We start from the raw sequence: 43,500 nt of genomic DNA on the forward strand, positions 1-43,500 counted from the left end.
GCATTGGATTAATCTACAATCGTCGATCTACGATTTAAAATTGTCAATCTACAATATGAAACGAATATATAAGATTAGCATAGGAATAATAGTTATTTTGACCGTGGTTTATTTTTGTCTGCCCTATTATGCGCAACAGGCTTTGATTCATTGGTTTCCGGATATTGACGACCTGTCTTTGTTTGAGAAACATACCGTGGTGAAGGCGGATAGTTGTTGGGAGTGGACGACGGCTCATGATTATAACGATTATCAATTGGAGAAAGAGGATGATGTTTATTTGGATGAATATAAAACGGTTTCGTTTCTCGTCATTCAGAACGATAGTATCGTGTATGAGGAGTATAGGGATGGTTGGAACGATACGTTGACGTCTAATATTTTCTCTTCCACTAAAAGTATCGTGGGACTTTTAATCGGGGCTGCTTTGGACGAAGGAAAGATAGGAAACCTGGATGATCCGGTTGCGAAATATATACCTGAATTCGGTAAGGATAAAAGGGAGAAAATTACAATTCGTAATTTATTGACCATGAGTGGAGGATTGAGTTGGGATGAATCGTATAGTTCCCTTTTTTCCGTTACGACTCACGGGTATTACGGAGACGATTTATATAAACTGGTCACCTGTTTGGAAGCGGTCGATGAACCTGGAAAGCAGTTTTCTTATCGTAGTGGCGATACCCAGATATTGGCTTTTGTCGTAGAAAAAGCAACGGGAAAGACCATTAGTGCATACGCGGAAGAAAAACTATGGAAACCGATGCAGGCTTGTAAAGACGCTTATTGGTTGTTGGATAAGAAGGGGGGGGATGAGAAGGCGTTTTGTTGTTTCCACGCTACAGCCCGGGAGATGGCTCGTTTTGCCCGCCTGATGATGCATAATGGAAATTGGAATGGGAAGCAATTGATTTCCGAGGCCTATATGCGGGAGGCAATTACTCCGGCTTCTTATTTGAAAGATGAATGGGGGAAAGATTCATTGGATTATTACGGTTTCCAGATTTGGATTATGAACTATAAGGGAATGCGTAACCCTTATTTCAGAGGAATGTTGGGACAATACGTAATTGCCATTCCTGAAAAGAATGCCATTGTCGTTCGATTAGGGCATAAGAAGGATGAGCAACGCATAAGAGAGACGACGAAGGACGTTTACCGGTATATGGATATAGCTACGAAGATTTTGGATCGTCGGAAATAAAATATATGGGAGTGCGATTAGAATGAAACGGATGATCGAAAAGATCATCCGTTTTTATATTAGTTGCATTTACCGCAGCATTGTGATTCTTCCCCGCGTATCTCGGGTGTACCCTCTCTATTATTATTGCGCCTGTCCATCATCTCTTTGCGACGCTTCTCCATTTCTTGTTTTTTCTTTTCCAGGTTGGTTATATAAGTTTTATATTGCTCTTCGGTCAATATCTTTTTCAGGGATGCATTTTGTTCTTTTTCCACTTTTTGGTGGTAGAACATTAAAGAATCCTGGTTGTTCCGATATTTTTGGAAGATTTCACCTCTTTTTTTGAAATTGGCGGTTAATAATTCTGAAACTTGTTTTTCTTGTTTTTCATCTAATTTAAGTTCGCTTTTCAATTGAGCGACCATTCTTTGAATCATCTGTTCGGGATTCATCCTTTCTCTCGGGCCGCGTTGGTGTTGTCCGTGATGCTCTTCATGATGGTTTTGTGCTTCGATACTGAAACTAAAAAACATCAAAAGGGCGGAAATAACAAATGTTACTGTTTTCATACTTGTTCCGTTTTAAGTTAAACATTTATGTTTACTGAATATAAGACAATATTAAATGTAAAAAGTTTATTCTCGTATTTAGATACGTGATAATTTCCAACAAGCTATGATTACCGTGTTGTTACGAATATATACGGAAAAAGCAGGAACAGGTTGGTTCTTAGGTAAAATTAGACAGAAAAAAAGCCGTGGTAAAGATCCGTTTAATGTTTGAGCGTAATCTTTTTTCCTTTTGATTCGTTGTGGAAACGATCAACGGAAGTGATGACAAAACGGTATTTCATATCTTTCGCATTCATCGGTAGATAGCATTCGGTATAACGGGTGAAGGCCATGATCTTCGACGGATCGTCCAAATCTATTTTTTCTCCCCGTTTGAAGCGGTAGATCACGAAATATTGGGCATCTTGCGGATTCTCCCGTTCTCCTTTTACTTTCCATTTTAGCGTATAACCTTGTGCGTTTTTTTCAGCTTTCAGATTGCATATTTTTTTAGGGCGATGATTGTACATATGCGTGTAGGCCGGGATAAGAGCCGGATAATGGTGATAATTTTGTTGCAAGCTATCGGCAATTCCGTTATTGTTCCATAGTATTTCGTTAGCTGGCCAGAAACAATGCCCTTTGACATGGGGTAGGGAGTGTTCGATTTCCATTTTGCGGGTTAGATCTCCGGCTTTCATGGAACGAGCCACGTCCTGACCGATATAGAGATGAACGTTGTGTGCATGCTTATCCCACCAGCGAGCTAACGTAATGTAATCGGCCGCCGGATGCCCTATTTCCCAATAGATTTGAGGAATATTGTAATCGATCCACTTCTTTTTAACCCAAAGGGTGATGTCAGCGTACAGGTTATCGTAGTTTTGCAGGCCATTTGTATTGCTTCCGCTACCGTCCGGCGTATTTTTTTTATTTCTGTAAATACCAAAAGGACTGATACCGAAACGTACCCAAGGTTTCGTAGAAGCGATGGTGTGTTTTAATGCTTGTATGAGCCTGTTTACGTTTTCCCTCCTCCAGTCATCTTTATTCTCCGGTGCATATCCTTTAGGAATTCCATAAGTTTGGAAACTGTTTTCATCTGGGAAAGGCAGACCGTTTACCGGATAGGGATAGAAATAATCATCCATATGAATGGCATCTATATCGTAGCGTTGTACGATGTCTTTTACTACCTCGCAGATGAATTTCCGGCACGCCGGTATGCCCGGATCGAAGAGAGTCTGTTTATTGTAGGTTACAAACCATTCCGGGTGTTGATGGTAGACGTGAGATTCCGCGAAAGTCGTGTTTCCCGATGTACTGGCCCGGAAAGGGTTTAACCAGGCATGGAATTCCATATTTCTTTTGTGACACTCTTTGATAAGAAAAGCTGTGGGGTCGAAAAAGGGCTCGGGTGCTTTACCTTGTACTCCTGTACAAAAACGACTCCATGGTTCCAACTCGGAAGGATACCAGGCATCTGCTTCCGGCCTTATTTGAAAAATGATAGCATTGAAACCGCATTTTTGAAGGAGATTGAGCTTCCGAATAAAGTCAGCTTTCATTTCATCGATACTCATTCGACTGTATTCGCTTTGGTGTACGGTTTGTATCCAGGCTCCCCGGAATTCTCGTTTGATTTGTGCGGAAACTCCCACGCAAATAGAAACGAGTGCGGTAAAAATCAGCAGACGAACGTATTTCATATAAGCGGTTTTTAGTATCAGATTTATCGCGAATATAGAGAATAATCACGACGATGCAAATCATCCCGAAAAAAGGAGAGAGGGAAAGAGCGCCCTCTGGCTGCTCTTTCCCTGAAATTCAAAGGTGTGTGTTGGTGTACGAGCAAGAATTGCTCATTACTGGTGTGAAACACCAGTTAAAAAAGAAGATTCTTGTATATTTTTTGCTAATTGTTTCATTTTAAACTTTATCTCCTTTGTTGCCGTGGAGTTTATTTTTACGTCCGCATTGATGACTTGCTGAGCTGTTTGGAATGCTTTTTCCGGCAACTCCATTTCCTGGTATAAATGGGCCAATAGAAAGAGCGGATACAACCTGTTTGGGACCAAATAGTGTGCCTTAAGAAAGTAGTATTCCGCCCGATGAAATTGTTTTTTGGCCTGGTAGTTTTTACCAATCAGGTTATAAATCATAGGATCGGCCATCCCTCGTGCAGCTTCCGATAAAATTCGGTTACCTTTATCCCAATGTCCTGTCTTTGATAACGCATCCCCGTATTCAAATAAAAAGTCGGGATAAACCTTTAAAATCGGATAGAGAGCCTCGTAAGATTCTGCTGCCGTGGCAAAAATTTTCATGTCGTAATATTTTTGAGCTTGCGCCCATTGGGCATAAGCCTGACGCGTCTGATACTTCGGATAGATAATTCCGATATTTACTCCTAAAAATAGAAGATAGATAAAGACGGGATGGAGCTTTCCGCGGGATGAAACCTGAACCTGTGACGTGTTACAGAGAGCGAGAAGGAGAGTAAAAAGTATTGCAAGTGCCAATGTGCTTAACGGATAAGAAAAAAACGACACAAAACCAAAGGCTGTAAAAGCAGCGAGCGGGGCTACCGTATGCGGATTGTGCCGGATGTTACGCAGTCCGTACCATAACGTGGAACAGAGCAAAATTAAAAAGAGAACAATACCTATGATACCTCCTTCTACGGCAATCTGTAAAAATTCGTTAAACCCATATTCAGGAATGTCTGCAAGCCATTTTTCCCTTGGAGAGGAATTTCCCTGCATGAAATAATTTGCCTGAGCTTCCCCGTACGCGGCAGGAAAGTTTCCAATGCCGACACCGGTTAACGGGTGCTCTTTTAATGAAGAGAGTGATATCTTCCACACCAGTAACCGACCGTCGGCGGAATCTTTTTTTAACCTGTAGATTCCATAACAGGCAATAGAAAGCATCAGGATGAAACTTATGAATACGATTAGATAACCTTTGGGATGTTGTTTATGTAACTTTTGTAGTTTTTCTTTTATTTTGAAAAGGTAAAAGAGGACGATACATGAACCTGCCATGCCGGCAAGCCATGCGCTCCGGGCCATTGTGGCAGGGAGAATAGTTATGGTTCCGATAAGCGTGGAACCCGATAGGAAAAGTAAAAGAACAATGGTTGCTATTTCATTGTCCGCTTCCGTCTTTCCTTTTCTGCCTTTTTGTCGAACGATGGCTCTCAATTTTTGGATTAATTGAATTGTCCAATACAGGCTGAACGGCATGATAATAGCCAGAAAAGCCGCGTATGGCCCCGGATTATCGAAGGATCCGGTAAGGCCGAACCGAGAATTCTGACTGGGTAGGTAAGCGTATAATTGACAATATCCCCAAATGACCTCGATAAAAGCCAAAGCGATTAACGTAAAATGAAAGGTTATGTCGGTCGTTTTATTTAATTGGAAAAAAGCAAGAAAATAAAAGTAAGAAGTGATTACTAACAGGAGGGTTCCTGTTTTCATCACTTCGTGTGTGTTGGTTGAAAGATATATGCCTGTAATCACTACAGTCATCACAATCATATTTAAGTTGGTGATATGATTCCATGCAAAATAGAAAGATTTACGTAACGTGAGCATACAAGCGATTATTCCTGTGACCGGCAAAAAGGTGAAAAACCAGAATTGCTTGGCCACGGAAACACCATGAATGATTTTGGTATCAATGATCAGCACGGTAGCTGTCAATAGAAAGAAAATCATAAAAATGGCATATGTACTCCACTTATGAATCACTTTTATCATAAATTTCCATTTGTTTCTTATATAGTTTCCATAAAGACTTATTCTTTACCGGATTACCTACCAATATAACCTTACCTTCATTGTCCAATAAAAAAGATTGAAATTCAGGTTGTGCCGGTAAATTTTTGTTCGCTTTGGCAAATGAATTGTCATAATCGTAAAACAACGGGTAATTGAATTTATTCTTAACCGCAAAGGCAGAGATCTCATCGAAATTGGATGAATGGATCACAAATATAAAGTTGATCTCTTTGCTGTATTGTTTTACCTCTTCTATGAGCAAACGCCAGTCATACAGTCGCATATTGCATTCCGTACATCCGGTCGTATCAACAAAAGTAAGAACGTTATAGTCTTTATCTAATATTTCGCTTGCGGAGATCGTGGTATCTCTTCCTGCCACCTTAGGTTTCAGGGAAGAGGGAATGACGACGGTTTTCCCGTACCATTCCTGTACCACTTTCTTGTTCTGATCCTCTTTCGAATAACAACCGGAGAGGATCAGTGCGATTGAAATCAGTATAAACGATCTATTCCAATGCATACTTTACGAGTAAAGATTGGGGCGTATTGGTTAAACCGTATATGGCATGTTCCTCTTTATTGTAAGAGATACTGGTGAAAGGTACGGATAACTGATAGGTTTTCACGTGGTTTCCTTCCCAATCGAACACGATAATTTTTTCTCCGTAACCCACCAGGTTTTTAAAGTTACGATAACTTCTTCCGGAATATAAAGCGTATATGTAGTCATCCGAAACCTCTATATCACAAAATCCGAACAAATTGTCGATAGAGTACACGACAGGTTTGGTTTTTGCTAATGAGGTAGAGGCTTTGGGTGCATATAAATTCTGTTCGGAAATCCGGGTAATAGTCGAATTGTCATGGATCGCACCGATATCAATGATGCCGCTTTGCATGTTCGCACACACGAATCTGGAACCGTCTGGTTTTAATTTGGTTACATTGCTGGCATATAACATACTTTTTAAAGAGTCGCTCATGTTTTCCTTGCCCGGTGTTTCCGGATAGCTTAAAAAGTAGCCGGAATGATTATCGAGGGTGAGGCAATAACGCCCTTCTAAAAATATACCCGTGGATAACATAAGTGAACCTTTTTTGGCGACGCTCAAGTGTTTCGGAGTAGGAGAAAGCAATGTAAAGGTCGGGCCGAACCCGGGCTCATTCAGCTGGTTGATATCCAGTTCCACTAATTTGTCGTTTCCAAAATCATAAGCCGTTAAGATCCCGTCGGGAGCCATATTCATGGTTAAGAAATAGAGTCCTTCCGCGGTTCCAGTGCCCGTCGGTAAAAAGGAGAATAACTTTGTTCCGTCTAATTTATAGATGGATAATTTATTCACTCCGTTTTGATTTAACACGATAAGCAAGGAGTCTTTTCGAATTACCTTGGTGGGGTTGAAGATCCCGATGGATTCCAAATCAATTATCCCCGTTGCTTTTTGCATGGAGACGTTTCCTTCTTCACTAAATAGAGGATTCTCCTTTTTTATTTCGCGAATCTCGTTTGCACATCCCCAAACAAGAATCATCACCGATATGATATAACTAATCTTTTTCAAAATTCAATAATTAAATGATCACTTTAAATTAAAGTTCTGCTGCTAACCCCGGGTAGTAAACAGGATTTCCATGTCCATCAGAAGTTAAGCATAATGTTCCAACAGCTTTACACCCTCCCGTGCCTCCTCCTTCTCCGCTACCTAAAGCTTCAATGTTTTCCAGACATATATCTACCGTTGTATTATCCTTTGATACGGACACATTGACGGAGATAAGTCCAATAAGTACTAAAATGACGGTAAAAATGAGAATTCTAATTTTCATAACTTTTTTTTTAATTTGATGAGACAAAATTAGGAGACTTAAATGAATAAAATGTTCCATATTTGTACCGATTTTGTGTTCTATATGTAGCTTTTCTTTTTAATGAAATATAGTAGGGGCAGGAAAATAAATTGTTACTTTTGATGTGGCTAAAAATAAATAATATTTTATGAACAAGCGTATTGAAATTACGTGGACGATTTCGATAATCGCAATGGTGTGTATTGTTGTTTTTCAGGTATTCTGGCTATATAACCTCTTTCAGTTTCAAAGGTCGGAATACGAGAGATCCGTAAATAAAATTTTAAAAGAAGCAATAGAACAAGGCGTAGATTTATTTGTTAATGATCAGATGGTATCTTCTCGCTTATCTGCGATTAGTGTTTCGCAAGATAGAAAAGAATTATGGATAGTTTTGGATGGGAAAAAAGATACAATTAATTATGATGGCGATTATAATTATGTAACTTTAATCAACAGATGTTGTTATGATATCGTTAGCGTAAATTCTGCTGAAAATATAAGACGTTTGGATAGCATATGCACGGTGAATCTTCGGGAAGAGGGTATAGATGAGAAATATATTTTGGAGTTGATTGATATGGATGGGGGAGTGGTGTTGGAGACAACTGAAAATGAACATTCCCGTGTAAATAAGTATATCGAATCTTCAATATTGACATTGGGGCTAACCTGTAACCACGGATTGATCGCTTATTTTGATATTCCTTATAAATATTTCTTTGTCCAGATGGGCGGGGTTTTGTTTGCTTCTATTGTCATCATGCTGATTTTGACTTGGTGTTTTGTCTACCAGATCAGAACGATACTGATGCAGAAACAATTGAGCGAGATGCGTGAAGATTTTGTTTATAGTATGGTACATGAAATTAAAGGGCCGTTGGCGTTTGTGCTAAACGCGTTGAAAATGTTTCATATGTGGAATGTTGACGGTTTGTCGGATAATCAAAAGAAATTATTGGACGGTATCGGCATAAAGGTCAAATCATTATCCAACTTATCCGAGAAAATGTTGGTTTCCGGTAAGAACGGAAAGAGTTTGATGCTGATACCGGAGGAGTTGAACTTAAAAAACGAATTGGAGCAGATTGTGTATGAATATTCCATGGATCACCGTTCTCCGGATATTCACTTGGATTATGCTTGTGAGCGGGAAATAATCCGGGCAGACCGGGTACATTTTCCCAATGTAATTCGTAATCTGGTAGACAATGCCATAAAATATTCGTCGGACAAACCTGATATTACTATTCGTTGCAGATTGGTGAACGGAACTTTTGAGGTTTCAGTTGCGGACAAGGGACGAGGTATTCCCAAAGAGTATTTGAATAAGATTTTCGAATCTTTCTATCGTATTCCTAATCCGAAAGGAAATGAGGTTCATGGTTTCGGCGTCGGGCTGAGTTACGTGAAGCAAGTGGTAAAATCTCACGGAGGTAAGGTGCTTGTTGAAAGTGAAGTCGGAAAAGGAAGTACGTTTACTATTGTTATGCCTGATATAGGGAAATAAATATAGTGTTGGTTAATTGATAAAAAAATGGTTAAGGTTTTATACGCAGAAGATGACGCTTTGTATGCGGACATGTGTCGGAATTATTTAAAAAATCTGGGATATGACGTGTATTACGCGAGTACAGGAACGGAGGCTTGGCGCCTATACCAGGAGGTGGGGCCGGATATCGTATTGTTGGATGTGATGATGCCGGAAATGAGCGGTTATGAGGTTGCTAAGTTGATACGGAAAAAGGATGAGCAAGTACCTATTTTGTTTGTGAGTTCTTTAACTTCTTCCCGGTCCGTTGTGGAGGGGTTGCAGTTGGGTGCGAACGATTACATTCGGAAAGAGTATTTGATAGATGAGGTAGGAGCCCGTATGCAGTCCATATTGCGCATATCCGGATTGAATCGTAAAAAAGAGGATTCTCTTATTTATATCAGCGAATACACCAAACTCAATTATGTCGAGAGTGAACTGATTGTAAAAGGAGAAGTGATTCATCTAACTCCTTTGGAGTTGCGTTTGATTCGTTTCTTGGAAAAGCATGCGAATGAGGTCGTAAAGAAACAGGATGTGATGGAAGCCTGTTGGGGAAATGATTTTGTCGCAACGTCCCGTTATTTGGATAAGTTTATTTCGAGGATACGAAAACTTTTGGTTAATGATCCGACGCTGAAAATATCGACTACCTGGAGGGTGGGATATTGTTTGGTTAAGAAAGGAGAAGCCAACGGTTAGTTTCTGGCTTATCTGATTTTATCGGATAAGGTTAAGGGTTCGCTTCCAAGAGATTTGTCGGGTTTCCGGATCTTTAGAATAAAGAACGAGTACGGCTTTTCCGATGAGGAAGTCCTCCGGTATCAATCCGATATAACGGGAATCCCGAGAGTTAAAGATTTTGTCCCCTGCCATGAAATACCAGTTCTTTTGAAAAGTGTAGCGGGTAATGATGGAATCTTTCAGGTAAACTTTCCCGTGGCGGGTATGGAGGGAGGTATGGGTTTCATAATAGATGAGTCTGCGAAAAAGAGAGAGATTGACGGTATCTAAAAGAATGGTTTGCCCTGTAGCCGGAATAAACAGGGGACCAAAACAGCGCATGGTCCACGCGTAGGTCGTATCGAAGGGGAATGTATGGTATGTTCCAGGAAGGTACTCTCCCTGGTAATGGGAGAGAAGATACTGTTCTCGCAAGTTTCCGTATCCGGTTTGTCCGTTTACCGTGTATATCCCGTTGGATATGGAGAGTGTATCGCCGGGTAAGCCGATACAACGTTTCACATAAAAATGGGATAGGTCCATTTCCATTTGATCCGAAAAAAGGGGAGTGGGAAGATTAAAAACAACAATATCGTTCCGGCGAATGGATGAATATCCCGGAACACGAAAGGTTTCCGGAGTCTTTCCCGATTCGAATTTCAATTGTTTATAAAATCGAGCTCCTTTATAAAGTTTATTTACCATAATATAATCTCCCGGTTCGATAGCGGGAGTCATGGAATCGGTCGGGATCATGTAAAAATCCACGACAAAAAGGCGAAGTAAAAGCGTAATGAAAAAGGCAATAACGATCGCTTTCAAGTAGGGGGTAAAATGTTTTCTTCGTCTCATGTTTATGGATAAATAGAAATTTCAAATTTATAATAAATTTTGAATGGAATGAAAAAGGTAAGTTTTATTGTACTGAAAAGATCGTTATTTATGACTCTTTTCAAGAAAATAGACCTATTTTACATGTATGAGATGTGTAGCAAATTTGTAGTGAATATGTAGGATTTTTCGGTTCTTCAGTGGGTCATAAGACAGGGGAATGGTGAATCGTTGTCTGATATAAGAATTTGTCGGGTAAGGTTTTAAGGAAAGGGATTAGTTGGGGGAGGCTTGGAATGCCTGTTGGAGGAGGATGAAAAAATTCTTTTAAAGGATGTATCTTTAAGCCGTTAAAGTGCTGAGTATGTACACGAACTAAGTAAATAATGGAAAGGGAAAGGATTAGTGTTTTATATGCCGAAGATGATGTTTTGTCGGCGATGTTGTGTAAAGATTTTTTAGAATTTCAGGGTTACAGGGTATTCTATGTCAGGGATGGTGAAATGGCCTGGCGACTTTACCGTAAAATCAATCCGGATGTGGTGCTTTTGGATATTATGATGCCTAAAAAGAACGGTTACGAGGTGGCCCGTTTGATTCGGGCCGAGAATCAGAATGCTCCGATATTGTTTATTAGTGCATTGGCAAGCTCTGTCGATGTGGTAACCGGATTGGATATTGGTGCCGACGATTATATTCGAAAAGAATTTTTGTTGGAAGAGGTAGATGCACGCATTCGTGCGGCATTGAGGCGTCAACAACGCTGGACAAAGAGCAGCCAAGTGTTTCGGATAGGAGAATATTGCTTGTTCAGTTACGTGGAGCAACATCTTGTCATTGCGAATGAAAAGATTCATTTAACGCCTATGGAAGCTAAAATCCTATATCTCTTGTGTGAACATATGAATGAAGTCGTATTGAAAGAAGACATGATCAAAGAGTTGTGGAAAAACGATTTTTCCGGGAATACTCGTTATTTGGATAAGTACATGATGAGTATCCGAAAGATTTTGGAAAAAGATCCCTCTGTTCGTATTACTACTATTCCCCGAAAAGGATATTGTTTGGTTTGGTAAATTTTTCGTGACTGTTTTTATTGACTTGTGTTTCCGGAACTTATTGCTTAGTTTGTCGTATTAGTTGTCGAATGCGATTATAAAATAGGTATATTTGTCTACTTGTTTCGGGATTATAAATCATGAACGATGGAATTAATTTATATCGGACATAGCGGTTTTGCTGTTTTAGGGGAAGGATTTACGATTGTTATTGATTATTATCGGGATCCGGCAGATGTTCATTCATTTTTATTAACTCGTCCGGGGGCGTTTTATGTGCTCAGTTCTCATGTGCATGCGGATCATTTTAACCCGGAAGTGTTGAGTTGGAAAACGATACGTCCTGATATTCTTTACCTGTTTTCAAAAGATATTTTAGAATCAAGAAGGGCCGTAGAACGAGAAGCTGTATTTTTGGAGAAGGGGGACGTGTATCAAGATGATTTGATACGGGTAAAGGCATTTGGTTCGACAGATGCCGGTATCTCTTTTTTGATAAACATGGCAGAGAAGCGTATTTTTCATGCGGGAGATTTGAATAATTGGCATTGGAAAGAGGAGTCTACGTTGGCGGAATCCAGGCAGGCGGAGGCTGATTTTAAAGCGGAATTGGAGGAGGTGGTGTCGGAAGCTTCTTCGGTCGATTTAGCGATGTTTCCGGTGGATCCGCGTTTAGGCAAGGAGTATATGTTGGGAGCGGAACAATTTGTAGACCGGATAAAAACGGATGTGTTTGTACCTATGCATTTTGATCAGGCTTATGGTCGTGCCGCTGCTTTCGGGACTTACGCGAAAGTACGGGGCATACGTTTTGTCGCCTGGACTAAAGAGGGTGAACGTATAGATTTTTAATATAAGGAATTATGGAAATAAAAGGTAGATTTGATCATTTTAATATAAACGTGTCGGATCTGGAACGGAGCATTCGTTTCTATGAACAGGCTCTTGGCTTGAAAGAAGCTCGTAGAAAAACGGCTAAGGATAATTCTTTTATTCTGGTTTATCTCACAGATGATAAAACCCGTTTTTTGTTGGAATTGACCTGGTTGAGAGACCGAAAAGAACCTTACGATCTGGGAGAAGGGGAGTTTCACCTTTGTTTGCGGGTGGAGGGAGACTATGAAGAGGTAAGGGCTTTCCATAAAAAATTAGGTTGTGTTTGTTATGAAAACACGGAAATGGGACTCTATTTTATCAGTGATCCGGACGGGTATTGGATCGAGATATTACCGATTTCATGATTCTGTGATTTAGTGATTCTGTGATTTAGTGATTAGGAGATTGGAGGATTCGTTGCGGATTACAGGGGTAATTGGGCTTGTAGATTGTGGACTATAAATTCACAATCCAGTAGTCTCTTAATCTACAATCCTCAATCTACAATTATTTCAGGCTATCGTGATGTTTTTGTTTAAATAGACGTCTTGAATCGCGTGTAATAATTTGACACCTTCACTCATGGGTTTCTGGAATGCTTTCCGGCCGCTGATGAGTCCCATTCCTCCTGCTCGTTTATTTACGACGGCCGTGATTACGGCCTCCTTTAAGTCGGATTCTCCTTTGGACTCCCCTCCGGAATTGATCAGACCGATACGACCCATATAACAATTGGCGACCTGGTAACGACAAAGATCAATCGGGTGCTTTGTCGTGAGTTGGGAATAGACCCTGGCATCGGTTTTACCGAAATTGAGAGCTGTGAATCCTCCGTTGTTGGCAGGAAGTTTTTGTTTGATGATGTCGGCTTCGATGGTCACGCCCAGGTGGTTCGCTTGTCCGGTCAAATCGGCTGAAAGATGGTAGTCCGTTCCTTCCTTTTTGAAATTGCTGTTTCGTAGATAGCACCACAGTACGGTTGCCATTCCCAGCTCATGCGCGTAAGCGAAGGCTTCGGCTATTTCGATCAATTGGCGATGGCTTTCGGGCGAGCCGAAATAGATCGTGGCCCCTATGGCCGTGGCTCCCATGTTCCAGGCCTCTTTGACTGTTCCGAACAAAATTTGATCGTACGTGTTGGGATAGTTTAAAAATTCGTTATGATTTATTTTTACGATAAAAGGAATTTTATGGGCGTATTTTCGAGCTACGCTTCCCAGGACTCCGAAAGTCGAGGCTACGGCATTGCAATGGCCTTCTATGGCTAATTTTATAATGTTTTCCGGATCGAAATAGAGCGGATTGGGAGCAAAAGAGGCTCCCGCGGAGTGTTCTATTCCCTGGTCGACAGGAAGGATGGAAACATACCCCGTGTTTGCCAGACGTCCGTGTGAGAATATCGATTGCAGGCTATTTAATGTCTTTGGATTTCGGTCGGATGTTACCCATAAATCTTCAATTACGGAAGGTGAGGGTACGTGTATTAATGATTTTTCGATGGTTTTGCAAGTATGTTCTAAATAATACTCGCTCTGATCACCTAACAGATTACTTATTTCATTCGTGTTCATGGTGTTTATATTTTTTGATTTGTTTTTGTTGTTTAAACGTTGTTTTCCATTGAAAGGTTTTCTTGAAATATGTGAACATTCTTGGTGAAGAATACGTTTTATCGGGAAGAAAAATATGAATTTAAATTACAGAAGTATGTCAAAAAAAATCGCTGAACAATTAGTAGAAACGTTGGTTGAGGCGGGAGTACAAAGGATATATGCCGTTACGGGGGATAGTTTGAACGAGATCAATGATGCTGTCAGACGTAACGGAAAGATACAATGGATACAGGTAAGACATGAAGAAACAGGAGCCTATGCCGCGGGAGCGGAAGCTCAATTGAACGGGCAATTGGCTTGTTGTGCCGGAAGTAGCGGTCCCGGACACGTACATTTAATCAACGGGCTGTACGATGCCCATCGATCGGGAACTCCCGTGTTGGCTATTGCTTCGACTATGGCAACCTCGGAATTTGGGATGAAATATTTTCAGGAAACGGATACCATGAAATTATTTGAGGATTGCAGTTATTATAATCAGATTGCCGTGACAGCCGGACAATTTCCCAGAATGTTGCAATCTGCTATACAGACTGCAATATCCCGTAAAGGAGTGGCCGTTTTAGGGCTTCCCGGCGATCTTTCGGCCGCAGGGTCGGAAGTGGTGCTCTCTTCCGTTCGTTCTTTTCCCACTTTTTCGAAAGTTTTTCCCTCGGATAGTGAATTGGAACCTTTGGTGGCTTTGTTGAATACCTCTTCAAAAGTGACCATCTTTTGTGGTATGGGAGCAAAGGAGGCCCATGACGAAGTGGTTCGATTATCGAAATTGCTGCATGCTCCTGTTGCCTATACGTTTAAAAGCAAGATGGAAATACAATACGATAATCCCAATGAAGTCGGTATGACCGGGTTATTAGGTATGCCTTCCGGATACCATAGCATGCATGAAGCTGAAGTCTTGTTGTTGTTGGGAACTGATTTCCCGTATGCCGCTTTTATGCCTAAAAAAAATAAGATTGTACAAGTCGACATAGATCCTGTTCGTTTGGGACGTCGTGCCCAATTGACCATGGGATTTTGTGGGGATGTAAAGGATACGTTACAAGCTATATTACCTTTTATAACTCAAAAAGAGGATGATTCGTTTTTGAAAAAACAATTGGATAGGTATTCCGAAGTTAAGGAGGATTTGGCTGCTTATGTCAAAAATAAAGGAAATTTGAATGAAATTCATCCCGAATACGTGATGTCGGTGATCAATGAATTAGCCACCGAAAATGCCATATTTACGGTCGATACGGGAATGACTTGTGTTTGGGGGGCACGTTATTTGCAGGCAACAGGAGGGAGGAAGATGTTAGGTTCTTTTAATCACGGTTCGATGGCTAACGCTATGCCACAGGCTATCGGGGCTGCATTGGCTTATCCGGGGCGTCAGGTGTTGGCTTTGTGTGGGGATGGAGGACTTTCCATGTTATTGGGTGATTTGGCAACGATCGTCCAATATAAGTTACCCGTAAAAGTGGTCGTTTTTAATAACAGAGCACTGGGAATGGTGAAGTTAGAGATGGAAGTCGCGGGGTTACCGGATTGGCAGACGGATTTGTTGAATCCTGATTTTGCGACGGTGGCGAAGGCAATGGGGATGGCTGCGTATACCGTAGGAAATCCAGAAGAGGTTAAAGAGACATTCGAGCAGGCATTTCGGTTTGACGGACCGGCTTTGATTAACGTAATGACCGACCCTAATGCTTTGGCTATGCCGCCTAAAATAGAGATTGGACAGATGATAGGGTTTGCTCAATCCATGTACAAGTTGATGATAAACGGCAGGACAGAGGAAGTTTTTGATACGATTCAGTCCAATATTCATCACGTGAAGGGATTGTTGTGATAGAAAGTATGATATTGGGAATAAAAAGAAAATTGTATCGAAAAGCATATTATATTCGTGTTTGGAAATAGAATAGTAAATAGATTTATGATACAATTTAAGCCGATAAAAATAGAAGACAAAGAGGTAATTACCTCTTATTTATTACCTGATAACAACAGAGATTGTAATTTGTCGTTTGTAAATTTGTGCAGTTGGCAATTTTTGACCGACAGCTGTTTTGCTATCGTGGACGATTGTTTGGTGATACGCTTTACTCTCGACGAAGAGCGGGTTGTCTATCTGATGCCGGTAGGCAGAGGGGATATTAAAGCTGTAATAGGGCTATTGAAGGAACAGGCGAAGGTGGAAGGACATCCCTTACGAATACATGGTGTATTTCCTCGCATGGAGGAGTGGTTGAACAGGGAATTTCCGGGGCGCTTCGAGTATATATTGGACAGGGATTATTTTGATTATATCTATTGGAGAAAAGATTTGGCCGAGTTAAAAGGAAAAAATTTCCAGGCCAAACGAAATCATGTCAATAAATTCAAGCGGATGTATTCATACGAATATACTCCGTTAACTCCGGATTTAGTGCCGCATTGCTTGGAGTTGGAGGAAAAATGGTGCGAGGAGCATGATTGTGATGAATCCGAGAGCTTGGAAAATGAAAGGAAAGCCCTGAATTTTGCTTTACGTCATTTTGAAGAACTGGAACTCACGGGAGGAGCTCTTTGGGTGGATGGAGAGATTGTTGCTTTCACTTATGGCGTTCCGGTCACCCATGATACTTTTGCTGTTCACATAGAAAAAGCGGATACGCGGATTGAAGGTGCTTATAATATGATTAACCAGGAATTTGCATCCCATCTGCAGGAACAGTATATCTATTTGAACCGGGAAGAGGATTTGGGAATACCCGGGTTGCGGAAGGCAAAACTCTCTTACCGTCCGGTGATGTTGCTTGAAAAGGGGTTTGCCGAGTTAGTTAAATAGAAAGTAAAAACAAGGAGGAAGATATGCAGCAGGATTCGGAAAAAATCGTCAATCGGAAATACCGGGAGGGGATGATCTCTTTGGCAAAAGATAAATTATCGAGGTTGGAGGTCATTCGCTTGTGGAGAGATTGTTTCGAGGATACGGAAGAATTTATTCAATTGTATTTTGAGAGGAAGTACAAGGGGGAAAATACGCTGCTGTATCGTATTGTGGAAGGTGAAGCTTTGGGCGCTTTGCAGATGTTGCCTTACCCTATGACTTACGCCGGTAGCTGTATAGATATTTCTTATATCTCGGGTGCGTGTACGATGGCGAAGGCTCGGGGAGAGGGGATTATGAAACGGCTTCTTTTGAGGGCTTTCGAGGAGATGGGAAAGCGAAATGTCGTGATGAGTACCTTAATTCCTCAAGAGGCATGGCTGTTTGATTATTATCGTCGTTTGGGGTATGCTCCTGTTTTTGATTATACTTGGGGTATTTACGGGGAAGAGGCGGGAGAGTTGCCGGACAATATTGATTTTGAGTTCCCGGAAAAATTACTTGAAGGAGACACGGATCTGTACGATTATTTTGCTTCTCGCATGAGGGCTCGGGCTTGTTGCGTGCAACATACCAGGGAGGATTTTGAGTGTATACTCGAGGACCTCTGCCTGAGTGGAGGTGAATTGTTGGTTGCCCGGGATGCGATTCGTCGGATTGTGGGGATGGCTTTTGTTTTACAGGAGAAAGAACAGATCCGGGTGAATGATTGGTTTTACGACTCGGAGATAATAAAAAATGGTTTATTGGCAAAAATACGACAAACTTGGGGAGTGAAACGTATTGAATGTAAAGAGTTGCCTCATGGAAAACAGCAGGTACATTATGGGATGGCTCGGATTATAGATGTTCCTCAAATGCTTGAATTGTATGCTGTTTGTTATCCGGAGAAATCTTTCGTGGTAGAGGTGGCCGATGAACAGATTGCCCAGAACACGGGAATATATACCGTGAGAAAGGGAAGCTGCGAAGAAGGTTACGGGCTTCAGAATTTTGTTCCTATAAAAGTAGATGTGGCCGAATTGACCTCTCTTTTATTGGGATATCATCCGGACCGCATTGCTGGAGAAACTTCTGTTTTTGAACATCGTCGTCCTTATATGAGTTTAATGCTCGATTAGAGCGGTTGTGCCGGATTTTGTTTCTGTGCTTGCGTAGCGAGAAAGTGATCAATCTCTTGGGGAGTTAATTTCTTCACGTTTGTGATGATTATATTCTCTTTTAGAAAATGCCCGTAAGTATTGCATTCATCGATGATGGATTCGAATATCTCTTTTAATTCGGCTTCTATCGGTAATAATAGAGTGAAGGTAATGTATTTGTCGAAAAATGCATATTCTTCTATTTTTCCTTGTGCTTTCGTAATGACCAATTCCGTCTCTTTTCTGGCAATGTCGTACTGGAATGATTTTAATAAAGTATTGTCATTGGCTAAATAGACGCAGAAATAGCGCAGGAGGGAACCTTGGCCTCCTAAGCCGGTGGACACGTATACGGTCGATTCATCCATTAATGTCGATTGAATTAACATCCGGGATTGTTGGAGAGCCACGGTGGCCCATTTTTTAAGCTTGGAATCCTGTTTCTGAAAAGTTTCAATAGTTCGATAAATGGCAATGTCGTCTATTGTGGCCAAAGCAATCAACATCTGTTGTTTTTCTTTTTCATCTACCCTTTCGTCAAATAGACGATCCGTTTTTTCTTGTGCCCGCTTGCATAAGCTTTTAAAACTCTTTTCGTTTTTAAGCAATTTTTCCAGCATTCCCATATAAGTATGTTGTATATCCACATCGATTTCCTCTTCTAAGATGTTTAGCTGGGAGCCTATTTTAGAAAGTAGGTCATTCATGCTGTTCCACTGTTTTTCCTCTTGTTTCTCCATTGCAACGATTGCTATTCTTTCGCAAAAGTAACGTATTTATATGAATAGTGAACGGCTTCTTATCGATTTTATTTATTTCCTTTCTTTGATCTCTGGTTTAGGATGAGTTTTTACCTGGAAAGGGATGGCAAAAAATATTATTTCTTTTCGATTACTGATAATCAGGTCGTAAATTATCAATATTACGGGGAGCCTGTAATTTTTATATTTATTTAGAAAGAATAAAAATAAAATAATTATCTTTGCCCAATTGGAAAGATGAGAGTTGGGGAGTGCGTACTATTTTTATATGTGACTATGTTGTTATCGGAATTAAAAACAGGAGAAAGTGCAGTTATTGTAAAAGTGAAAGGATATGGTGCTTTCCGGAAACGTTTAAACGAGATGGGGTTTATTCGGGGCAAAGTGGTTAAAGCGATAAAGAATGCTCCGCTAAATGACCCGATCGAATATTCTATTATGGGGTACAAAGTCTCTCTACGTAGGAAAGAGGCAGCCTTTATTGAGATCGTATCCATTGATGAAGCTGTAGATATCGTCGGCATATCCGGAGAGATAACGGAGGTCGAGGATGCGTTGGCAAAACATTGGACGGGTAGGGATAAAAATATTAATGTGGCTTTTGTCGGAAATCCCAACGCGGGAAAAACAACTTTGTACAACTATATCAGCGGTTCTTCCGAACATGTGGGAAATTATAGTGGGGTTACGGTAGAGGCTAAAGAGGCCAGCTTACGTTTTGAAGGATATCATTTTAACGTGGTCGATCTTCCCGGTACTTATTCTCTTTCCGCTTATTCAAACGAGGAGAAGTTTGTTCGTGAATACATTATGGATAAGGCTCCGGATGTGGTTATCAACGTGGTAGACGCTTCTAATCTGGAACGCAATCTTTATTTGTCGACTCAATTGATCGATATGGATGTAAAAAGCGTAATTGCTTTAAATATGTATGATGAATTGGAGCGTTCCGGGGCAATCTTTAATTACCGGGAGTTGGGAGAAATGATAGGAATGCCTATCGTTCCGACGGTGGGGGCGAAAGGACGGGGGATTAAGGAGTTGTTACGGGAAGTGATTGAGGTATACGAAGGGAGAAGTGAAACGGTACGTCATATTCATATCAATTACGGGGAAGAGATAGAGAAGGGAATTGTGGCTATTCGAACGGAGTTGGAACAGGAAAAGGATCTGATTTATAAAGCCTCTCCCCGTTTTATGGCGTTGATGCTGTTGGAAAGGGACGAGGAAGCTCTACAATTTGTGACCCGGGATGGGCCCAGGGAGTCTTTGTTGGGGATTATCCGGGAACAATCCGCTCGTATCGAGGCCGTGTACGGGGAAAATGTGGAGGCGGTCGTGACGGATGCCAAGTACGGTTTTATTTCCGGGGCTTTGAAAGAAACTTATAAGGAGAGCCCTGTCAATCGTCGGCGGAAGACCGAGTATATTGATGCGATTGTGACACATAAACTGTTTGGTTTCCCGATTTTTCTATTATTTCTTTTTTTGACTTTCTTTGCCACGTTTAGTCTCGGGGAATACCCGATGTCGTGGATCGAGTCCGGAGTGGGGGCTTTAGGGGATTTTGTCGGAGATACGATGTCGCACGGCCCTTTAAAGGATTTGTTGATAGACGGAATTATCGGAGGTGTCGGAGGTGTAATTGTTTTTTTGCCGAATATATTGATCCTTTTCCTTTTCATTTCCTTTATGGAAGATACGGGATATATGGCCCGAGCGGCTTTTATCATGGATAAGCTCATGCACAAGATCGGATTGCATGGAAAAAGTTTTATCCCTTTGATCATGGGTTTCGGATGTAATGTGCCGGCAATAATGGCTACGCGTACCTTGGAAAATAGAAATGACCGGATATTAACCATACTGATAAATCCACTTATGTCTTGTAGCGCAAGATTACCGGTTTATATTCTGTTGGTCGGAGCATTTTTTGAGGAATACGCGGCTATTGTGCTTTTCGGTATTTATCTTTTCGGCATAGTGATGGCGGTATTGATGGCCAAATTGTTTAAACGGTTGTTTTTTTATAAGGAAGAAGCTCCTTTTGTCATGGAGTTACCGCCTTACCGGATGCCGACCTTACGGACCACCTTGATTCACATGTGGAACAAGGGAGAGCAATATTTAAAAAAGATGGGGGGAATTATCATGTTCGCCTCCATTTTGATTTGGGCGTTGGGCTATTTTCCTATCGATAAAAAAATTCAGCAGGAATATGAAATCCAGAAGGCCGAAGTCGAGGCCGCATATGATAGAAACGTGTTGGTAGAGGTTGGAGATGCGGAACAGTTGGAAAAAGAGAAGACAGCTAAACTGGAGAGTTTGCATCGTCAGGAGATTCGTGAGCGTCAGGAAAATTCGTATATCAGTCGGATGGGACGTGCCATGGAACCGATATGGGCTCCCTTGGGATTTGATTGGAAGGCCGGAGTAAGTTTGCTTACCGGTGTAGCGGCGAAAGAGGTTGTCGTGAGCACGATGGCTGTTCTATACCAAAGCGATGATAATACCTCGGCTTCCTCTTTAGAGGTAAAATTGAAGGAAGAGGGATTTACCACAATGGAAGCTATTATATTTATGGTTTTCGTTTTACTGTATTTGCCTTGTTTTGCCTCCTTGATAGCAATTGATAAGGAAATCGGTTATAAATGGGCTATTTTCGTGATGGGTTACACGATTGTGTTGGCTTGGGTGGTTTGTTTCGTATTGAAACAGATGCTGGATCTATTTATGTAATGATGTATTTTTTTACGTATAAAGAGATAAAATGAAATAAGGTATGCAACTGATATTTACGTATATTATTATTACCGTGGCAATTTTTGCGTTGGGAAGAGGTATATATCGCTTGATAAAAAAAAGCAGAAAAGGCGAAGGGGGCTGTTGCGGATGTAGTAAACATAAAAAAAGCTGCTTGTAAAAGCAGCTTTTATATTAAGCTTTGTGTCTGTGTTCGTCAGATACAGTAAGTTTTTTTCTTCCTTTAGCTCTTCTTCGGGCTAATACAGCTCTACCGTTAGCGGTAGACATTCTTTCTCTGAAACCGTGTTTGTTTCTTCTTTTTCTGTTGGATGGTTGAAATGTCCGTTTCATTGCGAATTATCTTATGTTATTATTTTCTCACTTCGGACTGCAAAAGTAGCGAATTTTTTCATAGCTCCAAAGATTTCCAGTAAAATTTGAAATGTGTAAATGTAATAATTCAGCCCCATTTTAAGATATGAAGAAAAATGTATGTTCATCAATGGGGAGAATTAATGGAATCAGAAAATAGCATCCGTAGACCTGATAAAGATTTCCGATTGTTATAACAAAGTTGCCATTCCGCCGTATACCGTATAGATGGAGAAAAAAATAGACATATATTTTTTTATTAAAATTAGATTGTTAACTTTAAAGCAATAATCGATTGTGCTATGAGACAGTTAAAGATTAGTAAGCAGATTACGGGCCGAGAATCTTTTTCGATTGAGAAGTATTTGCAAGAGATCGGAAAGATAGAAATGCTTGCACCCGATGAAGAGGCTATGTTAGCCAAGAGAATTCGTTCAGGTGATAAAGAAGCTCGTGAAATTCTGGTGATGAGTAATTTGCGTTTCGTTGTCTCTGTGGCGAAGCAATACCAAAATCATGGATTGGCATTGGATGATTTGATAAATGAAGGAAACCTGGGCTTGATCAAAGCGGCAGAGTGTTTTGATGAGACTAAAGGTTTTAAATTTATCTCTTACGCTGTATGGTGGATCCGTCAATCTATATTGCAGGCTATCGCTGAAAATGCCAGATTAGTACGTTTGCCTCTTAATAAAATCAGTAGCATCAACAAGGTCAATCGCTATTTTTTTCGTTTGGAACAGGAGTATCAACGTGAACCGACGGTAGAAGAGATTGCGGCCCAGATGGATGTAGCTCCGGAAGAGGTGAGGGAAAGTTTCAAAATATCCGGCAAACCTATTTCCATGGATGCACCCCTCTCTTCGGAAAGTGATGCCGTGACCATGTATGATGTATTTGTTCCTGGTGATAACGTGATTCCGGAAGCCGAGCAGAAACTGAATGCCGATTCTTTAAAAACGGAGATAGACAGGTCTCTTGCCATTCTTCAAGATCGGGATGCCTTGATTATTCGGATGTATTATGGATTGGGAGGATTTCAATCCATGTCTTTAGAGGAGATCGGAAACCATCTCGGACTTACGAGTGAGAGAGTACGGCAGATTAAATCAAAGGCCATCAAACGACTAAAAACGACCTGTAGGAACAAACGATTGAAAACCTACCTGTAATACACGCGAGTATCTGAATTACAAGTGAATACTTTCTTATTTCATGTTGTTTTCTTATCAATTTGATAGTGACGGACCTTTTGTAGTTTTAGATTGATAATAAAATAAAGAGAAAATACTTTATTATAAACTAAAGTCCGTATATTTGCTCGCCATTATGAATCCTTTTTAAAGAAATATTGAAAGGGAAAAACAAAGGCGATATGTAATTTTTTAGTAATTTATAAAACGCGTACCTTATGGGAAAGTATGAACTAAACAAGAACCTTGCACAGATGTTAAAAGGTGGGGTAATCATGGATGTTACCAATGTAGAACAGGCAAAGATTGCTGAAGCTGCCGGTGCATGTGCCGTGATGGCATTGGAAAGAGTGCCTTCGGATATTCGTAGAGATGGTGGTGTTGCCAGAATGTCGGATCCGCATATGATAAAAGCAATAAAGCAAGCCGTATCTATTCCTGTAATGGCAAAAGTAAGAATCGGACATTTCGTGGAAGCTCAAATATTAGAAGCTATCGGTATTGATTTCATTGACGAGAGTGAAGTGTTGACTCCTGCTGATGACTTATACCATGTGGATAAAACTGCTTTTAAAGTTCCGTTTGTATGCGGATGTCGTAATTTGGGTGAGGCTTTGAGACGTATAGGTGAGGGAGCGGCTATGATGCGTACCAAAGGAGAGGCCGGTACGGGTAATGTAGTGGAGGCTGTGAAACATATGCGTCAGTTGAACAATGATATAAAGATGGTACAAGGTGCGCCGGTAGAGGCTTTGATGTCTATCGCTAAAGAGTTGGGAGCACCGTACGATCTTGTGAAATATGTACATGAAAACGGGAAATTGCCTGTAGTAAATTTTGCAGCCGGTGGTATCGCTACTCCTGCTGATGCCGCTTTGATGATGCAATTGGGATGTGAAGGGGTATTTGTAGGTTCCGGTATTTTTAAATCGGGAGATCCTGCTAAACGGGCAAAGGCAATCGTGTTGGCTACTACGTATTATAACGATCCGGTTAAATTGGCCGAACTATCGGAGAATTTGGGTGAACCTATGTCTGGTTTGGAGATTAATACGTTGGAAAATAAATATGCCGATCGCGGCTGGTAAATTGCAAGAATGGAAATGGAAAAGGATTTCGGGGAGACGAGTTTTCAGATCCCTGAAATTCTTCTTTGTTTCTGGCTGAATAGACACATTAGGGGAGGCTAAAAGTTAGGAAGATGAAAAAAATTGGAATATTGGGGTTTCAGGGGGCTATCATAGAACATGAACAGCATATCCGAAAAATCGGACAAGAACCTGTAATTATAAAATACCCCGAACAATTGAATGAAATCGATGCCATTATATTGCCGGGCGGGGAGAGTACGACAATGGGGAAAATATTGAATCGTACCGGTTTAATGGAGCCTTTACGGGAAAAAATAAAAGAGGGCTTGCCCACGTGGGGAACTTGTGCTGGAATGATATTGTTGGCTAAGGAGTTGGTTAACGATTCGGTTACTCATTTAGCTACTATGGATATCTGTGTACGACGTAATGCTTATGGTAGTCAAATCGATAGTTTTTCTACTAACACGATAATTCCTAAAGTCGGAAAGGAGGAGATCCCCTTGGTATTTATTCGGGCTCCTTATATTACGAAGGTCGGAAAAGGGGTTGAGATCCTTTGTGAAATAGACGGGCATATGGTGGCAGCTCAGGAAAAGAATATGTTGGTGACCTCTTTTCATCCGGAACTGACCGATCGTTCGGAATTTCATAAGTATTTAGTATCTATGATTCAAGCGTAATAAAAAAGAGGTTATTCTTTATCGGATAACCTCTTTTTATTTATATTTAATTGTCGTTCAGCAACTTTTTCCAAGATGTTTGTTTAACTCTTCTTGTGTCACGGTTGCCGTACCCAATTTGGTAACTACGATCCCTGCGGCCACATTGGCAATATACATGGCTTCTTTTATATCTTTTCCTGCAGAGAGGGCTAAAGCAAGAGTGGCAACAACCGTGTCGCCCGCTCCACTGACATCGAAAACTTCCTGTGAATAAGTCGGGATATGAATGGTCTCCTGCCGATTGATCAAGCTCATACCCTTTTCACTTCTTGTCACGAGTAGGGCGGAAAGACCATAACGATCAAGAATCGTTTTTCCGGCTATTTCAATCTCTCGATCATCGTTATTTATCGTTTTCCCGGTGATTTCTCCCAATTCCTTTACGTTGGGAGTTATCAAATCGGCCCCGGCGTATTTCTCCCACTCTTGTCCTTTCGGGTCTACGATCACGTGAATATGATGTTCTTGTGCCGTTTGAATAAGAAAAGAACAGATCTCTTGAGAAATAAATCCTTTCCCGTAATCGGAGATAACCAGCAAATGAACCTCTTTTATTAGCTTTGAAATGAGTTCCTTTAATTGTTGGTATCCTCTTTCATTCAGTCGTAATTTTTGTTCGTAATCAATGCGGACAATTTGTTGGAGTCCTCCGATTACCCGGGCCTTGGCGATCGTGGGTTGTTCGGTTTTGATAAATGAAGTCCGGATATTTTTTTGTCTACCCATCCGTTCAATTTCTTTTCCGAAGAGATCATGTCCGATAGCACCGCAAAGAAAAGCATTTCCTCCCAAACTACTGATGTTGTTCGCCACGTTGGAAGCTCCTCCTAAACGGGATTCTTCTGAGACAATGTTTACGATGGGAACCGGGGCTTCGGGGGAGATCCTCTCGACCTTCCCGAAATAGTATTTATCAAGCATAATATCCCCGACGATCAGTATGTTACATTTTGAAAAATCCACGATAATTCGATTTACGGTTATGGTTAAAATGGATGTTGTTTCAATTCTTCTATTTTTCAATTCTCCCCTCCAAACATCATCAGATAGGCTTTGATAAACTCACTGATATCTCCGTCCATGACTGCTTGTACGTTTGAAGTTTGATAATTGGTACGATGATCCTTGACCCGACGGTCGTCGAACACGTAACTTCGGATTTGAGATCCCCATTCTATTTTCTTTTTACTACTCTCTATTTTTTCTTGTGCGGCCATTCGTTTTTTCAACTCCATATCATACAACATGGAACGTAACAAACGCATCGCATTTTCTCTGTTGTCCAATTGAGAGCGAGTTTCCGTGTTCTCGATCAGGATCTCCTGGGTTTCTCCGGTATCCGGGTCTTTGTAGTTGTAACGCAATCGAACGCCCGTCTCCACTTTGTTTACATTCTGCCCACCGGCACCTCCCGAACGGAAGGTATCCCACGTGATGTCCGCCGGGTTAATTGCGATTTCTATCGTGTTATCTACTAAAGGCGTGACAAAGACAGAGGCGAACGATGTCATTCGTTTACCCTGGGCATTGTAAGGTGAAACTCTAACTAAACGATGTACGCCATTCTCACTTTTTAGATAACCGTAGGCAAAGTCTCCCTCTACTTGCATGGTTACGGTTTTAATGCCGGCTTCATCGCCATCCTGCAAATTACTAATCGTAACTTTGTATTTGTTGTCTTCTGCCCAACGAATGTACATACGCATTAACATGGAAGCCCAATCCTGACTCTCCGTACCTCCGGCTCCGGAATTTATTTTCAAAACGGCTCCGAAATGGTCTTCCTCTTTTCTTAGCATATTGCGGAGTTCGATATCTTCGATGATCTTAACCGTCTCTTCGTATTGTTTATCTACCTCCTCTTCAGTCGCTTCCCCTTCCTTCGCAAAATCGTAAAGAACCGTCAAATCTTCTATGGAAGCTTTTGTTTTTTCATAACCCTCGATCCAAGATTTTAATTCCCGGACCCGCTTCATTAACGCTTCGGCTTCTTTCGGTTTTCCCCATAAGGCGGGGTCTTGTGTTCTTAATTCTTCTTCTGAGAGTTGTACCCTTTTCTGATCGATGTCAAAGATACCTCCTCAATGCTTCACCTCTTTCGGCCAGTGCTTTGATATGGTCAATCGTGATCATTGTTTATCGTTTATAGTTGATACAAAAATACTGCCCGAAAAGACGGCATCGATTGCCTTGTCTTTCCGGACAATATATATTTTTATTTAGTTATTTTCATTTACGGAATCCAAAGAAGGTTTTGTCCGTCGTTGAGGAACGGCGGGAGCAAACATATCTTCCGCTAAACGTTGGATTTCTTCCACGTACTCTCTTTGTCCCGCCCTCGTTGCCATATCCAGTAATACCTGAACGACCTGAATACTTCTTCTCTCGTCGTCTTGAACGGCGGCTCTTCGGGCTGGAGAAAGAGAAGAGATGTACCTAAGGTTTTGAATGTTATCTAACACTAAAGCCTTGGATAATTCGTTTCCTTTCTCTTCTTCTCCTGCCATATAATAAACAGAGATATAATTGATTAGGAAATTGTCGGCGGGGACCTGGTACAATGGAATCTCCTCCAAGGATTTATCCAATACTCTCACGGCTGCATTTACTTTTGCCGTATCCAGTACAATTTGGTTCGAATCACTCGATATTTGTGCTTCTTCCATCAGTTTGTCAGCCAGTCTTAAAAATGTATTTCGATACTTCATCACGGCAATCGTGTTGTCGTGGAAGTGGTCGATGTTCACTTTCGGATCTTTGATGTTTCCCCATACGAATTTATTCATTAAGTTGTCGTACAGAACCGTACTGTTCACTCGTCCGAAGTCATAAGAATAATCGTTTGTCTGGGTTTTGATGGGCACTACCCGGTAAGCTGCACCTTCCAGCTGGAAGTAGTCTTCAAATCCTAAATAACTGTCTTTACCCATTCCTACTCCGAAATAGACCGGACGTTCCCAATTATTCGTGGCTAATATATCCAGTACCATTAATTGGGATTTATTCAACGAACTGGTGTTCGGGAGTTGAATTTCAACCCTGTCGACAATCTTGTCGGCATCTTCCGGACGAACGGTACCGTTGGCTAAAACTTTCTCTTTGTCCACCGGGATATAAACGTTCCGTGTAGGAATATAGTTTACGGCTTCTCCCGTGTATACGTTTATTTTAGCTTCCGGTTTGTCTATGCCTACAAAGGCCATGACATCCCTTAGGTCGAAGGGTTTTTGTATTTTGTCCATGAGAAGGACGAAATCCCTTACTCCGGCATGATATTGATCTTTCGTGAAAGAGATCGGAACTCCGGGAGTTTCGTAAGTTTTCCGCTTGATTTGGTCGATATACCAATCTCCGGCTAACAGACTCAGGTTAACAATACGCACGTCCCTCCGGAATCCTTCCACTTCCTGAGCATACCATAGCGGGAACGTATCGTTATCGCCGAAGGTAAACAAAATGGCGTTGGGAGCACAAGTACTCAGGTAATTTTTAGCGTGAGCGATGGTGGCGTAACGTCCGCTTCGATCGTGATCATCCCAGTTCTCTGCCGCCATGTTTACCGGAACGGCAAAAAAGCACACGAGTGTAGCTGCGATAGCCGCATTTCGGGAACTCATCTTTCGTTGAAGCAAGTCCCATAAGTAGAGTACTCCGAAGCCGATCCAAATGGCAAAAGCATAGAACGATCCGGCATAAGCGTAGTCCCGTTCCCTCGGTTGTCCGGGGTATTGATTCAAATAAAGTACGATGGCTATACCCGTGAAAAAGAAAAGTAACATAACCACCCAGAAATCTTTTTTCCCTTGTTTGTTCTTCTGGTATTGATAAAACATACCCAATAGACCCAGGATAAAGGGTAGAAGATAATAGGTATTACGTGCCTTGTCGTTTTTTAACGAGTCAGGCATCAGGCTTTGATCGCCGACCAAAATATTATCTATAAACGGAATACCGGTGATCCAGTTCCCATAACGGAAATCTCCGTGTCCCTGAATGTCATTCTGGCGCCCCGAAAAATTCCACATGAAATAGCGAAGGTACATATGTCCCAACTGATAGCGGAACATGAATTTCAAATTGTTCCAGAAGCTCGGTATTCGGACGGCTTTGTTGTCAACCATATAGGTAGGACCGGCTAATGGTCCGGACCACTGGGTATAGGCTCCTTCCGGTCGTGAAGAACTCCACATGCGCGGTAAAATGGTACAGAAGCGTTCATCGTATACCATTTCGGAGGAGTGGCCCACCACATCGTATTTTCCCGTGTGCTTATTCTGGTAATAAACGGCACTACCTTCTTTCATCTCTTTGGGCACGGCATTGAAATAAGGACCGTACAGTAGTGGTTCGTGTCCGTATTGATCACGGTTCAGATAAGATTGCAAGGCAAATACATTGTCCGGGCTGTTTTCATCGATAGGAGGATCGCTTACGGAACGGATAACAACCATCGCGTAAGACGAATATCCGATCAACATGACGATCACACAAGTTAATGCCGTGTTGAATACGGTATGATTGTGTTTTAATGTATAATAGGTCCCATAAGTCAATCCGGCAACCAATAATAGTGCATAAACGGCCACACCCGTGTTAAACGGTAATCCCATTCCGTTGACAAACAGGAGTTCGAACCATCCGGCTACGACGATAACACCCGGGATAATTCCCCACATGATTACTCCTAATAATAGGATGGAAATCGCTGCCGATTTGATGATTCCGGCTCTTGTCGGTTCGTATTTTTTAAAATAGTAGATAAACACAATGGCCGGAATAACCAGTAAGTTTAACAAGTGCACGCCGATGGATAGTCCGATCATGTATGCTATGAAGACCAGCCAACGATTGGCATAGGGCTGAAACGCCACATTCTCCCATTTTAAAATTGCCCAGAACACGACGGCCGTAAATAAAGAGGAAAGAGCGTATACTTCACCCTCGACGGCAGAGAACCAGAATGTATCCGTATAAGTGTAAGTCAAAGCTCCCACGAAAGCTGCCCCCATAATACCGAGCATTTGTCCTAAGGTACACTCTTCCGACTTCCCGATAATCAACTTTTTGGCTAAATGTGAAATGGTCCAGAACAAAAATAGTATTGTAAATCCGGATGCCAGGGCCGACATGCTGTTGATCATAATCGCCTGTGTTTCCGGGCTCGGAGCAAAAATGGCAAATAGCCTCGATATAATCATGAATAAAGGCGCTCCGGGAGGGTGACCTACCTGTAAACCGACAGAGGTCGTGATAAACTCCCCGCAGTCCCAAAGGCTGGCCGTCGGCTCTATCGTGAGCAAGTAAGTTGTGCTGGCAATTAAGAACGCTACCCAGCCGGTCACATTATTAATTACGTTATAACTTAATGTAGGGTGATTTTTAATTTTGCACATGCTTTTTTCGTGTTATGAATTTATTATTACGCGTTAATATTCAATCAGGTGACCAAAAATGTATCCATTTGGCAGCACGAAAATAACTATTTTGTTTGAATTTTTCCGCATTTTCTTTGTGGGAAATAGAAAAATGTTCTACATTTGCAGCGTCAAAAACGGAAAATAACGTTGCGATAAGAAAAAGATTGTCCAATTGTGTAACGGTAGCACAGCAGATTTTGGTTCTGTCAGTCCAGGTTCGAATCCTGGTTGGACAACATGAACGGAAGGCCTTGCAGCAGGTGAGTTGCAAGGTTTTTTTTCCTAAACGAGTTCTTCGTTTTATGCCCAGATGGTGGAATTGGTAGACACGCTAGTTTCAGGGACTAGTGGCCGTACGGCTGTGCAGGTTCGAGTCCTGTTCTGGGTACTAAATAGCCTGATAGACCATATGCTATCAGGCTATTTTTTTGATATACCTATCCGGTTTCCTCTTTTGTTTTATGTATTAAGCCAATAACGATCCTGTTCGACTGTAGGCAGAGAATTCTCAAAACTTAATTTTCGGGGGAGTTTTTGTTCGTCTCAGAAGAAATTATACATTTGCTTAGTCTTGTGTTATGGATGGTGATAACTAATAATAAAAGGGCGTTTAATTTAATTCAGAAGGTGAAAACTATTTTTTTAATTTAGATGTGAAGAATATCCTTGTGAGTGAGTTAATAGTTCCACGTCCGTGTATAAATTGAATTTTGATCAGGAACGATCAAAGAGAGAGTAATACCAAACCGGTGGAAAAGGATCAAATATTAGTATTGGAAGAGCTGTTTAAACGTTATTTTAGTCATTTGGTGCTCTATTCCAGAAACTTGATAAAAAATTCCGAGTCTGCAGAGGATATCGTTCAGGATGTGTTTTTGCGTTTGTTTGAATCCGGACGTTTAGGACAGGCTTCTCCTTCTTTTTTATTTACATGTGTGAAAAATGCCTCCTTAAATTACCTTCACTCTTCTTTGAATAAATATATTCCTATATCTTCTGAGCAAGATCAAATACCCGATAAAGAGATTCAGGAAGAGATCGATCATATGAAGCAATTGGAACAGCTTGATGAGGCCATAGAGGCTTTACCTGATAAATGTAAGGATATATTTACCCGTGTTTATTTGCAACAACAACGTTATGAGGATGTTGCTGTGCAATTAAATATATCTTATCATACGGTTAAAGCTCATATGTCTACTGCTTTTAAGCATTTGCGAAAGCAGTTGTTACTCCTGCTTATTTTCTTCCGAAATGTTAAATCTTAACATGCTGCAAAAAAAGTTGAAAATAGACTAGGTAGATTTTAAACCTTACTTGTTCTTATTATAGAAAACCGGATCGAATTATGATGAATGAACAGAAAAATATAAACGAACAGCTTCTTCGAGACTGGGCCGAGATGAAAAAATTGCAAAGACCGGAATACTGGGCGAAGATGAATCGAAAAGTTCAGGAGGTTGTCCGACGAAGACGACGGATTCGTTTTATAACCTATGCAGCCCTATTTATACTGCCTGTTTTGGGATGTTGCCTCTATTTTCTACACGTAGATTCGAATCGTGTTTCTAAAAATTCAATTCCGGCTTTAATGTCAATCTCTCCCGGAGAGAAAAAAGCGATCCTTTACACGTCTGACGGAACACCTGTCGTTCTCACTCAAGATACGCTTGATATAACGGAAAGTAACGGAACTCGCATTTTTACCCAAAATAACAATGGAATTGCTTATGTTTCCCAAGTGGGGGATAGTGTGGAGAAAATCTATAATACATTGGTGGTTCCCGTCCGGGGAGAATACGATGTTACTCTTTCTGACGGAACCCGGGTTTGGTTAAACTCTTCTTCTTCCTTGAAATATCCTGTGCTTTTTTCCGATTCGGTTCGGGAAGTATACTTAGATGGAGAGGCTTTTTTCGATGTTGCCGAGAATAAGGAGAAGCCTTTTATTGTAAAAACAAAAGATTATATGATCCGGGTATTGGGAACGGCTTTTAATATAATGGATTATAGCGAAGACAATTATTCCCATACCACGTTGGTTAGGGGGAAGATCGAAATGCGACATGACGAGGTGCGGCGCATACTGATTCCCGGGGAGCAGGCTCTCGTGAAGGAGGGAAAGGTCTCGGTCAGAAAGGTCGATGTGAATTATTACGCGACATGGATGAAGGACCGTTTTTATTTTGACGGGGAGAGTTTGGAAAATATCATGAAGAAGTTATCCAGGTGGTATGGCGTAGGAGCGAAATTCCGAGATGAGAAAGCAAAGAGCTATCATTTTGTCGGAAGTGTGCCTAAGTATGGGAATATTAAAGACGTATGTAACGTGATAGAGCTAACGACTCATGTAAGATTTGAACTTGAAAATGATGAAATAATTGTGATAGCAAAAGAATGATACGCGTATAAAGTGCTGTTTTTGTATCTTGATATCAATCTGAAGCGGCACGTAAATGACTCAATAATTTTTAATCCAAATCATTTATTATCGGATGATAAATCCGGTAAGAGGGGAAGTTATGTGTTTATGTTTAACCGTTTAAAAGAATAGTATGTAAAAATTTTCACGTGTTAATTTTTAGAACTAATATCTAAAACATTGTCAAACTGTAATTTATGAAACAAAACGTTTACAACAAATTGCGATGGTATCTGTTATTTACATTTACCTTATGCTATATGCCGCTTGCTTTCGCGGGATCAGGAAAGCAGACTCCGGATAAAATTATCAGCGTTGACTTTAAAAATGAGACGCTTGTTAATGTGATTAAGGATTTGAAAAGCAAAACGGGATATGAATTCCTCTATAATCTGGAGCTTGTCAACAAGGCTCCCCGTATAACCGTAAAGGCGGATAATAAACCTTTTAAACAAGTACTTGAACTTTGTTTGGAGAAGACCGATTTTACCTATCAATTTGTAGATAGTACCGTGGTTATCAAAGTAAAAGAAAAGAATAAGACTTTGATCGAACGGAAGATTACCGGAATTGTTATGGATGAGGCGGGAATCCCGTTGCCGGGTACCACTATTGTTATCAAAGGGACTCGGGTAGGGATCGCTGCGGATACGGAGGGAAAATTTGAATTGAAAATTCCCGATGTCAAAGAATTAGTGCTGGTTGTCAGCTTTTTGGGTTACGAGACGCGGGAGGTGAAGATTACCGATCAGAAAGAGATAAAAGTGACTCTGAACGAGAAGAAAGAAAATTTGCAGGACGTGGTGGTTACCGGTTATTCCAATGTTAAAAAGTCCAGTTTTACGGGAGCTTCGACCCGGGTGGAGAAAGATGATATATTAAAAGTATCTCCTACGAATGTAATCGACGTATTGCAGGTATATGATCCCTCTCTACGTATCGTAAGGAATAACGAGATGGGGTCCGATCCCAACACGTTACCGGAGTTTTACGTGCGCGGTCGTTCGGGGATCGGTGTGAAAGAATTGGATAAGGGAGATGTTTCCCGGACTTCGTTGGAGAATAATCCGAATAACCCGGTTTTTATTTTAGACGGATATGAGGTCAAAATAGAGAAAATTTACGATCTGGACCCGAACCGGATACAGAGTATCAATATTTTGAAAGATGCGGCAGCTACGGCGATTTATGGATCAAGAGCGGCTAACGGTGTAATTGTTATCGAGTCGGTAGCACCCAAGCCGGGAGAGTTACAGGTATCCTATACCTTTACAGGTGCCATCACAACTCCCGATCTGTCCGATTATAATTTAATGAATGCCCGGGAGAAGTTGGAGACGGAAGTTTTAGCCGGGTTATTTGAAGGGAAAGATGATAAAGAGCAGGCGGAAAAAAATGCCGAGTATCACGCCAAATTGAATAATATCATCAAGGGAGTGGATACGTATTGGCTCTCTTTGCCGTTGACCACTCAATTCAACCATAAGCACTCTCTTTACGTGGAAGGAGGAACTAACGAGATCCGTTACGGAATATCCCTTCGTTATAACGGTCAAAACGGAGTAATGAAAAAGTCGTATCGAAATACTTATGGCGGTGATTTTTATTTGGATTATCGTTTCAAAAAGATCCAGATACGAAACATGGTTACTTACGATAAGATGAGTTCCTGCGAATCTCCTTACGGCAGTTTTTCCGATTACACGAAGAAAAATCCTTACGATTATTATAAAAATGAAGATGGCAGTTATATGCAGACTACCCAGAGCTGGAATAGTTCCATCGGAACGTTGCAACGGTTGAATCCTATGTATGAAGCACATCTGCATAATTACGATAAGAGTAATTATAACGAATTGACGGATAATTTGAATATTAATTGGTACGTCATGGATCAGTTGCTTGTCAAAGGTCAGCTCAGCTTATCTCAATATTATAGTGAACACGAGAAATTTACGGACCCGCTTTCCAGTACTTACATGTCTTACTCTTCTTCCGATTACGGGAAAAGAGGAGATCTGTACATAGATGATACGAAAACGACCAAGATGGACGGTAACGTGTTGATCAGCTATAATAATATGATCGGAAAACACAATATGAATTTTTCTGCCGGTGTTAATTTTATCGAGACTAAAACCAAAAGTGGATCGGAGCATTACCGGGGCTTCCCTTCCGGCCAGCTTCATTCGGTAAATTATGCGGCGGAAGAAGCGAATAAAAAGATGATTTCAGAAAGTCATACCCGCCTGTTCGGCGCCTTTATCTCGTTGAATTACACGTATGACGATATCTACCTTTTCGATCTTTCCGGAAGGTTCGACGGTTCTTCGGAGTTCGGAAACGATAACCGGACGGCTCCTTTTTGGTCCGGTGGATTCGGAATCAATTTCCACAATTACGATTTTTTGAAAGGGAACAGTATTTTCAGTCAATTGAAAGTCCGGGCTACCTACGGACAGACCGGAAAGGTTAATTTTGCTCCCTATGCTGCCAAGCATACCTATAAGACGATCAACGATAAATGGTATTCAACCGGATTCGGCGTATACATGAAATACATGGGTAACGAAAAACTCGGTTGGGAAACGACAAATACGTTGAATATCGGTGCCGATATCGGACTCTTGAACGATCGCGTTAAGCTTGTAGGATCATGGTATAACAAAAAAACGGTTGATATGGTAAATTCCATTACAATTCCCGCTTCTTCCGGTTTTACGACCTATACCGATAATATGGGAGAGGTACAGAACAGGGGGATCGAGCTGGATCTTAAAGGGGATATCATTAACGAAAGGGACATATACCTTTCTGCTTTTGTCAATCTGGCACATAATAAAAATAAAATATTGAAGATTTCCAACTCGTTGAAAGAGTATAATGACCGGGTTGACGAATACTTTGATGAGTATAACAAGAATGCCAATACGGCTAAAGATGCCAAGTACGCCAAACCGTTTATGAAATACACGGAAGGAGGGTCGTTGACGTCCATCTGGGGGATGAAGTCTTTAGGTATAAATCCGGCCGACGGTAATGAGATTCTCGTGAACAGGGATGGGGCGGTGACCTACGATTGGAACTCTTCGGAACAGGTGATTATCGGGGATAGTGAACCGGATGTACAAGGAGCTTTCGGTATTAACGCCCGATATAAAGGTTTCACCTTATCGGCTACTTTCATGTATGAACTGGGAGGACAGGCTTATAACCAAACTCTTGTAGATAACGTGGAGAATGTGGATTTTCGCAATAACGCGGATAAACGCGTATTGACCGATCGTTGGAAGCAACCGGGTGATATTGCCAAGTTCAAAACGATAAAAGATGCGGATAAAAAGGTAACTCGCCCGACCTCTCGTTTCTGTCAAAATAACAATACATTGGACTTTAATTCGTTGACCATAGGATACGATTTTAATCCTGAATTGTTGAAAAAGATAGGATTCAGTATGCTACGTTTGCAATTTAATATGAAGGATATAGCTCATTTCTCCAGTATTAAGCGGGAACGGGGGCTTTCCTATCCTTTTGCCCGGACGTTTAATTTTACTTTGAATGCAAGTTTCTAATTTAATGATTAATAGGCCATGAAACGATATACTATTTTATATTTACTTACGATCCTTTTTTGGGCAAACTCTTGTAACAGTTGGCTCTCGTTGGATGCGGAAGACGAGATCGATTCGGATTATCTCTTGAGTGAGGCGCAAGGATTTCGAAATGCATTGAACGGGATTTATCTTAATCTGGCGGAGGGGAAACTTTACGGACGTGAACTTAGCTGGGGATTTCTGAGTGCTATTTCACAATATTACGATCCTATTATTTCTACCGAGTATAAGGCAGCAATGGAATATGATTATGAAAACGCCTCGGTTAATACTATTATCTCGGATATATGGTTAAATACGTATAATGCGATAGCCAACTGCAATAATATCATTGCCAATATCAATAATATAGAACCGGGTAAATTTGAATTGGGGGAAGAGGAGAGGGACTTAATTTTAGGCGAGGCTCTGGGGGTAAGGGCTATGCTTCATTTTGACATGCTCCGGTTATTTGCTCCCGCTCCGGCAACGAACCCTTCGGGGAATTACATTCCCTATTTCACGATTTATCCTTCGACGTCTGAACCTTATCTGACAATAGACGATTTTCTCGGGCATGTGATTGATGATTTGGTGAAAGCCCGGAGACTGGTTGCTCCCCACGACAGTTTGAATATGGATCTCGAGAGGCTTGCCGGGCGGCTTACCGGCAATTTGATGACGGATAAAGATATGTTTTTTCGTTTGAGAGGGACCCGCTTTAATTTGTATGCAGCCGATGCGCTATTGGCAAGGGTATACCTGTATGCAGGGGATAAGACGAATGCTTATAAGCATGCCCGTTACATATATGACTCCTATGTGCAGAAATACAATTATTACGACCATTTGAGGCTGACTCCGGCTAATGATATCACAAGTTCTATCCTGAAACGTTCCAGAAAATTGTATGACGGGATTATTTTAGGATTGTATAATTCAAAATTGTTGGATCTGTATGAGGAGTATTACAACAAACGAGGAGAGATGCCTTTGAAAAATATAGAGGAGATGTTCGAGGGGAACGAAGACGACTATCGGTTGGTTTATTTGATCACACCTAATAACAAAGGGCATCAGGAAGCTTTGAAATACATGCGGGCGGACGAAAAAATAAATAACGTGAACAGTTACCAGGGACCGATTATTCCTTATATCCGATTGAGTGAGATCTATTATATCATGTGTGAATGTTTGGTGGATACGGATAAAAAGCAAGCCGTCGATTTGTTGAATGAGTTACGTTTGGCCCGGGGATGTAAGACGGATATTCCATATACCGTGACGGAGTCTACTTTTATGGATGAACTTGTGTATGATGCCCGAAAGGATTTTATAGGGGAAGGGCAGTTGTTTTTTATGTATAAACGTCTGAATCGTCCTGTTTTGGATGGTAAAAAACAGATTCAGATGGGGAACAAGTTTATACTTCCTTTACCGGATATCGAAACTATTCACTAAAACATAGACATTATGAGAAAATATATTTTTTATATCATCGGAATATTATTGATCGGAGCTTGCTCGAAGGATGAGATAGAGGCTTTTAATACTACTCGGCAATACCTTTTCTTTGAAAAGAGTTACGCGGATTCGATAACTTACTCTTTTTTCTATTATCCGGATTCAACCTCTTTGACTGTTCCCGTCGGAATTAAGTTGATAGGAAATACAACGAATTATGACCGGGAATTTAAGTTATCGGTAGACACGAAAAACAGTACGGTTGAAACCAAGCATTACTCTTTTCCGGAGAAATTTCTTCTCCGGGCCAATCGAGTTGTCGATACGGTGTATTTTAAAATCAATAATGCTCCTGATTTAAGGGAAAAGAGTGTACGACTCGTGTTGAGAATCGAAAAGAATGCTCTGTTTTCTCCCGGACAGTATGAGTACACGCGAAATATCATTCGCTTTAGCGACATTATCGCTCCACCGGAATGGTGGAGTCAGGAAATCGTAGACAGTTATCTTGGTGTCTATACCGAAAAGAAATTCCGGTTATTTATGAAAGTGACCGGGGTAGGGGATTTGAGTGATCTATCGTCCGACGATATATGGTACTTGTCCCGTTCATTCAAATACTATTTGCTGGAGATGGAGGAAGCCGGAACTCCTGTCGTCGATGAAGATGGGAATAACATGAGCGTACCTGTTATTGGTTAAACTTTAAAATGTTGGTCTATGAAAATTAAATTTATGTTCTATTGGATTATAGGAGTTTTATTTCTACAATCCTGTTACGATGATAAGGGAAATTATGATTATAAAAATATCAACGAGGTGACGGTTAAGTTACCTAAGAAATATTTTCCCAACCTGATCATGGGGGATCCTATCGTGATAGAACCCGAGATAACGTTTAAAAATCCCAAGGATACCGCTTACTTTAAGTATGAATGGTATCTGGCATCGGAGCTGATTTCCACTTCTCGGAATTGTAATGCTTCCTGGCCTGAATTAGGAGAAACTTACGGTGAGTTTCGTGTTGTCGATACCCTGACGAATTGCCAATATATTGTTAATTTTAGTGTCGATCAGGTTACTCCTTACGAGACGGGGTGGATGGTATTATATGACAGGAACGGGAAATCGGAATATTGCTATATCCAAGAAAAAGGCGGAGTATACACCGATTATGTCGATTTTTATCAGAAGTTGAATGGAGAGGGGTTAGGTTCTACTCCCTTAAGAATGGTGGAACATTATACCACGAGTCGCGGTATTTCTGAAGTCCTCGTTATTCAGCGCGGAGGGTTGGGATGCGTAGAGATAGATGGAAGAAGTTTACAGAAAAAGGTGACGACCCAACAGGAATTTATCGGGGAGAGCTTGCCGGAAAATTTTGCTCCGGTGGATGCTTCTTATGCCGGATATATTAATTATATACTGAACGAGGACGGCCGGGTATTTAGCCGTAAAGCCAATCCTAACAGTTTGCATACCAATCGTTACAGTACTCTTCCTTTAGCGGATAACGGTAAAGAGTTGAAAATCGGAGCTTTGGTTTCCGTGGCAGAGTCGAGGGCCGAATTTACCGTTTTGTTTGATGAGACGAACAATCGACTTGTCGGTTCGCTTATGCGAAATAACAGTCTCGCGGGTAAACTAACGGATCTGTATTGTAAAAACTATCCGGAAGGAGCAATCCCGTTGAATAATATCGGAGAGAACAAGATGGTTTACACGGGAGCTTATTTGGAGGGCCAACAGTCTTGCGAGTTTGTCTCTATTTTTAAAGACCCTCAAAATCAATACAAGCTCCAGCAATATATGATCCAGTATATAGTGGGGGGAGGGCTCGAAGTCATGAAGATAGAGGAACCGAGAATCACGGGGAATGGATTATTTAACGAACAAAGTCTTTATTTTTTACTCAGGAGGCGTCCTTATATTTTCTTTACAACCGGGGCTAATTCCGATCAACTTTATTATCTCGATCTGGCAACGAATAAGACCAACCTTTATAAAGATTTTGAAGGGGAACGAATTGTTTCTCTGTGTGCCGATAAGACATGCCAGCATTTAGGTGTTGCTCTTGAAAACGGTAGATTCGTTATTTTTGATGTGGCCGACCAGCTACTTGGCCGGGAAGTGAAAGTATTGCATAGTGTGGATAATTTAGGTAAGGTAGTCCATGCTATTTACAAGTATGGCAATTTAGCCAATTTTACTTATAATTGATTCTTTTAATGTTTGTATTTAGGTTTTAATAGAGTTGTCCGGAAATTTACTTTCCGGACTCTTTTTTATACTAATAGCAACTTTATTGTTTATTGAAATAGAGATAGTCGATCCTTTGGAGGCTTTTTATTTTTCGCTCTTTGATCGTGTATTCTTCATCCGATATTCCAGTAAACAGGAGTGAGTTTTTCGAAAGGGCAAGTTTATCGGGCATGGAGCCGGATTTTTTGTCCGAAAGACGATACAATCTACTCAGGCGGGGTGCAGGTTTACCCTACTTATCATTTTAGGGTTATACGGACCGGGAACAAGTGCGTGTCTTTCTTTTATCCGGTTGAAAAACCAAGATGTATAAAAGGCTGATAGGTCCGTTCTGCGACTGGCACGAATGATCTACGGCGAAGTTGGTAAAAAAGAGAAGAACCTTAAAAAAGGCGGATTACTTTGCATGTAAAAGATACAAAACGGAAAAGACGATTTTACTTTTAATGCGATTTTATATATAAAAAAATAAGGATTTTAATATAAAAAAGTGTCGTTTCGATGTATAACTTCTATATTTGTCAAACTTATCGGTAGTACCTATTTTAACATTGAAATGAAACTTGGTTGGCTGTTTTTAGAAGGTTTTATTATGAAACGGATTGGTTTGATAAATGTATTTTTAATGCTTTTGTTGGCGGGTTGTTTTTGGGGGTGTAGCGGAAATAAAGAAACGGAAGAGATTTATCCCATAAGATTCCCCGATCTTTTTTATGAAGTCCGGATGGGGATGAGAGAGAGTATTTCTTTTGTGGACGGTAGCGGAGATTATACGATCGATGTGGAAAATCCGCAATTACTGGATGCTTCTATCGGTTTAAATACGGATAATCTTTTAATTCAAGCGAAAAAAAAGGGTGAAACGATTCTATCTATAAGGGATAATGGAGCGGGAGAGACGGTAAAATTGAAAATAAAAGTAACGGATATTTATTTAGGGTTTGTGTTGGTTAAAAGTGATCTTCCGGTTTTTAAATCCGAGACGAATTTATTCCTTGTAAAGAAAGATAAAAATGAATTTTATCTGTTTGATAAGGCAGAGAGTTTTAACGGACCTGCAGGGGAACCGGTCTTAAAAGGTAGTTATGAAATTACAGTGGAGAACAATGCGCCTTATTTAACGCTTACTTATAAAGACGAGACGGAAACGGCGGTCGTTCGCAAGTTTGGTTTGTCAGGAAGTGACGGGGGCGTTTTCGACGTGATGAATACCGTATTTGAATTAGGATGGGAAAAGTCTTTGGAGAAATCTTCCCGTAGTATCGGACCCCGGATTTATTTCTTGCATCTGACAGAAACGAGTACCTTTTACAAAGCCAGGGGAATGATGGACTACTCCATGCATATGCCTGAAGGTATTTTGGAATAAATTAGGAAAGCCCGTGAGGAATTTATTGTTTAAATGCCTTTAGCGGATACCTGATCACTTCATCCATGAAATTTTTTAATAGTTCCCGTTGTTCTTGCAACGGGAGCGTTTCGAATTCCTCGTGTTTTTTTGCCGATAGTTCGAACCAGTAGGAGTTACCCTCCTTGTAGGGAGAAGCGGCATAAATACCGTTTTCTTTTACCGATTCGGATAGGATATCGTAAACAGGTTTTCCCCACCCTTCATCTTTTGAGAATGAGATACAGATTAACGGTTTTTCCCTGTTGTAATAGATTCCGATCCAGGCCCAAGTCGGGGCGATCTTTTCGGTGGTATAATCTATCCTGAAATAAAGTCCCTGGACTCCATTCCTGTTCCCGTTTTTATCGGAATAAAGGTCTAATATAAAATCTTCTTCCGATCGGTTGATTAATTTATTCAATTCAACCATCAACTGATACAGAGAATACATACCGTCTAATTTCATAGCTTTATTGAATTTTATTATGCCGCAAACATTCTGAAGATAGGAAGAGTAGCCGTTAATAAGTTTAAGGGAATCATCCTCCTGAATATATTTTATCTGTTCGGCCAGTTCATCGAAAAACATCTCCCATGTTTTGGTCATATACCCACTCATATGTAACGAGTAATTGGTGATGTACCCGAGTCTCTCTTTACCCACATGATATGCTTTTTCATATTGGCCGAAATGATGATTCCGGTCTCCAATCTTAACCTCGATTAAGAAGGGTTTGTCGTCCCCTTTTATTCTGATTAAAAAATCGACCCGACTGTCCCCCTCGTCGTCATCCCTTGTCTCCCTCTCGAAGTATTCGATCAGGTCTGTCTCCAAATCGGGAAAAAAGAAATGAATGAAGATCCGTTTAAAATCCGGACAGGCATTACATAACGCCCACGTAATGTCCGACAAATCATTCTCTTTGTATCGCCTGGTCGCCAGATACTCGAAAAACAGCTTTAGCATTATTATTCTAAATTATTCCTTACACGTGAGGTTTGCACCCGAACAAATCTCGGAAATAATCTTGGGAATAACAAATGGAAATGATTGTAGATTGTAAATTAAGAGATGGTATAATTGATTTTTGATACGACTATTTTATTAGGTATTGTACTTTAATCATCAATTAAAAATTCGTAAGTGGCCATAAATTGCTGATTTTAAAAATTGTTCTTAAAAAATTGCATTATTGTTGTTTTTATATATATTTGCTAAAATTAGTATTTTGATAATAAAAATTATTGTTGATTTTTTAAATAACAGAATAATTTTATGGATCAAATTAGGATTAAAATAAACTCCACAACTAATATTACTAACATTAAAATCTATCATTATGAAAAATAAAATTGTTCTAATAGTTATTAGTTTGTTTTTGTTGTGTTTTGGTGCTAAAGCGCAAGCTCCACTACCTCCTGATGCTACAGCTTCCCCAACAGCTTTTAGTTTATATGAAGGTGAAATGAAAGAAGTGGTAATTTGTTTTACTCCTGTTTCTGGTTTTTCTTTAAAGGATCTTATTTTTACGATAGAAGCGAATAATGAAGGTGTAGAAGTTACAGAAGGAATTTTTGATAATAATACAAAGCATTTGACTGTTAAAGGTCTAAAACCAGGAAGGTATGAAATAGTTGTTACAATTGTGGGATTCCAGCAAGATAAAAGGACTGGATGGTCTTTCTTTTTTACTATGGAATTAAAATTATCAGTAATTGTAATCTGATAATAAAAATAATCGGTTTCGTGGAGTTTCCGATTATTTAACTATTTTAATGCAATAGGAGAAAATGAAATTATATATATCGCTATAATTTATATCAAAACGTATAAATTGCAATTTTAAAGAATTTATTATTATGACATTCGCTAACCTTATAATAGTCTCCCGTTACCAGATGAAATTATTATTTCGTAATTGGATCGTGTGGTTTTTGTTTTTGATAGTACTTGGATTAATCTTGTTTTACCAAATTGATAACCAGCGTATTTTTGGCGAAACGAGGAATGATTTTTACTCGATGCTTTCTTCTTTAATTCCTGCGACCAAC

The 43,500-nt window shown here is 40.6% G+C and carries 38 protein-coding genes, 2 tRNA genes and 1 pseudogene; 25 read left to right on the plus strand and 16 right to left on the minus strand.

Annotated features, from left to right (window positions below; all coding sequences use genetic code 11):
* Positions 1 to 55: 55 nt before the first annotated feature.
* Positions 56 to 1,204 (plus strand): serine hydrolase domain-containing protein, encoded by a 1,149-nt coding sequence (locus PGR74_RS12760; RefSeq protein ID WP_041502545.1) that lies wholly within the window; start codon positions 56 to 58, stop codon positions 1,202 to 1,204.
* 59 nt (positions 1,205 to 1,263) lie between these two features.
* On the opposite strand, the gene PGR74_RS12765 is transcribed toward PGR74_RS12760, so the two are convergent.
* From PGR74_RS12765 to PGR74_RS12790, 6 genes are all read right to left on the minus strand, one after another.
* The gene (locus tag PGR74_RS12765) at positions 1,264 to 1,755 is read right to left on the minus strand and encodes a hypothetical protein (protein ID WP_041502546.1); all 492 of its coding nucleotides are present in this window, start codon (positions 1,753 to 1,755) and stop codon (positions 1,264 to 1,266) included.
* A 203-nt stretch (positions 1,756 to 1,958) separates the two neighbouring features.
* On the minus strand, positions 1,959 to 3,446 hold the full coding sequence (locus tag PGR74_RS12770; protein ID WP_041502547.1) for a glycoside hydrolase family 10 protein: 1,488 nt from the start codon (positions 3,444 to 3,446) through the stop codon (positions 1,959 to 1,961).
* 156 nt (positions 3,447 to 3,602) lie between these two features.
* Positions 3,603 to 5,504, minus strand: a complete 1,902-nt coding sequence (locus tag PGR74_RS12775; protein WP_041502548.1) for an O-antigen ligase family protein — start codon at positions 5,502 to 5,504, stop codon at positions 3,603 to 3,605.
* The gene (locus tag PGR74_RS12780; protein WP_041502549.1) at positions 5,485 to 6,048 is read right to left on the minus strand and encodes a peroxiredoxin family protein; all 564 of its coding nucleotides are present in this window, start codon (positions 6,046 to 6,048) and stop codon (positions 5,485 to 5,487) included. The genes PGR74_RS12775 and PGR74_RS12780 overlap by 20 nt, the downstream gene beginning before the upstream one ends.
* Positions 6,035 to 7,090, minus strand: a complete 1,056-nt coding sequence (locus PGR74_RS12785) for a BF3164 family lipoprotein (protein ID WP_146216456.1) — start codon at positions 7,088 to 7,090, stop codon at positions 6,035 to 6,037. Before PGR74_RS12785 ends, PGR74_RS12780 begins: the two co-directional genes overlap by 14 nt.
* A gap of 28 nt (positions 7,091 to 7,118) precedes the next feature.
* Positions 7,119 to 7,415, minus strand: coding sequence for an NVEALA domain-containing protein (locus tag PGR74_RS12790; RefSeq protein ID WP_041502551.1), 297 nt, complete (start codon positions 7,413 to 7,415; stop codon positions 7,119 to 7,121).
* Positions 7,416 to 7,524: 109 nt separating this feature from the next.
* Between PGR74_RS12790 and PGR74_RS12795 the strand changes: the two genes are divergently transcribed.
* Together PGR74_RS12795 and PGR74_RS12800 are read left to right on the plus strand one after the other, a co-directional pair.
* A complete protein-coding gene (locus tag PGR74_RS12795; RefSeq protein ID WP_052649441.1) occupies positions 7,525 to 8,886 on the plus strand; it encodes a sensor histidine kinase in 1,362 nt (453 codons plus the stop codon).
* A 27-nt stretch (positions 8,887 to 8,913) separates the two neighbouring features.
* Positions 8,914 to 9,612: a response regulator transcription factor gene (locus tag PGR74_RS12800; protein WP_041502552.1), complete on the plus strand. Its 699-nt coding sequence runs from the start codon at positions 8,914 to 8,916 to the stop codon at positions 9,610 to 9,612.
* An 18-nt stretch (positions 9,613 to 9,630) separates the two neighbouring features.
* On the opposite strand, the gene lepB is transcribed toward PGR74_RS12800, so the two are convergent.
* Complete coding sequence (lepB, locus tag PGR74_RS12805; RefSeq protein WP_041505578.1) at positions 9,631 to 10,485, minus strand: signal peptidase I; 855 nt, start codon at positions 10,483 to 10,485, stop codon at positions 9,631 to 9,633.
* 365 nt (positions 10,486 to 10,850) lie between these two features.
* On the opposite strand from lepB, the gene PGR74_RS12810 reads away from it, so the two are divergent.
* The 3 genes from PGR74_RS12810 to PGR74_RS12820 all read left to right on the plus strand — a co-directional run bounded on the left by PGR74_RS12810 (position 10,851) and on the right by PGR74_RS12820 (position 12,763).
* Positions 10,851 to 11,540, plus strand: a complete 690-nt coding sequence (locus tag PGR74_RS12810) for a response regulator transcription factor (protein WP_270517290.1) — start codon at positions 10,851 to 10,853, stop codon at positions 11,538 to 11,540.
* Positions 11,541 to 11,669: 129 nt separating this feature from the next.
* Positions 11,670 to 12,374 carry an MBL fold metallo-hydrolase gene (locus PGR74_RS12815; RefSeq protein ID WP_270517291.1) on the plus strand — a complete coding sequence of 235 codons (705 nt, stop codon included), beginning with the start codon at positions 11,670 to 11,672 and terminating at the stop codon, positions 12,372 to 12,374.
* 11 nt (positions 12,375 to 12,385) lie between these two features.
* Positions 12,386 to 12,763 (plus strand): VOC family protein, encoded by a 378-nt coding sequence (locus PGR74_RS12820; protein ID WP_041502556.1) that lies wholly within the window; start codon positions 12,386 to 12,388, stop codon positions 12,761 to 12,763.
* Between the two features lie 147 nt (positions 12,764 to 12,910).
* On the opposite strand, the gene PGR74_RS12825 is transcribed toward PGR74_RS12820, so the two are convergent.
* Positions 12,911 to 13,969, minus strand: coding sequence for a class I fructose-bisphosphate aldolase (locus tag PGR74_RS12825; protein WP_041502557.1), 1,059 nt, complete (start codon positions 13,967 to 13,969; stop codon positions 12,911 to 12,913).
* Positions 13,970 to 14,105: 136 nt separating this feature from the next.
* On the opposite strand from PGR74_RS12825, the gene PGR74_RS12830 reads away from it, so the two are divergent.
* The 3 genes from PGR74_RS12830 to PGR74_RS12840 all read left to right on the plus strand — a co-directional run bounded on the left by PGR74_RS12830 (position 14,106) and on the right by PGR74_RS12840 (position 17,989).
* The gene (locus PGR74_RS12830; protein ID WP_041505575.1) at positions 14,106 to 15,845 is read left to right on the plus strand and encodes a thiamine pyrophosphate-dependent enzyme; all 1,740 of its coding nucleotides are present in this window, start codon (positions 14,106 to 14,108) and stop codon (positions 15,843 to 15,845) included.
* A gap of 87 nt (positions 15,846 to 15,932) precedes the next feature.
* On the plus strand, positions 15,933 to 16,826 hold the full coding sequence (locus tag PGR74_RS12835; RefSeq protein WP_270517292.1) for a DUF2156 domain-containing protein: 894 nt from the start codon (positions 15,933 to 15,935) through the stop codon (positions 16,824 to 16,826).
* Positions 16,827 to 16,849: 23 nt separating this feature from the next.
* The gene (locus PGR74_RS12840; protein WP_041505573.1) at positions 16,850 to 17,989 is read left to right on the plus strand and encodes a GNAT family N-acetyltransferase; all 1,140 of its coding nucleotides are present in this window, start codon (positions 16,850 to 16,852) and stop codon (positions 17,987 to 17,989) included.
* Here PGR74_RS12840 and PGR74_RS12845 read toward each other — a convergent pair.
* Complete coding sequence (locus tag PGR74_RS12845; RefSeq protein WP_270517293.1) at positions 17,986 to 18,750, minus strand: hypothetical protein; 765 nt, start codon at positions 18,748 to 18,750, stop codon at positions 17,986 to 17,988. The two genes, PGR74_RS12840 and PGR74_RS12845, sit on opposite strands and share 4 nt — an antisense overlap.
* A 297-nt stretch (positions 18,751 to 19,047) precedes the next feature.
* Here PGR74_RS12845 and feoB point away from each other — a divergent pair, with 297 nt between their 5' ends.
* Together feoB and PGR74_RS14160 are read left to right on the plus strand one after the other, a co-directional pair.
* Positions 19,048 to 21,510, plus strand: coding sequence for a ferrous iron transport protein B (gene feoB / locus PGR74_RS12850; protein WP_270517294.1), 2,463 nt, complete (start codon positions 19,048 to 19,050; stop codon positions 21,508 to 21,510).
* Between the two features lie 43 nt (positions 21,511 to 21,553).
* Positions 21,554 to 21,694, plus strand: coding sequence for a FeoB-associated Cys-rich membrane protein (locus PGR74_RS14160; RefSeq protein ID WP_442985420.1), 141 nt, complete (start codon positions 21,554 to 21,556; stop codon positions 21,692 to 21,694).
* Between the two features lie 14 nt (positions 21,695 to 21,708).
* On the opposite strand, the gene rpmH is transcribed toward PGR74_RS14160, so the two are convergent.
* Entirely contained in the window at positions 21,709 to 21,867 is a 159-nt protein-coding gene (gene rpmH, locus PGR74_RS12855; protein WP_082027580.1) for a 50S ribosomal protein L34, read from the minus strand.
* A gap of 323 nt (positions 21,868 to 22,190) precedes the next feature.
* On the opposite strand from rpmH, the gene PGR74_RS12860 reads away from it, so the two are divergent.
* From PGR74_RS12860 to pdxT, 3 genes are all read left to right on the plus strand, one after another.
* A complete protein-coding gene (locus PGR74_RS12860) occupies positions 22,191 to 23,060 on the plus strand; it encodes a sigma-70 family RNA polymerase sigma factor (protein ID WP_041505571.1) in 870 nt (289 codons plus the stop codon).
* A gap of 239 nt (positions 23,061 to 23,299) precedes the next feature.
* Positions 23,300 to 24,169: a pyridoxal 5'-phosphate synthase lyase subunit PdxS gene (pdxS, locus tag PGR74_RS12865; RefSeq protein ID WP_041502562.1), complete on the plus strand. Its 870-nt coding sequence runs from the start codon at positions 23,300 to 23,302 to the stop codon at positions 24,167 to 24,169.
* Positions 24,170 to 24,282: 113 nt separating this feature from the next.
* Positions 24,283 to 24,855, plus strand: a complete 573-nt coding sequence (gene pdxT, locus PGR74_RS12870; protein WP_041502563.1) for a pyridoxal 5'-phosphate synthase glutaminase subunit PdxT — start codon at positions 24,283 to 24,285, stop codon at positions 24,853 to 24,855.
* Positions 24,856 to 24,912: 57 nt separating this feature from the next.
* On the opposite strand, the gene rfaE1 is transcribed toward pdxT, so the two are convergent.
* The 3 genes from rfaE1 to PGR74_RS12885 all read right to left on the minus strand — a co-directional run bounded on the left by rfaE1 (position 24,913) and on the right by PGR74_RS12885 (position 30,290).
* On the minus strand, positions 24,913 to 25,860 hold the full coding sequence (gene rfaE1, locus PGR74_RS12875) for a D-glycero-beta-D-manno-heptose-7-phosphate kinase (protein WP_052634411.1): 948 nt from the start codon (positions 25,858 to 25,860) through the stop codon (positions 24,913 to 24,915).
* A gap of 56 nt (positions 25,861 to 25,916) precedes the next feature.
* Positions 25,917 to 27,030, minus strand: a protein-coding gene (gene prfB / locus PGR74_RS12880) for a peptide chain release factor 2 (RefSeq protein ID WP_110688856.1) whose coding sequence is annotated in 2 segments (ribosomal slippage) — positions 25,917 to 26,966 and positions 26,968 to 27,030 — 1,113 coding nt in all. Because the reading frame shifts where the segments join, the coding sequence is not laid out codon by codon here.
* Between the two features lie 86 nt (positions 27,031 to 27,116).
* A complete protein-coding gene (locus PGR74_RS12885) occupies positions 27,117 to 30,290 on the minus strand; it encodes a glycosyltransferase family 117 protein (protein WP_270517295.1) in 3,174 nt (1,057 codons plus the stop codon).
* 189 nt (positions 30,291 to 30,479) lie between these two features.
* On the opposite strand from PGR74_RS12885, the gene PGR74_RS12890 reads away from it, so the two are divergent.
* From PGR74_RS12890 to PGR74_RS12925, 8 genes are all read left to right on the plus strand, one after another.
* Positions 30,480 to 30,550 (plus strand) — tRNA-Gln (locus PGR74_RS12890).
* Between the two features lie 68 nt (positions 30,551 to 30,618).
* A tRNA-Leu gene (locus PGR74_RS12895) sits at positions 30,619 to 30,702 on the plus strand.
* Positions 30,703 to 31,063: 361 nt separating this feature from the next.
* A complete protein-coding gene (locus tag PGR74_RS12900) occupies positions 31,064 to 31,582 on the plus strand; it encodes an RNA polymerase sigma factor (protein WP_160289129.1) in 519 nt (172 codons plus the stop codon).
* 80 nt (positions 31,583 to 31,662) lie between these two features.
* Complete coding sequence (locus tag PGR74_RS12905; RefSeq protein WP_270517296.1) at positions 31,663 to 32,715, plus strand: FecR family protein; 1,053 nt, start codon at positions 31,663 to 31,665, stop codon at positions 32,713 to 32,715.
* 218 nt (positions 32,716 to 32,933) lie between these two features.
* Positions 32,934 to 36,311: a SusC/RagA family TonB-linked outer membrane protein gene (locus PGR74_RS12910; RefSeq protein ID WP_270517297.1), complete on the plus strand. Its 3,378-nt coding sequence runs from the start codon at positions 32,934 to 32,936 to the stop codon at positions 36,309 to 36,311.
* Between the two features lie 18 nt (positions 36,312 to 36,329).
* Positions 36,330 to 37,793, plus strand: a complete 1,464-nt coding sequence (locus PGR74_RS12915; protein WP_270517298.1) for a RagB/SusD family nutrient uptake outer membrane protein — start codon at positions 36,330 to 36,332, stop codon at positions 37,791 to 37,793.
* Positions 37,794 to 37,805: 12 nt separating this feature from the next.
* Positions 37,806 to 38,498 (plus strand): DUF4843 domain-containing protein, encoded by a 693-nt coding sequence (locus PGR74_RS12920; RefSeq protein ID WP_270517299.1) that lies wholly within the window; start codon positions 37,806 to 37,808, stop codon positions 38,496 to 38,498.
* A gap of 18 nt (positions 38,499 to 38,516) precedes the next feature.
* Positions 38,517 to 40,016 (plus strand): PKD-like family lipoprotein, encoded by a 1,500-nt coding sequence (locus PGR74_RS12925; RefSeq protein ID WP_270517300.1) that lies wholly within the window; start codon positions 38,517 to 38,519, stop codon positions 40,014 to 40,016.
* A gap of 82 nt (positions 40,017 to 40,098) precedes the next feature.
* On the opposite strand, the gene PGR74_RS12930 is transcribed toward PGR74_RS12925, so the two are convergent.
* Both PGR74_RS12930 and PGR74_RS12935 read right to left on the minus strand, forming a co-directional pair.
* The gene (locus tag PGR74_RS12930; protein ID WP_262509248.1) at positions 40,099 to 40,230 is read right to left on the minus strand and encodes a hypothetical protein; all 132 of its coding nucleotides are present in this window, start codon (positions 40,228 to 40,230) and stop codon (positions 40,099 to 40,101) included.
* 41 nt (positions 40,231 to 40,271) lie between these two features.
* Positions 40,272 to 40,409: pseudogene (locus PGR74_RS12935) on the minus strand (DUF1848 family protein); the annotation flags it as partial.
* A 241-nt stretch (positions 40,410 to 40,650) separates the two neighbouring features.
* Here PGR74_RS12935 and PGR74_RS12940 point away from each other — a divergent pair.
* A complete protein-coding gene (locus PGR74_RS12940) occupies positions 40,651 to 41,427 on the plus strand; it encodes a hypothetical protein (RefSeq protein WP_270517301.1) in 777 nt (258 codons plus the stop codon).
* A 22-nt stretch (positions 41,428 to 41,449) separates the two neighbouring features.
* Here the strand turns inward: PGR74_RS12940 and PGR74_RS12945 are convergent, their stop codons facing one another.
* The gene (locus PGR74_RS12945) at positions 41,450 to 42,415 is read right to left on the minus strand and encodes a hypothetical protein (RefSeq protein WP_270517302.1); all 966 of its coding nucleotides are present in this window, start codon (positions 42,413 to 42,415) and stop codon (positions 41,450 to 41,452) included.
* Positions 42,416 to 42,788: 373 nt separating this feature from the next.
* On the opposite strand from PGR74_RS12945, the gene PGR74_RS12950 reads away from it, so the two are divergent.
* Together PGR74_RS12950 and PGR74_RS12955 are read left to right on the plus strand one after the other, a co-directional pair.
* Entirely contained in the window at positions 42,789 to 43,175 is a 387-nt protein-coding gene (locus PGR74_RS12950; RefSeq protein WP_059025555.1) for a hypothetical protein, read from the plus strand.
* Between the two features lie 133 nt (positions 43,176 to 43,308).
* On the plus strand, positions 43,309 to 43,500 hold a 192-nt coding region (locus PGR74_RS12955), incomplete at its 3' end, for a hypothetical protein (RefSeq protein ID WP_270517303.1).

Origin of the sequence: Sanguibacteroides sp. AM78-02pH3A, assembly GCF_027666085.1 — a bacterium.
In the GTDB taxonomy this organism is placed as follows: domain Bacteria; phylum Bacteroidota; class Bacteroidia; order Bacteroidales; family Marinifilaceae; genus Gabonibacter; species Gabonibacter massiliensis.

Bases quoted from the DNA above. Each gene is read 5' to 3' on its own strand.
- PGR74_RS12760 (WP_041502545.1), top strand. From the start codon at position 56: ATGAAACGAATATATAAGATTAGCATAGGAATAATAGTTATTTTGACC.
- PGR74_RS12765 (WP_041502546.1), bottom strand. From the start codon at position 1,755: ATGAAAACAGTAACATTTGTTATTTCCGCCCTTTTGATGTTTTTTAGT.
- PGR74_RS12770 (WP_041502547.1), bottom strand. From the start codon at position 3,446: ATGAAATACGTTCGTCTGCTGATTTTTACCGCACTCGTTTCTATTTGC.
- PGR74_RS12775 (WP_041502548.1), bottom strand. From the start codon at position 5,504: ATGATAAAAGTGATTCATAAGTGGAGTACATATGCCATTTTTATGATT.
- PGR74_RS12780 (WP_041502549.1), bottom strand. From the start codon at position 6,048: ATGCATTGGAATAGATCGTTTATACTGATTTCAATCGCACTGATCCTC.
- PGR74_RS12790 (WP_041502551.1), bottom strand. From the start codon at position 7,415: ATGGAACATTTTATTCATTTAAGTCTCCTAATTTTGTCTCATCAAATT.
- PGR74_RS12795 (WP_052649441.1), top strand. From the start codon at position 7,525: ATGAACAAGCGTATTGAAATTACGTGGACGATTTCGATAATCGCAATG.
- PGR74_RS12800 (WP_041502552.1), top strand. From the start codon at position 8,914: ATGGTTAAGGTTTTATACGCAGAAGATGACGCTTTGTATGCGGACATG.
- lepB (WP_041505578.1), bottom strand. From the start codon at position 10,485: ATGAGACGAAGAAAACATTTTACCCCCTACTTGAAAGCGATCGTTATT.
- PGR74_RS12810 (WP_270517290.1), top strand. From the start codon at position 10,851: ATGGAAAGGGAAAGGATTAGTGTTTTATATGCCGAAGATGATGTTTTG.
- PGR74_RS12815 (WP_270517291.1), top strand. From the start codon at position 11,670: ATGGAATTAATTTATATCGGACATAGCGGTTTTGCTGTTTTAGGGGAA.
- PGR74_RS12820 (WP_041502556.1), top strand. From the start codon at position 12,386: ATGGAAATAAAAGGTAGATTTGATCATTTTAATATAAACGTGTCGGAT.
- PGR74_RS12825 (WP_041502557.1), bottom strand. From the start codon at position 13,969: ATGAACACGAATGAAATAAGTAATCTGTTAGGTGATCAGAGCGAGTAT.
- PGR74_RS12830 (WP_041505575.1), top strand. From the start codon at position 14,106: ATGTCAAAAAAAATCGCTGAACAATTAGTAGAAACGTTGGTTGAGGCG.
- PGR74_RS12835 (WP_270517292.1), top strand. From the start codon at position 15,933: ATGATACAATTTAAGCCGATAAAAATAGAAGACAAAGAGGTAATTACC.
- PGR74_RS12840 (WP_041505573.1), top strand. From the start codon at position 16,850: ATGCAGCAGGATTCGGAAAAAATCGTCAATCGGAAATACCGGGAGGGG.
- PGR74_RS12845 (WP_270517293.1), bottom strand. From the start codon at position 18,750: ATGGAGAAACAAGAGGAAAAACAGTGGAACAGCATGAATGACCTACTT.
- feoB (WP_270517294.1), top strand. From the start codon at position 19,048: ATGTTGTTATCGGAATTAAAAACAGGAGAAAGTGCAGTTATTGTAAAA.
- PGR74_RS14160 (WP_442985420.1), top strand. From the start codon at position 21,554: ATGCAACTGATATTTACGTATATTATTATTACCGTGGCAATTTTTGCG.
- rpmH (WP_082027580.1), bottom strand. From the start codon at position 21,867: ATGAAACGGACATTTCAACCATCCAACAGAAAAAGAAGAAACAAACAC.
- PGR74_RS12860 (WP_041505571.1), top strand. From the start codon at position 22,191: ATGAGACAGTTAAAGATTAGTAAGCAGATTACGGGCCGAGAATCTTTT.
- pdxS (WP_041502562.1), top strand. From the start codon at position 23,300: ATGGGAAAGTATGAACTAAACAAGAACCTTGCACAGATGTTAAAAGGT.
- pdxT (WP_041502563.1), top strand. From the start codon at position 24,283: ATGAAAAAAATTGGAATATTGGGGTTTCAGGGGGCTATCATAGAACAT.
- PGR74_RS12885 (WP_270517295.1), bottom strand. From the start codon at position 30,290: ATGTGCAAAATTAAAAATCACCCTACATTAAGTTATAACGTAATTAAT.
- PGR74_RS12905 (WP_270517296.1), top strand. From the start codon at position 31,663: ATGATGAATGAACAGAAAAATATAAACGAACAGCTTCTTCGAGACTGG.
- PGR74_RS12910 (WP_270517297.1), top strand. From the start codon at position 32,934: ATGAAACAAAACGTTTACAACAAATTGCGATGGTATCTGTTATTTACA.
- PGR74_RS12915 (WP_270517298.1), top strand. From the start codon at position 36,330: ATGAAACGATATACTATTTTATATTTACTTACGATCCTTTTTTGGGCA.
- PGR74_RS12920 (WP_270517299.1), top strand. From the start codon at position 37,806: ATGAGAAAATATATTTTTTATATCATCGGAATATTATTGATCGGAGCT.
- PGR74_RS12925 (WP_270517300.1), top strand. From the start codon at position 38,517: ATGAAAATTAAATTTATGTTCTATTGGATTATAGGAGTTTTATTTCTA.
- PGR74_RS12930 (WP_262509248.1), bottom strand. From the start codon at position 40,230: ATGCCCGATAAACTTGCCCTTTCGAAAAACTCACTCCTGTTTACTGGA.
- PGR74_RS12940 (WP_270517301.1), top strand. From the start codon at position 40,651: ATGAAACGGATTGGTTTGATAAATGTATTTTTAATGCTTTTGTTGGCG.
- PGR74_RS12945 (WP_270517302.1), bottom strand. From the start codon at position 42,415: ATGCTAAAGCTGTTTTTCGAGTATCTGGCGACCAGGCGATACAAAGAG.
- PGR74_RS12950 (WP_059025555.1), top strand. From the start codon at position 42,789: ATGAAAAATAAAATTGTTCTAATAGTTATTAGTTTGTTTTTGTTGTGT.